Origin of the sequence: Rothia mucilaginosa, assembly GCF_964211445.1 — a bacterium.
Lineage (GTDB): Bacteria > Actinomycetota > Actinomycetes > Actinomycetales > Micrococcaceae > Rothia > Rothia mucilaginosa_E.
Window position 1 is genome coordinate 1 of sequence record NZ_CAXOQT010000009.1, and the last position, 57,671, is coordinate 57,671.

The 57,671-nt window shown below is 61.1% G+C and carries 35 protein-coding genes and 1 tRNA gene (1 of these 36 running past the window's edge); 11 read left to right on the forward strand and 25 right to left on the reverse strand.

Features of this window, described 5'->3' with window-relative positions:
* Window positions 1–9: 9 nt before the first annotated feature.
* The 3 genes from AB8E48_RS03325 to AB8E48_RS03335 form a co-directional block, all read right to left on the reverse strand.
* Complete coding sequence (locus AB8E48_RS03325) at window positions 10–1,584, reverse strand: sensor histidine kinase (RefSeq protein ID WP_368885756.1); 1,575 nt, start codon at window positions 1,582–1,584, stop codon at window positions 10–12.
* 324 nt (window positions 1,585–1,908) lie between these two features.
* Window positions 1,909–3,585: a CpaE family protein gene (locus AB8E48_RS03330; RefSeq protein WP_368885757.1), complete on the reverse strand. Its 1,677-nt coding sequence runs from the start codon at window positions 3,583–3,585 to the stop codon at window positions 1,909–1,911.
* On the reverse strand, window positions 3,582–4,274 hold the full coding sequence (locus AB8E48_RS03335) for an SAF domain-containing protein (protein WP_368885758.1): 693 nt from the start codon (window positions 4,272–4,274) through the stop codon (window positions 3,582–3,584). The genes AB8E48_RS03330 and AB8E48_RS03335 overlap by 4 nt, the downstream gene beginning before the upstream one ends.
* Before the next feature lie 363 nt (window positions 4,275–4,637).
* Between AB8E48_RS03335 and AB8E48_RS03340 the strand changes: the two genes are divergently transcribed.
* Window positions 4,638–4,871 carry a helix-turn-helix domain-containing protein gene (locus tag AB8E48_RS03340; protein WP_044150292.1) on the forward strand — a complete coding sequence of 78 codons (234 nt, stop codon included), beginning with the start codon at window positions 4,638–4,640 and terminating at the stop codon, window positions 4,869–4,871.
* Between the two features lie 123 nt (window positions 4,872–4,994).
* Here AB8E48_RS03340 and AB8E48_RS03345 read toward each other — a convergent pair whose 3' ends face one another.
* A complete protein-coding gene (locus AB8E48_RS03345) occupies window positions 4,995–5,657 on the reverse strand; it encodes a histidine kinase (protein WP_368885759.1) in 663 nt (220 codons plus the stop codon).
* A 207-nt stretch (window positions 5,658–5,864) separates the two neighbouring features.
* Between AB8E48_RS03345 and AB8E48_RS03350 the strand changes: the two genes are divergently transcribed.
* Window positions 5,865–6,887 carry a LysM peptidoglycan-binding domain-containing protein gene (locus AB8E48_RS03350; RefSeq protein WP_368885760.1) on the forward strand — a complete coding sequence of 341 codons (1,023 nt, stop codon included), beginning with the start codon at window positions 5,865–5,867 and terminating at the stop codon, window positions 6,885–6,887.
* 141 nt (window positions 6,888–7,028) lie between these two features.
* Window positions 7,029–7,664, forward strand: a complete 636-nt coding sequence (locus tag AB8E48_RS03355) for an Rv3235 family protein (RefSeq protein ID WP_368885761.1) — start codon at window positions 7,029–7,031, stop codon at window positions 7,662–7,664.
* Between the two features lie 179 nt (window positions 7,665–7,843).
* Here AB8E48_RS03355 and secA read toward each other — a convergent pair whose 3' ends face one another.
* The 10 genes from secA to AB8E48_RS03405 form a co-directional block, all read right to left on the reverse strand.
* Window positions 7,844–10,459 carry a preprotein translocase subunit SecA gene (gene secA / locus AB8E48_RS03360; protein WP_368885762.1) on the reverse strand — a complete coding sequence of 872 codons (2,616 nt, stop codon included), beginning with the start codon at window positions 10,457–10,459 and terminating at the stop codon, window positions 7,844–7,846.
* Window positions 10,460–10,799: 340 nt separating this feature from the next.
* A complete protein-coding gene (gene hpf, locus AB8E48_RS03365) occupies window positions 10,800–11,441 on the reverse strand; it encodes a ribosome hibernation-promoting factor, HPF/YfiA family (RefSeq protein ID WP_012903212.1) in 642 nt (213 codons plus the stop codon).
* Between the two features lie 209 nt (window positions 11,442–11,650).
* Window positions 11,651–12,331: a ComF family protein gene (locus AB8E48_RS03370; RefSeq protein ID WP_368885763.1), complete on the reverse strand. Its 681-nt coding sequence runs from the start codon at window positions 12,329–12,331 to the stop codon at window positions 11,651–11,653.
* A gap of 256 nt (window positions 12,332–12,587) precedes the next feature.
* Window positions 12,588–14,294, reverse strand: a complete 1,707-nt coding sequence (locus AB8E48_RS03375) for an LpqB family beta-propeller domain-containing protein (protein ID WP_368885764.1) — start codon at window positions 14,292–14,294, stop codon at window positions 12,588–12,590.
* Window positions 14,295–14,541: 247 nt separating this feature from the next.
* The gene (gene mtrB / locus AB8E48_RS03380; RefSeq protein ID WP_368885765.1) at window positions 14,542–16,296 is read right to left on the reverse strand and encodes an MtrAB system histidine kinase MtrB; all 1,755 of its coding nucleotides are present in this window, start codon (window positions 16,294–16,296) and stop codon (window positions 14,542–14,544) included.
* Window positions 16,297–16,330: 34 nt separating this feature from the next.
* Window positions 16,331–17,032, reverse strand: a complete 702-nt coding sequence (gene mtrA / locus AB8E48_RS03385; protein WP_368885766.1) for an MtrAB system response regulator MtrA — start codon at window positions 17,030–17,032, stop codon at window positions 16,331–16,333.
* Window positions 17,033–17,086: 54 nt separating this feature from the next.
* Entirely contained in the window at window positions 17,087–18,385 is a 1,299-nt protein-coding gene (locus AB8E48_RS03390) for a methionine synthase (RefSeq protein WP_368885767.1), read from the reverse strand.
* 67 nt (window positions 18,386–18,452) lie between these two features.
* Window positions 18,453–18,851: a chorismate mutase gene (locus AB8E48_RS03395; protein ID WP_368885768.1), complete on the reverse strand. Its 399-nt coding sequence runs from the start codon at window positions 18,849–18,851 to the stop codon at window positions 18,453–18,455.
* 75 nt (window positions 18,852–18,926) lie between these two features.
* Window positions 18,927–20,141: a tRNA 2-thiouridine(34) synthase MnmA gene (gene mnmA / locus AB8E48_RS03400; RefSeq protein WP_368885769.1), complete on the reverse strand. Its 1,215-nt coding sequence runs from the start codon at window positions 20,139–20,141 to the stop codon at window positions 18,927–18,929.
* A gap of 193 nt (window positions 20,142–20,334) precedes the next feature.
* Window positions 20,335–21,582 (reverse strand): cysteine desulfurase family protein, encoded by a 1,248-nt coding sequence (locus AB8E48_RS03405; RefSeq protein ID WP_294643990.1) that lies wholly within the window; start codon window positions 21,580–21,582, stop codon window positions 20,335–20,337.
* Between the two features lie 193 nt (window positions 21,583–21,775).
* Between AB8E48_RS03405 and AB8E48_RS03410 the strand changes: the two genes are divergently transcribed.
* Complete coding sequence (locus tag AB8E48_RS03410) at window positions 21,776–22,243, forward strand: tRNA (cytidine(34)-2'-O)-methyltransferase (protein WP_005508556.1); 468 nt, start codon at window positions 21,776–21,778, stop codon at window positions 22,241–22,243.
* Window position 22,244: 1 nt separating this feature from the next.
* Entirely contained in the window at window positions 22,245–22,892 is a 648-nt protein-coding gene (locus AB8E48_RS03415) for a uracil-DNA glycosylase family protein (protein WP_368885770.1), read from the forward strand.
* 200 nt (window positions 22,893–23,092) lie between these two features.
* Here the strand turns inward: AB8E48_RS03415 and AB8E48_RS03420 are convergent, their stop codons facing one another.
* Window positions 23,093–24,406, reverse strand: a complete 1,314-nt coding sequence (locus AB8E48_RS03420) for a S1C family serine protease (protein ID WP_368885771.1) — start codon at window positions 24,404–24,406, stop codon at window positions 23,093–23,095.
* A 374-nt stretch (window positions 24,407–24,780) separates the two neighbouring features.
* Here AB8E48_RS03420 and AB8E48_RS03425 point away from each other — a divergent pair, with 374 nt between their 5' ends.
* The 4 genes from AB8E48_RS03425 (at window position 24,781) to AB8E48_RS03440 (ending at window position 31,109) form a co-directional block, all read left to right on the forward strand.
* Window positions 24,781–24,948: a hypothetical protein gene (locus tag AB8E48_RS03425; RefSeq protein ID WP_168167599.1), complete on the forward strand. Its 168-nt coding sequence runs from the start codon at window positions 24,781–24,783 to the stop codon at window positions 24,946–24,948.
* 315 nt (window positions 24,949–25,263) lie between these two features.
* The gene (locus tag AB8E48_RS03430; RefSeq protein ID WP_368885772.1) at window positions 25,264–27,756 is read left to right on the forward strand and encodes a non-ribosomal peptide synthetase subunit; all 2,493 of its coding nucleotides are present in this window, start codon (window positions 25,264–25,266) and stop codon (window positions 27,754–27,756) included.
* A 253-nt stretch (window positions 27,757–28,009) separates the two neighbouring features.
* The gene (locus AB8E48_RS03435) at window positions 28,010–30,079 is read left to right on the forward strand and encodes a TPM domain-containing protein (protein WP_368885773.1); all 2,070 of its coding nucleotides are present in this window, start codon (window positions 28,010–28,012) and stop codon (window positions 30,077–30,079) included.
* Between the two features lie 265 nt (window positions 30,080–30,344).
* Window positions 30,345–31,109 (forward strand): PspA/IM30 family protein, encoded by a 765-nt coding sequence (locus AB8E48_RS03440; RefSeq protein ID WP_368885774.1) that lies wholly within the window; start codon window positions 30,345–30,347, stop codon window positions 31,107–31,109.
* Window positions 31,110–31,251: 142 nt separating this feature from the next.
* On the opposite strand, the gene AB8E48_RS03445 is transcribed toward AB8E48_RS03440, so the two are convergent.
* From AB8E48_RS03445 to AB8E48_RS03470, 6 genes are all read right to left on the reverse strand, one after another.
* Window positions 31,252–33,741, reverse strand: coding sequence for an S-layer homology domain-containing protein (locus AB8E48_RS03445; RefSeq protein ID WP_368885775.1), 2,490 nt, complete (start codon window positions 33,739–33,741; stop codon window positions 31,252–31,254).
* A gap of 1,939 nt (window positions 33,742–35,680) precedes the next feature.
* On the reverse strand, window positions 35,681–36,274 hold the full coding sequence (locus AB8E48_RS03450) for a protoglobin domain-containing protein (protein ID WP_368885776.1): 594 nt from the start codon (window positions 36,272–36,274) through the stop codon (window positions 35,681–35,683).
* A 98-nt stretch (window positions 36,275–36,372) separates the two neighbouring features.
* Window positions 36,373–37,608, reverse strand: coding sequence for an IS256 family transposase (locus AB8E48_RS03455; RefSeq protein ID WP_005505322.1), 1,236 nt, complete (start codon window positions 37,606–37,608; stop codon window positions 36,373–36,375).
* Between the two features lie 648 nt (window positions 37,609–38,256).
* Window positions 38,257–38,333: transfer RNA gene (locus AB8E48_RS03460), tRNA-Met, on the reverse strand.
* A 347-nt stretch (window positions 38,334–38,680) separates the two neighbouring features.
* Window positions 38,681–41,827 (reverse strand): UPF0182 family membrane protein, encoded by a 3,147-nt coding sequence (locus tag AB8E48_RS03465; protein ID WP_368885777.1) that lies wholly within the window; start codon window positions 41,825–41,827, stop codon window positions 38,681–38,683.
* 216 nt (window positions 41,828–42,043) lie between these two features.
* Entirely contained in the window at window positions 42,044–43,267 is a 1,224-nt protein-coding gene (locus AB8E48_RS03470; protein WP_368885778.1) for a PDZ domain-containing protein, read from the reverse strand.
* Between the two features lie 234 nt (window positions 43,268–43,501).
* On the opposite strand from AB8E48_RS03470, the gene AB8E48_RS03475 reads away from it, so the two are divergent.
* On the forward strand, window positions 43,502–44,962 hold the full coding sequence (locus AB8E48_RS03475; RefSeq protein ID WP_368885779.1) for a zinc-dependent metalloprotease: 1,461 nt from the start codon (window positions 43,502–43,504) through the stop codon (window positions 44,960–44,962).
* A 126-nt stretch (window positions 44,963–45,088) separates the two neighbouring features.
* Here the strand turns inward: AB8E48_RS03475 and AB8E48_RS03480 are convergent, their stop codons facing one another.
* Together AB8E48_RS03480 and AB8E48_RS03485 are read right to left on the reverse strand one after the other, a co-directional pair.
* A complete protein-coding gene (locus AB8E48_RS03480) occupies window positions 45,089–45,715 on the reverse strand; it encodes a M48 family metallopeptidase (protein WP_368885780.1) in 627 nt (208 codons plus the stop codon).
* A complete protein-coding gene (locus AB8E48_RS03485; protein ID WP_368885781.1) occupies window positions 45,699–47,633 on the reverse strand; it encodes an ATP-dependent helicase in 1,935 nt (644 codons plus the stop codon). Before AB8E48_RS03485 ends, AB8E48_RS03480 begins: the two co-directional genes overlap by 17 nt.
* Window positions 47,634–47,954: 321 nt before the next feature.
* On the opposite strand from AB8E48_RS03485, the gene AB8E48_RS03490 reads away from it, so the two are divergent.
* The gene (locus AB8E48_RS03490) at window positions 47,955–48,956 is read left to right on the forward strand and encodes a phosphotransferase (protein ID WP_049358995.1); all 1,002 of its coding nucleotides are present in this window, start codon (window positions 47,955–47,957) and stop codon (window positions 48,954–48,956) included.
* A gap of 994 nt (window positions 48,957–49,950) precedes the next feature.
* Here AB8E48_RS03490 and AB8E48_RS03495 read toward each other — a convergent pair.
* Together AB8E48_RS03495 and AB8E48_RS03500 are read right to left on the reverse strand one after the other, a co-directional pair.
* On the reverse strand, window positions 49,951–54,693 hold the full coding sequence (locus AB8E48_RS03495; protein WP_368885782.1) for a UvrD-helicase domain-containing protein: 4,743 nt from the start codon (window positions 54,691–54,693) through the stop codon (window positions 49,951–49,953).
* A 69-nt stretch (window positions 54,694–54,762) separates the two neighbouring features.
* On the reverse strand, window positions 54,763–57,671 hold the 3' portion of the coding sequence (locus AB8E48_RS03500) for a PD-(D/E)XK nuclease family protein (protein ID WP_368885783.1). It continues 934 nt past the right edge of the window; only the last 2,909 of its 3,843 coding nucleotides appear in the window; the start codon falls outside the window, past its right edge — the gene reads right to left on this strand; its stop codon occupies window positions 54,763–54,765.

Here is a 57,671-nt window from a genome sequence, read left to right on the forward strand (position 1 = left end):
AGAAGGCGCTTAGACGAGCACCGCGGTAATGACCACGCGGGTGCCCTTCGGCTCATTAGCCTCCCAGCGAATCGAGCCGTTCAGCTCGCTCGCCACCAGGGTACGCACAATCTGCATACCCAGGCCTTCCTTGCCGGTCACCGGGCGGTAGGCGTTCGGGCCGGACTCTTCAATCTTCTTATCGCCCATGCCCTTACCGTCATCGGTAATCACGACGGTGAGGATGTTCTCGCCTTCATCGTTAGTGCCGCGAATACCCTCGAGGGTCACGGTGCCGGTCTCGCCGTCCAGGCCGTGCTCCACAGCGTTCGCGACGACCTCGTTAATGACCAGCGCCAGAGGGGTAGCGAACTGGCTCGGCAAAGATCCAAAGGAGCCAATCAGCTTGGTGGACACGTGCTGGCCGGGCGACGCCAGCTCAGCAGCCAGGTGGAACTGACGCTCAATCAACTCGTCAAAGTCGACGTTCTGGGTCAGGCCCTGCGAGAGCGCCTCGTGCACGGTAGCAATGGTTGCCACGCGGCGCATCGCCTGCTCCAGGCCCTGGCGAGCCTCGTCCGTGGTCATGCGGCGCGACTGCAGGCGCAACAGAGCGGACACGGTCTGCAGGTTGTTCTTCACACGGTGGTGAATTTCGCGAATGGTCGCATCCTTGGTCATGAGCTCCAGCTCGCGGCGGCGCAACTCGGTCACGTCGCGGCAGAGAATCACGGCACCCTCACGTTCAATGCGGGCACGCCTCTGCGCCAGCAGCGGGATGGAACGCATGGTGACGCGGGCGCGGGCAATGACCAGCTCGGTGCGCAGGTCGCTACGTCCGGCAAGGACGAGCTGCAGGGTTTCATCTGCCTGCTCACCGGAAGGAAGCATGGCGCGGGTGACGTCTGCGAGGTTTCGCTTTTCGAGGTAGCCGGTCATGCCCATGCGGTTGTACATGGAGTTTGCGTTCGGGGACGCAACGACCACGCGACCGGAGGGGTCAAGCACAATAATGCCGTCAATCACGCGGGGGTTGCCCTGAGTGTTATTTCCCTGGGCGAGGGGGTCGGGCCACAGGCCGGAGTGCACCATGGAGAGCATGGTGTCGGCGGCGAATTCGTAGACTTCGTCGCTGATGGAGGGGTAGCCGCTGGGGGTAGCAATCTTGTGGCTGGTCAGTAGCGCGATGGTGCGGTTGTTACGCACGATGGGCACGAAGGTCACGTGCACGCTCGGGCGGGCACCCACGCCTTCGCCGCTTCCTTCATCGGTGTAGGTGCTGATGTTCTGGCTGGTCCAGACGCGGTATGCTTCGTCGCGGATTCCATCTTCCATATCGTGCTCGATGATGTCATGGTGGAAGAGGGTTCGGACGTTAGAGGGGCGCACGTGCGCGAAGGCGCGGAAAGTACTGGTTGCGCTGGGACCAGAGACGGCATCCGGAGAGCTGCCGTCGGCAACAACGTAGTCGGTGGGGAACCATAGAACCAGGTCACTCTGGGCGATGTCAGAGATGACCTGCCATTCGCCCATGATGAGGTGAACGCGTTCAGTGTCGCCGGGACCGAAGTCGCAGGCGCGCATAATTCCTTCTGCAAAAGACATATGTTTGTGTGCTTCCCATGAGTTCGGGTAGGTTCAACCATTTTACGGTTTGTTCGCCGCAAATCCCATTCAAACGGCAATATGTCGAATAGTTTACAGAGCATTTCTTGAAGCACGCTTTTATTCGCAAATATGACGCAGAGAGATGAGATGCATCCCTCAGTTGTACAGGGAGGCATTCGCACCACTCCCCCGCCTCAGTTCCGGGTGCCGGCGCAGAAAACCCGGCATACCGGTGACCCCATCTTCTGGGAGGAACACCGATAAGCCGGGCCTTTAGCAAGCGCTAGTTTTAGCTGACGGATTTACGCGCCGAAGCTGAAGTTAAGCGCCGGGACGTACCGCATACATGCCCTCAAGCATCGCTTCAAAGGACTGCACGACCGCGTGGCGGGGCGCCACCTCCAGCAGCGCTTCGCCGTTGCGGCGCAGACGGTCCATGACCTTACGCTCGTACGGAATCACGCCGGTGAGCGGAATTGACAGGTAGCGTGCCCAGTTATCGCGCATTTTCACCTCCGGGTTGAATCCGGCGGCTTCGCGGCGGCTGCGGTTGAGCCAGTACTGCACGTCCGTTTCGGGGGCGAATAGTTCGGGGCGTGCCTGCACCTCACGGGCGAGGTTGATCAGGCGCGGCAGCCCGATAACATCCGCTTCACCGAGCGCAATCACGCGGTCAGCGCAGGCGAGCGCGGTGAGGGTTGCGGCGTTACGGCGCGGTGCCGGGCCGTCAAAGGTCAGCTCCTCGTCCACCTCGATGGGTGCGGCAACATCGCAGATAACCAGGTCATAGCGGTGCTTGAGCCATTCGAGTACCTCGGTGAAGGCACGGGCGCGAACCTCGGGCCAACGCGAAGAGGAGGTGATGCCGCTCAAGAAGTCGAAAGTGCCGTTCTTGAGGGGCACGCGCTCCATGATGGCACCCGCCTTTTTCTCGTCGAGCTGGGCGCGGTCGGCGTCCGAGCAGAGAATCGCCAAGCCGGAGCCGGTATCTTCGAGCGCCATGAGCGCGTCCAGGCTGGGTGCGTAGGTGTCTGCGTCGATGAGGCAGACCTGCTGCCCCTGCTGTGCCGCGAGGGCTGCGAGGTTGAAGGCGATGGTGCTTCGACCGGGCGCGCCGTGAGTACCCCAGACGGTCACAATCTTGCCGAGGCAGTGGCCCGGCTGGTAGCGGGAGGGCGCGGCGGGATCCTGGTTGATATCCGGATGCTGCGGCAGGGTGCCGTCGTTGTTTTCGTTCTGCACGTGCAGGGCATAGTCGCTGCCGGGCGCAAAAGAGTCGACGATGGCGGCAGCCTGGCTGAGCACGGATTCCTCATTGCTGGGAGCGGTCGAGGAGGCTTCTGCCGAATCATGCGCACCGGGCACACCGGGTGCCGAGGCGGCGGGATCGATTCCGTAGCTTCCGTAGTCAGCGCCGTAGGGTGCACCAGCATTTGTAGCAGCACCCGCGGCGGGGTCGTAGCCGTAGCCAGCCGACTCGTACCCAGCCGGGCTGTGTCCGCCGTTATCGTAGCCGTAGCCACCGTAGGCGTTGTCGTAGCCGTACCCTGCGTCGTATCCGTAGCCGGCGTTCTGACCGTAGGCAGCCTCCGGGTGGTGCACCGCCTGTGCGGGAGCCTGGTTCGGGGTCTGTGCGGGAATGCCGTAACCGACGGAGGGGCGGGCGAGCGCCGCATCCACCGCCTGCTCGAGCGAGCCCAGAATCTCGTCGAGGGCAGCTTCGGGGCGGATGCGATGCGCCTGCGTGGGCAGGGGCAGGTTATCCGGGGCGATAACCGCCAAGAGTACCTCGGAGGCGGCGAGCGCATCCACGGTGGAGGCGCTCATTTCGGCGGGTACGTGCACGCAGAGTAGCACGCGAGCAATACCGGTGTGCGCCATGCCGACGGCCTCACTGAAGTCCTGAACGGTGCGCGCCACGGAGACGCGGCCGCGCTGGGATTCGATGCGGTTCAGGAGCGAGCCGTCATCGCCGTAGAGGATGACGGGGATGTTCACTGGCCCTCCCCGTAGGTGCCAGGGATGAGGCTAATCTTGGAGTCGCTATTGCTTTCCTTCACCAGGTCGGTGAGGGCTTCTTCCTTGACCCACAGCTGCACGGTTGCCTTACCGTTGGCGCCAAGCACGCCCTCGTCGACCGTAATCGCGACGATTTCTGCGTTGGTGACGATGGCGCGGGCACCGTTTTCGGTGCGGTTATCGCTCTTGGTGTCGGGGTTGCGCGGGCCGGAAGTCCACACGTCCACACGCTCGCCTGCCTTCAGTGCGGAGGCTGCGGCACGGTCAATGCTGACGGTGGCGAGGCGGCGGCCCGGGGAGGTTTCGGTGCCTACGGATTCCTTGCTGATGAGGTTGCCGGCGGGGATGCGCTGAATCGCAATTTTGCCGTTCATCTGGGCTGCGTCGGCGCGGGTAAAGTACTTGTCTTTAGCGGAGTCGATGTTCGCTTCGACTCGGGCAAGTTTGTCTTCGGTAATCTTCTCGCCGAGGCGGATCTCGCTTTTGGCGGTGTAGTACTCGGTTTTGCTGTTGTTCGCCTGCACGTAGAGCTGCACGCCGGTGATGGAGACGAGTACGAGCAGTACACCGAGGATGAATCGCCAGTCTTTAACGGTGGGCCTTTTGAGGCGTTTGGCGTGGGGCTCGGTGAGGGTGGAACGCTTCGTCGCGCTCTGTCGTATGCGCATGATGTGGTTGTGCCTTTCGGTGCGGAAGCCGGCGGTGATTCCGGGTGTTGTTCAACTGACCGATGAGCGAGTGGTGTGTGTTCGATAGTGCTTTGACTGGATTCTGGCACTAACCCTAACAGCATATTTCATTTAGTACTCTCTCTCAACAAGAGTCGTGTTTATGAAATATTTTTGGGTTTCGTTCCTTTTGAAGGGGTGATTAGATAACTTTTCGGCTCATATAAGGCTTTTTGCGGGCAAATTTCACATTGATGACATATACTGAAAGTACTCAATAGATGTTCACTACGAACTCTATATGAACGGCTACTAACGGTAGCTAGGGGCCCAGGATTTCACTCACGGAAAGGATTCAATTCGATGACTGCACCTCGTTTCCTCACTCTGAGCGACGTCGCCGAGGAGCTGCAGGTTTCGCTTTCGCAGGTACGCGCTCTGGTGCGTAGCGGCGAACTTCCCGCCATTCAGATTGGTGGGCGTAACCAGTGGCGTATTGAACGCTCTCGTTTTGAAGAGTACATTACCGAGCGCCACGAGCAGACTCTGGAGGCAATTGCTTCCGGCAAGCTCACTGCAAAGGCTAAGGCTGAGTAGCATTCGACATGCACCTCGCGGGCGTAACGCTCGAGTAGTTTCAGAAAGGTCCGCTTCTCTCGTTGAGATTTCAATGGAGAGGGGCGGACCTTTTTGTATTCTTATTGCTTTGATACGGGCTTTTTAGCGCGAGATGCGGGCAATGACCGCGCTGACGCGAGCTAGCGGGATGGTGCGCACGCCGGCGCCGCGAGGGGTGCGGGAGTAGCCGGAGGTTCCCTGACCGTAACCACCCTGTCCGTATCCGTTCTGCCCGTAGTCGGCGCGTTCGTAGATGCGCGGGTACTGGCCGCGTTCGTAGATGCGCGGGTACTGGCCGCCGTTGAGCAGGCGCAGTTCAAGGAAGTCTGCGCCGACACGTTCGATGACACCGTCGTAGCTGACGGTTCCACCCTCGAGGGAGAGGCGGACGGGTTCACGCGCCATGGCGAGGGATCGGAGGGCGAGCTGGATTTTCATGCGGTAGCGTTCGGGGCGAATGTCGGCGCGCCCGGGGGCGATGCCGCCTTCCCACCAGAGCATTCCGCGCAGGGGGATGATAATGTTTTCGCCGAGCGCTTCGATGCTGACCCATTCTTCGCCGACCATTTCGAGCTTGCCTTCGTAGGTTTGCATGTCGGTGGCGCAGATGCGGATGGGCCCGCCTACCTGCGCGAGGAGGCGGTCGTCGAGAGTGATGGTGGAGTACTGGACGCGGGCGACTTGGCGGGCGTCCTGTTCCATATCCCAGGCGCGTTCGGAGGCGAGGCGCGCCTCAATGTCTCGTAGGAACTTTTCCATGCTCATGGTATGACCCTACCCGAGGATGGGTGCGGATACGAACCGGGGTATTTTCTGATCAGATGATGATTCTCAAACCTAATTTTTGAACCAAATTCCACCAAATTACATGTTTTTCATGCATTTTGATGCTTTTTACTTCATTTTTGGTGTTACTTCCTGTATAAATGAAGCAACACCAAAACACATCAAACGTACCATTTGGAGGTCATCGTGGACCATCTTTCCACGCAGGGATCATCCCCCTCAACCTTCGTTTCACGCACTGCAACCTTCGTTTCGGGTCCTACTACCGTCTCTTCACGTGCCGCAACCTCACCTCGAGTTCTCAGCGCTGAGGCTTCCACCGCCCCCGGCACCAATCGTTCAACCGGCGCCGAGGCTAAGGCAAGCTACCAGGACGCTCTACTCTTTATCGCCCCTCCCCTGCTTTCCGCGGCGGTCCTGGGCGCGTTGAGTGTGAACCTGCACCGCATCCCCTCGGCACATCCGCTGACAGACGCTTCATTGCTCTGCGCGGGAGCGGCGGCGCTCCTCATTACCGCATGGTGGTTCGTCAGCTTTATCTGCGCTCTCTTCTACGCTTGGTCTTTGCGCCTTTCGAGCCGTAGCACAGAGCCAGCTGAGCTGAAGGTTCCGGCGATTTTCCGCCCGCGTTTTATGCGCCGCATCGTTCTGACGCTCGGCGGTACGGCTCTTGGAGTGGGTGCGGTTCTGGCTCCCGCGCAGGCTACGGTGGTTACGCCCAGTAGCGCCGGACTGAACGGCGTGGAGGGCGTACCGCAGACGAGCATTTCGGCGGTCATGACCGCAGACTCAACGGACACCGCAGTCTCAACGAGTGCCGCGGCGGCAGACACCAGCCCGGGCTCCAACTCAGAAGCGGCGCTCCCTGATACCGCCCCGGATCAGTCCCCCGCTCCCCTGACCCTCTCTGCAGAGATTCCCGATATCCCCCTGGCTCCTCAACCCACGGAGGCGGCAGGCTCCCTGCAGGATCGAAGCCCATTCTTCTCACCTCCCCGCACCGAGGCGGGCACCTATTCCTACACAGCGCAGTCGGGTGATACGCTCTGGTCGATTGCCGCCGATCAGCTGGGTGAAGGCACCGACGCCTCCACCATTTACGACTACACTCTCGACATTTACGAGGCGAATAAGGACGCTCTGGGCCAGAACGCTGAGCTGCTCTACGAGGGGCAGGTTCTGCAGATTCCTGAGCAGCCCGTTCACTAGCCTCACTCGCGTCTTCCGCTCCCCTCTCCGCCTCACCTCGACAGTCTTTCGTTCGCTCACCCCACCTCACATACCCCTGCATCGAAAGCCTCTGCACCGAAAGCCTCTGTGCCGAAAGCCTCTGTACCGAAAGGAGCCGTCATGAGCTTCTCCAACCTTCTCCCCCGCGCCCCGTGGACCCCGCCGCATCAGCCTGCACAGCCTGTCAGCCCGTATTCTAAGAGCCGCTCGTCCGCTCAGCCTGTGATGCCGCAGCCGGTGGCTCCGCTACCCGAGCAGGGTCAGGGCACGATGGCTCTGGTGCAGAAGCGTAATAGCCCGTCGGTCTATTCGCTGTTGCCGCTGCCGCGTTACGAGCAGCATTCGGCGCAGCGTCCGCAGGTGGTGAAGAAGGGCCGCCCGCTGCGTCCGGCGGATACACTAGCTCGCCAGCTGGAGGGCCGTTGCGCGGGTGTGGCGATTGCTTACCTGGAGATTATGTCGGCTCGTCGTTCGCGTCAGCAACTGGCGCAGTGGGTGTCAGCGGATTGTTTCCACCGTCTGCTGCCGTTCTTCCCGAAGAACCCGCGCCAGGTGCGCCAGGAGATGCTGCTGACTCTCCCGCCGGTTTTGCTGCGGGTGCGAGCGCAGAAGGTGCACGATGAGCTCTACGAGGTGGTGGCACTGCTGCGTTGTGCGGATAAGGTTCGCGTGGTGACCATGCAGATGCGCCTGATTCACGGCATGTGGCTGATTACCGCAATCGAGCAGCCGCAGAGCCGCTTGGACGAAGACTAGGCTTCCTCATCATCCGCTGAATAAATCGTCCGCTAAATAAATCTCGTGCAGAATAAATCGCCTGCAGAATACCTCACATACACGCAGAGAGGGTGCGAATCCGGTATTGGATTCGCACCCTCTCTGTTGTGCTTTATGCTCTTTTCACGCTTTGCGGTGCGTCAGCTTTTACGCTGAGGCTACTTCTCCTTCGAGCGTTCCACGTGAACCTGCTCGTGGCCGTCCTCATCCGGGGCGGAGTACTGCAGGAACTTCGGGCGCGAAGGCTCAGCCAGGCGTACGGCAGAAGCCTGGGTACGCTGCTTGGACAGGTCCAGGTTGTACAGGTAGGTCACGGTCTCTTCACGGATTGCGCCGAGCATCGACTGGTACATGTCGTAGCCTTCACGCTGGTACTCGACCAGCGGGTCACGCTGAGCCATTGCACGCAGACCGATACCTTCCTTGAGGTATTCCATCTCGTACAGGTGCTCGGGCCAGCGCTCACCGATGACGGATAGCATGACGCGGCGTTCGATTTCGCGCATGCTCTCTTCGCCGACGCTCTTTTCACGCTCATCGTAGATGAGGTGTGCGTCCGCCAAAACTTCCTTCACGATCTGGTCGCGAGTGATCTTGGTGCGGTCGCCGGCGTCCTCAGCGAGGTCGTCCACGGTGATGGAGATGGGGTACACCTGCTTGAGGGCGCTCCAGAGCTCGTCGAAGTCCCAGTCTTCGGCGTGGCCTTCAGAGACGCGGGCGTCAATGATGGTGGTCAGCACCTCGTCCACGAAGCCGGAAATCTGTTCCTTCAGGTCGTCACCGTGCAGGATGCGGCCGCGGTCCTTGTAGATCGCTTCACGCTGGCGGTTGAGTACGTCGTCATACTTGAGCACGTTCTTACGCTGCTCAGCGTTACGGCCCTCAACGTTTGCCTGTGCGGTAGCGATAGCGCGGCTAACGATCTTAGAGTCCAGTGCGGAGTCCTCGGGGGCTGCCGCCATGAGGCGGGTTGCCATGCCGGTGTTGAACAGGCGCATCAGTTCGTCGGTCAGCGACAGGTAGAAGCGGGACTCGCCCGGGTCGCCCTGACGGCCGGAACGACCGCGCAGCTGGTTGTCGATACGGCGGGACTCGTGACGCTCAGTGCCGAGTACGTACAGGCCACCGAGCTTGGTGACTTCATCGTGCTCTTCTTTAGCGGCGTCTTCGCAGGCCTTCAGAACCTCGGGCCAGCGTGCCTCGTACGCCTCGGAGTTGGTGTTCGGGTCCAGGCCCAGCTCACGCATCTTCTCGACGGCCTCAAATTCGGGGTTTCCGCCGAGCATGATGTCGGTACCACGACCAGCCATGTTGGTTGCCACGGTGACGGCGCCCTTACGGCCCGCCTGCGCAACAATGGCTGCCTCGCGCTCGTTGTTCTTCGCGTTCAGCACCTCGTGGCGCACACCAGCCTTCGCCAGCTGGCGGGACAGGTACTCGGAGTTCTCCACGCTTGCGGTACCGACCAGAATCGGCTGGCCCTTCTCGTGGCGTTCCTTAATGTCCTTGACCACTGCCTTGAACTTGGCGATTTCGTCGCGGTACACCTTATCGGGGTTGTCGATGCGCTGCACACCCTTGTTGGTGGGGATGGGCACCACGCCGAGCTCGTAGGTGTTCATGAACTCTGCCGCTTCGGTTTCCGCGGTACCGGTCATGCCGGAGAGCTTGTCGTACATGCGGAAGTAGTTCTGCAGGGTCACGGTCGCCATGGTCTGGTTCTCAGGCTTGATTTCGACGCCTTCCTTCGCCTCAATCGCCTGGTGGATGCCGTCGTTGTAGCGGCGGCCCGGCAGAATACGACCGGTGTGCTCGTCAACAATCAGGACCTCGCCGTCAATGACCACGTAGTCCTTGTTGTTGGTGAACAGCTCCTTCGCCTTAATGGAGTTGTTCAGGAAGCCAATGAGCGGGGTGTTCTTGGATTCGTAGAGGTTCTTCACACCCAGGTGGTCTTCCACCTTGTCAATACCGGATTCGAGGATGCCGACGGTGCGCTTCTTCTCGTCTACTTCGTAGTCTTCACCGCGCTTGAGCAGGGTTGCGGCAATGCGCGCGAACTCTGCGTACCAGCGGTTCGCCTCACCGGCTGCGGGGCCGGAAATGATCAGAGGGGTACGTGCCTCATCAATCAGGATGGAGTCGACCTCATCGATAATGGCGAAGTTGTGGCCGCGCTGAACCTGCTCCTCCACGGTCCACGCCATGTTGTCACGCAGGTAGTCGAAGCCGAACTCGTTGTTCGTACCGTAGGTGATGTCCGCGGCGTACTGCTTACGACGCTCGTCCGGCTCCATGGAGGACAGAATCACGCCGCACTCCATACCGAGGAAGCGGAACACACGACCCATGAGGTTCGCCTGGTACTCAGCCAGGTAGTCGTTCACGGTCACAATGTGCACGCCCTTGCCGCTCAGGGCGTTCAGGTATGCGGGTAGGGTCGCGACGAGGGTCTTACCCTCACCGGTCTTCATTTCGGCAATATTGCCCAGGTGCAGTGCAGCGCCACCCATGAGCTGCACGTCGTAGTGGCGCTTGCCCAGGGTGCGCTTGGACGCTTCACGGACTACCGCGAAGGCCTCCGGCAGCAGAATATCGAGGGATTCGCCGTCCTTGACGCGCTCGCGGAACTTATCGGTTTCCGCTCGCAGCTCCTCATCGGTCATGGATGCGAAGCTATCCTCGAGCGAGTTCACCGCCTTCGTGTACGCCTCGAGCTGTCGCAGAACCCTCTTATCGCCGGTTCGGAGGATTTTCTCCAAGAAAGATGCCACTGAGCTTCTACTCCTTGCTTGTTTCGGTACCCTCACCAAGGGCGCGCGAAAGTGCGCGCGGTGAGGCCTTCCTACATATTGTATGGCAGAGCCGCCTAATTCGCCCGTCCGAGCTCTTTTTTACGCTGTACGCCCACGAGGTGACATTTGGTGACACTCGAATCTTTCAACCTCCGGTTGAGGCAGAGTCGGCCCATCCGACTGAAGGAACGCCTAAAGGAACGGTTGTGTGGAGGGCAAAGAAAAACCCGGGGGCCTGGAGAAACACGGTGTGTATTCCCAGACCGCCCGGGTCTTGAGCCTACTCGCTAAGTTTTAGCAATCAGCAGGTACGTTAGTTTTACTCGTTGTCCAGAGTAATGATGCCGTAGCTCCAGCCCTTACGGCGGTATGCCGCAGCCGGCGCGCCGGTCTCGCTGTCAATGTACAGGTAGAAGTCGTGGCCGACCAGTTCCATACGGTCAACAGCTTCTGCGGGAGTCAGACGCTCACCCTTGAAGCTCTTGTGGCGAATCTCGATGGGAGATGCGGCTTCGTCGGCGAGGGTGACCTCGCTGTTGTCGAATGCTGCTTCTTCAACCGGAACATCCGGCAGCAGAATCTCGGTAATTGCTTCGGTAACCACGGGAATCGAGCCGGTAGCGTCCGCCACGGAGACGGGGTGCTTGCCACCGCGCTTGTGCAGCTTGCGGCGGTCACGTGCACGGCGCAGACGCTCCAGGAGCTTGCCGTAGGTTTCATCGAAGACCGCGAACTTGTCGTGACCCTGGGCTTCGGAACGGAGGACAGGGCCGGTACCAACAACGGTAATCTCAACGCGGATGGACTCGCCACCCAGGTGACCGTCCTTGCTGAACTTGACGTCAATGTCCTTCACGTTATCGCCGAGCTGCGCGAACTTCTGAACCTTGTCGTTCACGTATTCTTCCAGGCGTTCGGTGACCTTGATATTGCGGCCGTAGATGTTGACTTCCACGATCATTCCCTCCAGGTTGGGGGCTTATACCGCGTCCGGCTGGACCCGGTACGGGGGTTCGACCTCGATGCCGTTCCCTTGTATTTATTTTAGTACGAAGCATGGTTCATATCACTAGATATGACAAATATTTAGCCCAAATAATAGCTATTCGTCCTTCTGCGAACTTTAACAGCAAAAAATCGTGTATCTCTTGCAACTAACTACAGGAAACGCTATATCTGAGCTTTTTTCGGTACCGCCGCCACGGCGCACACGCCAAGCACAGAGGACCCCGCCTCCTGTAGCACACGCACCATCTCCGAGGCAGTCGCGCCGGTCGTCACCACGTCATCACAGATAATGCTCACCCGACCCGCGCACAGGGCAGGTTCCATGACGCGCAAGGCACCGTGCATCCGCTCGGCACGACCCACAGCGCCCAGGCCCTTCTGCTCGTTCTGCGCACCGGAAATTGCATCAGAAATAATGGAGGCGCCGCTCCCCCGCCGCCTGCGAGGAGCGTACCCGATAACGTCCACAGCGCGCACCCGCACCGAGGCGGGCAAACGCCGGTTGAGCTGACGCACCGCCTTCTGCACCAAAAGATTCGCCGGCGCATAGCCGCGGCGGCGCACGCTCTGCGCAGACGACGGTGCCGGAACCAGCAGAACCTCAACCGGTGCAGAAGAACCGTGCTGAATCTCAGCCCGGCGAGCGCGCAGAAGCTCATACACGCTACGCGCCAAACCCTCACCCAGCAGGGGCAGCAAATCAGTGCGACCGGCGTTCTTCAACGCCAGCAGCGCACGCGGCATGATCCCCTCATAACGGGATGCCGCACGCACCTCAGGGATACGGCCGCCAGCAGCACAGTTGTCAGAAAACAGGGACTGCAGAACCTGTACTTGTTCCACCCGAACCAACGCCGAATGCAATTGCGGCAGGCACTCCTCACACAGCGGCGAGCCCGCACCATACGCAACCGGCACCGCACAGCACGGGCAGGTACGCGGCATCAGAACCTCACCCAAAGACCCGCCGGCACTCTTGAGAGCACCAGCGAGCCGGGTTAGAGGCTCATTCAAAGGCCCGCTCACGGGCTTGCTCAAACCACGCTGTTCTGAACTCACCGAAGGCAACCTTTCCGTGCCCTACACCCCGCCACAGGGGCTAACCGGCGTAGCTAATCTCGTGCAGAGTCGTATCCAAACGATTCCAGCTGCGCTCCTCCATCAGGTAGCACGAACCATCAGAACGGTGGGCAATAATATTCGACGTATTATCCGCAGTGGAAATGCTCATCACGCCATCCAGACGGTCCAGCTTCGTCTCTTCACCGCTGAGGGAAATCACCTCAGACTCGCCGTTCTTCACGTTCACTACCACGACGCTTTGATCGCCAGCCCAACGCGCATTACGCGGAGTCACAGAAGAGCTCAAACGCACCATCTCCGTCAGATGCAGAGGCTTACCAGCATCATCACGCACAATGCCGGAAATAATCACAGCCGACGCACCCTCAGTAGAGGCCACAATCGCCATGCGCGCACCATCGTGAGAGACGTTCACGCTCGTAAAGCTCAAATTACGCTGCCACGACAGACCAATATCCACGCCGCGCTCACGCTCATTCGCATCCTCAGAATCCGGCTTGAACGCACGCACAGCACCCGTACCATCAGCAGCCCACACCCAGCCGTACGCATCAAAGCTGGGAGCAGTCAGCGCGGTACTCTGCCACACACGGCGGGCAGTGCCCTGATACACCGTGTACAGGCTCGCGGCATCATTCGCCAAGCAAGCGTACACATCCGCCGAATAGCCCATCGCCGGGGAACTCAACTGGCTCACACCACGCAGAAGCAGCTGCTCGCCCGCGTTGCTCATGTAGTCATCACGCGCCACCATCTGGCCGTTCGAGTTAATAGCAACCGTACGGGCAGGAACACCCGGGTTCAGCTTCACCACAGAGAAGCCGCTCGGTGCGTTCTCAGGAATCAAAGTACCGTTATAGAACACCTCGGTCTTACCCAGACCGGAGAAGTTCTCCAAACCGTGCATAATCTGCTCACGCACACGCGCCAAACGGCTATCGTCCAGGTGCTCACCCGAAAGACGAACCAGCACATCCTGGTTATCGCTCATAGTTGCCGTCTCAAGGCTCATCGACTCGTTCAATGCAGAGAACGCAACATCCTTCAGGTAGGACGCCGGGCCAGCCATCAGAGTACGCACCAGCAACTCAAAATAGCGGTCCGTATGCGGGAACCAACGAATATCCGGCACAGCATAACGGAACGCACGGTCATAGAAATACAGGCGGCACGGACTAAACACGCGCTCAAACTCGGTACCATCCAGCCACAGACCATCCGGGCAGGAGCTAATACGCCACTGGTTATCCTCCATAACCATGGTGAAGTCCTGAGTCTCAGTCTGAGCCTCAGGGAAGGTACTCGTAATACCCTGACTATTCACAGTCGCTGTCTGTTGGAAACGCACATGGTAGGTACCCTCAGCGTTTCCGCTATCGTCGCTACGCGGCTGCACCGTATTGCGGTACACGCGAGTCGTACCAATAGGATTCCAACGACCCGCAAAAGAAGAGCTCAAATACTGGCGCGCCACAGCATAATTCTCGATGCTATCCGCGCCAGCACGCACGAAGCCCTCAATAATCGCCTCCGGGGTAGCGCCCGCCAGCGGACCCGGCGCACGCGCAGGAGAAGTATTAACGCTCTTCACGTCCAGACCGCTACTGTGCTGAGTCACTCGATCGTTCGACGGAAGACCCGCGCAAGAGCTCACGAGCGCCGCCAAAGACACCGCGCCCCAAGACAGCGCGGTGCGTCGAGAAACAATAGCCCTGTGAGCCATGGAGGTCTTAACCTTCCTCTACGAATAAAGACAAACAATCACCGGCTAACGCTGCAGGCCATCGCAACACGGTGAAAAGATAACCACGACGAAATAGCAACACCGTGAAAATATATCTGCATTGATTGTACTGGGTTAACAGTGCAAATACGCAAGGATAAGTGCAAATACAATCACACCAGCCCCAAATCCTCTGCTCTATGACAGATGCTTTAGGCAGGAACCGGCGTCTCTCTCCTACCGCCCCTTAGAGCTCACCCTCAGTGCTCACGCGGGGAGCAATATTGGGCAGCGTATCCTTCGCGGTCGCCGAACGATGCGAGCTTGCCTCAGGCTCACCCGTCACCAGAACCGGCGACTCGCCCAAAGGCGCACCGTGAATCAGCGGTAGGTTCACCGTGAAGCAGGCACCGCGGCCCTTCTCGCCCCACGCCTCAATCGTGCCGCCATGCAGACGCACATCCTCAGCAGCAATCGACAGGCCCAGACCCGTACCGCCCAGGGTGCGCTTACGCGAAGTATCAGCACGCCAGAAACGGTTGAACACCTGAACGGCCTCGTCCTCAGACAGACCGATACCGTGGTCACGCACCGCAATGCCCAAGTTCGTGGCATTCGCACCCACGTACACGTCAATCGGGCGGGACTCGCCGTGCTCAATCGCGTTGTACAGCAGGTTACGGAGCACACGCTCAATACGCACACGGTCCATATCAACCATGATGCTCTCATGGCTCGTATGCACATTCAGCTTCGTGTTCGTGCGCTCCAGGTGCGGCAGAGCCTCCTGCAGAATATTCGACAGCACACGCATGAAGTCTTCTGTGTCAATGGTCAGCATGGCGCTACCGGCGTCGAAACGAGAAATCTCCAGCAGGTCAGAAAGCATCGACTGGAAGCGATCCACCTGATCGTGCAGAAGCTCCACACTGCGGACCTGCATCGGGTTCATATTCTCGCGCGAATCGTACAGAAGCTCAGTACCCAAACGCACCGTCGACAGCGGAGTACGCAGCTCATGCGACACGTCAGATACAAAGCGCTGCTGCAGAGTCGACAGGCGCTCCAGCTGAACAATCTTCTCCTGCAGCGAGTCAGCCATCAGGTTGAAGGAATAGCCCAGACGCGCCGCCTGATGCTCACCGTGTACAGACACACGCTGATCCAGGTCGCCAGCAGCCAGCTTCTCCGCCGTAATAGCGGTCTGAGTAATCGGGCGGACCACAAAACGAGTCACAATCCACACCACAGAAAGCACCACAGCAAGCAGCGCACAGAAACCGCCAAAAAGAACAAAGTTAATATGCGCAATCGTGGCGGAAGAATCCGTCATATCGTACACAAGGAACAAACCGTAATTAGGGTTCTGAGAAATAGAAATATGTGTACCAACAATAAGCACCGGATAGGTGCGCTCACGATTATTTTCGACAGTAGTCACCGTAGACGTCTGCCAGAAAATACCTTCCTTATCACGAACAGTTTGTTTGAAATCATTCGGAATACTCGAAGAATTCAAAGAATTATTACTACTCTGTTCAGGAATAAAACCCTGCTTACCTTGCCCCTCCAAAGGCACAAGAATCCAATTGCGCTTACCCGAACTGCCCGCATCCAGCACGGTCAGAGTACGGCTCACATTACGGCGAATTTCACTGTCACTACGGGCCTCCGAGGAGTCCAGCACACTCTGAACGTTACGGAAACCGCTCGTCGACTCCTCCAGCGCCTGAGACTTCTGATTCTCAAAAAGACTCGACGCAATCTGGCTCGACAAGGACCAACCCACCATCAAGAAGCTCAGGAACATCATGATGCCCGCCGTACCCAAGGCACGGAACTGCAAAGATTCCTTCCACAGGCGCTGAGCACGGTGCATCAGGCTCCTATTACGCTGCTTTTTCGCCTTACGCGGCTTAGAAGTGCGGGTACGCGAAGAGGCGGAGGCTACCGCCTCCGCCGTCAAAGCGCCGTGCTCATGGCTCGACTTCGCAACAGACAATCAGGTTATCCCTTCGCCTATGAATAGGTTCCGATTAGCTACCGGAAGATCCCACCAGCTCGGTCGGAATCTTATAGCCAACACCGCGGACCGTCTGAATAAAACGCTCCGCGCCCAGCTCATCAAACTTAGCGCGCAAACGCTGGACGTGCACGTTTACCAGCGAATCGCTCACATCAGTGTAACCCCAGACCATGTCCAGCAGTTCCTGACGGCTCAACGCCTGACCCGGGTGACGCACCAGCGCAGCCAACAGGTCAAACTCCAGAGGAGTCATCGGAACCTCAGTGCTGTGGTACTTGACGGTACGGCCATCCATATCCATGACAATATCGCCAATAGACACAACCAGCTGGCGGCTCTCACGCGGACGCAAACGAGTACGAATACGCGCCAACAATTCAGCGTGCTTAAAAGGCTTCGCAATGTAATCATCAGCGCCAGCCTCAAGACCTTTAACAACGTCTTCAGTGTCGCTTTTAGCGGTCAACATAATAATCGGCACATTAGAAGAACGGCGAATTTGCTGGCACACTTCAATACCGTTCATGCCAGGAAGCATCAAATCCAAAAGCACCAAATCGGGAGTGGAGCGCATAAAAGTTTCAAAAGCGCGGCCGCCATTTTCGCAGAAAACAGCGTTAAAGCCCTCTTGCGCGAGCACGAGGCCAATCATTTCCGCCAGAGCATCATCGTCATCAACCACCAAAATGGTGTGTGCGTCGCTTGCGCTCACAGTACCTCCCTAAAGAATTGTCGTAAATACTTACATAAAAAGCTGATTCTCTAATCATACCGCGCACTCAGCCAATGCACGGGCACACTCTGTCACCCGAGCCAGCGAAGCCGTGGCATCCAGCACACTCACCGTGCCAGGTGACTGCGATCCAAGAGCCAAACCAGAACGCTCATCAGCCATCAAACCCACCGAACTCAACTGAGCAGGCTCAAGACCAACCTCACGCCACAGACTGTACAGGCGACGCACCTGATTCGGCACCTGTGCAGAGGTCACCACCGGAAGCCACAGCTGAGCCTGCGCCTCCAGCAGCTGCGCCACGGGCTCCCATGAACGCGGGTCGCTCAGCGGCGGAACCTGCAAGGTTCCAGCCCCCTTCGGGCGAGCACGGTCGGGGTGCAACAGCAAAGCGCAGGGGGCGGCGCCCTCAACCTGCGTCGCCTTCACCAGCGCCAAAGCATCAAGGGTAGGACGCGCCTGGCTCAGCAACTTCAGCTCCTGCACCGGCTTGAGCGCTGTGCCGTCCACATCAAGGATGAGCTGCAGGTTCAGCTCCGCGAAACGCTCCGCCACACGGCGGTACACCTGCTGATAGTAGTGAGGCTGCAGCGAAGGCAACGAACGGAAGCCACTCACCGTAGGAATAGAGCCCTCCAGCAGACGTTGAAACTCCGACTCATCCAGCTGCACGGCAATCAGCGCCCGCGGAGCCTGCAGAGCCTCGCGCAGAGACTCCACCCAGCGCTCCAGGCCCTCCAGGAAAGACTCCAGCAGGTCACGGCTCGCACCGGCATCGCTGATGGCACGCTCACCGCCGGGCAGGTAGATGCTGGCGGCAAGAGTCAGCGGACCAACCAGCTGAATCTTATACACCGGGGTGGTGTCCTGTCCGGAGCCGAAACGTTTCTTCTGCACACCCACGCGATCAGCGAGAAGGTTGATGTCCGAGAGCAGACGATCCTGCGCCAGGGCAGACTCGCGCGCTCCCCTGCCGCCGCTATGCACCATGCGCCAGCCAAACGAGGCACCGTCAAAGGCGAGTCCCTCGCACATCGCCAGCGTGCGTGCCAGCGGGGTGCTCTTCCAACCCAACGCCGGAAGGTGCGGCAGGAACGGCAGATGCGGGGAGCCCAGCTCGCCCTCCACGCGGGACATCGCCTCGCCCAAATCGTCACCGGGAAAATCGCCCAGGCCGCTGGCGCGCACCAGCGGACGCTCCGTAGCGAGCGCGGCGAGGTCCTGTTCGGTCAGTTCGTCCCCCTCGGGGGCACGGTACTCACCGAGCAACAGCAGGCGCTCCGGCACCGGTTCGGTGCGGGCGTTCTGGCGGTTGGAAGATTGAGCGGGCATAGGGGTTTATCCAGAGGGATCAGATGACGTACAGATTCAAACGCAGCGACGCGAAAGTAGCGCGGTACTAGCCTTCGGTTTTCTCGGCTTCAGTTGCCTCGCCATCCTGTTCGGCGCGCTCGTTTGCGATACGCACGTGGTGGCGAATCACCTCAGAAATAATGAAGTTCAGGAACTTCTCCGCGAACTCCGGATCCAGGCTGGATTCCTTCGCCATGGCACGCAGGCGAGCGATCTGTGCCTCTTCACGACCGGGGTCGCCGGCGGGCAGGTTGTGCTTAGCCTTCAGGATGCCCACGCGCTTAGTTGCCTGAAAACGCTCCGCGAGGATGTGCACCAGCGCTGCGTCGAAGTTGTCGATGGAGCGGCGCATGGCGAAGAGCTCCTCGTAGACTTCCGGTGCGACTTCATCGCCCATGGAGGTGGCGTGGGGGTCAAATTCGCAGGACGTGTTCTCGGCGGTCATCGGTTTCTCCTCAAATCGTGTGTGGTCTTCTATGCGGTGCGGCTGCGGTGTGGTTGGGGCAATCCGCGGGGGTGTCTACTGCTGGGAGTTGGCGCCCAAGGTTTCCTGAATGTCTTCGCGGTCCAGGGAGTAGGCGCGGGCGATGGTGGACTGGCCCAGCACGCGGGTGCCCTGGTAGAGCACCATGGTCTGGCCCGGTGCCACGCCGGAGAGCGGGTCCAGCAGTCGCACCACGGTTTCCAGGCGTAGGGCACCCTCTTCTTCAGCTTCGGGGTCGCGCGCCCAGGTCATGTACGCCTTGGCGCGGACCGGGTCGGCGTGCGCGCGGACCTGCGCGGTCACCTCGAACTCTTCGCTGCGGGCACCAGCTTGCGCGGGTTCTTCCAGGAAGCGTGCTGCCTGCTCCACGGGTACGCCCGCCCAGGTGGCGCGAATACCGCGGATTTCGTGCACGGCAAGCAGCTCGCGGGAGCCGACGATGACCTCGTTCTCCTTGGGGCGCACCTCCAGCACGAAGCGGGGCTTACCGTCGGCAGCGGGGCGACCCAACGCCAGTCCCTTGCGCTGGCCCACGGTGTACGCCTGGGCGCCGGGGTGCTCGCCGAGCACCTCGCCGTGGGTGTCCTTGATGAGGCCGGGGCGCATCTTGATGTGGTCGCCCAGCCAGGCACGGGTGTCGCCTTCGGGGATGAAGCAGATGTCGTAGGAGTCCGGCTTCTTCGCCACGGAGAAGCCGCGTTCTGCCGCCTCCGCACGGACCTGTGCCTTGGAGGGGGTGTCCGCCAGGGGGAACCAGGCGTGCTTGAGCTGCTCGTGGGTGAGCACGCCGAGCACGTAGGACTGATCCTTAGCCCAGTCGGCGGCGCGGTGCAGTTCGCGGTTGCCGTCTTCGGTGGTGATGACGCGGGCGTAGTGGCCGGTCACCACGGCGTCGAAGCCGAGTGCGAGGGCACGCTCGAGGAGCGCTGCGAACTTGATCTTTTCGTTGCAGCGCATGCAGGGGTTGGGGGTTCGTCCGGCTTCGTATTCGGAGATGAAGTCGTCGACCACGTCTTCCTTGAAGCGTTCGGAGAAGTCCCAGACGAAGAAGGGGATGCCCAGCTGGGAGCAGACGCGGCGGGCGTCCATGGAGTCTTCGAGGGTGCAGCAACCGCGGGAGCCGGTGCGTAGGGTGCCGGGCATACGGGATAGGGCGAGGTGAACGCCTACGACTTCGTGTCCTGCGTCTACGGCGCGGGCTGCGGCGACTGCGGAGTCAACGCCGCCACTCATAGCTGCAAGAATTTTCACTGCCTATCCTTCTGTTGTGTTGAGCCTCTAGGAACATTCGGAGCGTGCCCTGTGTGGGCGCGCTTTCCGTTACTGTAGCTACCCATTGTACGCAGGGGCTCGGCGGGATATTGGGCAGTACACCCTCAGCCCGCCCTCAGCGAACGCTGAGATTGCAGGCTGAGAGCGGGTCAGTATTTTCTCTTCTGGTTTTCTAGTGCCAGCGGGAGGCGTCCGGCAGCTGCGAGGACAGTCCCGCCTTTGCTGCCTGTTCGTAGGCGGCGGGTAGTGCCGCGATGAGGCGCGCAATATCGGCGCCGGTGGTTGAGTGGCCGAGGGTGAAGCGCTGGGCGCTGCGGGCGGTGTCTTCGTCCATGCCCATTGCCATGAGCACGTGGGAGGGGCGGGTCACCCCGGCGTTGCAGGCGGAGCCGGTGGAGCTGCTGATGCCCTGCATGTCCAGCAGGAAGAGCAGGGTGTCGCCTTCGGCGTTTTCGAAGGTGAAGTGGGCGTTGCCGGGCAGTCGCTTCTGGCCGGGGTATTCCTCGGTGAGCGGGTTTTCGCCGCTCAGGTGTGCCTGCGGGATGAGCGCGCTAATTGCCGCAACGAGCTCGTTGCGTAGGGCGGCGATGCGGGCGGATTCCTCGGGGAGGTTCTCGACCGAGTGCACGGCGGCCTCCGCGAAGCCCGCGATGGCGGGCGCGTCGATGGTGCCGGAGCGTACAGAGCGTTCCTGACCGCCTCCGTGGAGCACGGGGGTCAGCTGCACGGCGCGGGTTGCGACCAGCGCGCCAATACCCATGGGGCCACCAATCTTGTGGCCAGAAATCGCGAGGGTCGCCACGCCACTGGTGTGGAAGTCGATGGGCACCGCGCCGAACGCCTGCACCGCATCCGAGTGCACGGGAATACCGTATTCAGCGGCGATAGCGGCAATTTCGGGAATCGGTTGTACGGTACCGACCTCGTTGTTCGCCCACATGACGGTCACCAGAGCAACATCCTCGGGGTTCTTTTCGATGAGCTCACGGACGGTCTGCGGGTTGACGCTGCCGTACTCGTCCACGGGGATCCATTCGAGCTGTGCGCCCTCGGCCTTTTCGAGCCATTCGCAGGTTTCTTCCACCGCATGGTGCTCAATGGAGGAGACGAGGATTCGGGTGCGCTGCGGGTCTTCTTCGCGGCGCTTCCAGTAGATGCCCTTGACCGCGAGGTTGTCCGCCTCGGTGCCGCCGGAGGTGAAAATAACCTCGGCGGGGTCGGCGCCAATGGCGCGGGCGATGCGTTCGCGGGCGTACTCGACGGTGGCGCGGGCGTCGCGTCCTACGGCGTGCAGGGAGGAGGGGTTGCCGCCGTTGCGCATCTGCTCGACCATGGCGTCGATGGCGGCGGGCAGTACGTCGGTGGTGGCGGCGTGGTCGAGGTAGACGCGGCCGTTCTGACGGTTGGTTTCTGCGCTCATGGTTCCTCCTGCTGGGTTGTTCGGCGGTTTTTCGCCTCGCTTATTTTATCGCGCTCTATCCGCGCTCTTCTAGGCGTGTTCACGAGCGGCTGGGTCGGCGAGCGCTACTCCACTGGGCTATTCGGTGGCTGGTCAGGGCTATTCAGGGGGCTGTTCGGGGGACGCTCAGGGGCAGCGCGGTACACTTAGGAACGTGTTCAAGATTCTTTTCTATACCCCTGAAATTCCCGGAAATACCGGCAACGCTATCCGTTTGGCGGCGATTACCGGCGCTGAACTGCACCTGGTGAAGCCGCTGGGCTTCAACTTTGATGATGCGCACCTGCGCCGTGCAGGTCTGGACTACCACGACCTTGCCGTGGTGACGGTGCATGAGACCCTTGAGGACGCGTGGGAGGCTCTCGCTCCGGAGCGTGTTTTTGCGTTCACGACGACTGCTTCGACCTCGTATGCGGATATTGAGTACCGTCCGGGTGACGTGTTCATGTTCGGTCCGGAGTCGGTGGGTCTGCCCGCTGAGGTTCAGCAGGACCCGCACGTAACCGAGCGCGTGAAGATTCCGATGAAGCCGGGCCGCCGTTCGCTGAACCTGGCTAATTCTGCGTCTATCGCAATTTTTGAGGCGTGGCGTCAGAACGGTTTTGAGGGAGGCGCCATCTAGCATGGTTGCAGCACACCATAATCTGCCGGAACCTCTGGTTCAGCAGATTCTGGAAAATACCCCTCCCCTGGCTGAGCAGATTCGCCTGGATCCGCAGAATAGGAAGTTCACGGAGCAGGGTTGGGAACCGGTTTATTCGGCATCCCCGAAGGCACGCATCGTGGTGATTGGTCAGGCGCCTGGGCGTACCGCGCAGGAGAGCCGCATCCCGTGGAATGACCCGAGCGGCGTGAAGCTGCGCGAGTGGATGAGCGTGACGGACGAGCAGTTCTACGACCCCGAGCTGATTTCGTTGTTGCCAATGGATTTCTACTACCCCGGCAAAGGCGCGCACGGTGACAACCCGCCTCGTAAGGATTTCGCGCCGAAGTGGCATCCGCAGCTGCTCGAGCTCATGCCGGATGTACAGCTCATTCTGCTGGTGGGCGCGTACTCTCAGAAGCACTACCTGGATGGTGCGCACGCCCCGAAGGCGCAGAAGAACCTGACGGAGACGGTTCGTGCGTGGGAGTCTTACCTTCCGAAGTTCCTGCCGCTGGTGCATCCTTCGCCGCTGAATTTTAGGTGGCAGGCGAAGAATCCGTGGTTCCAGCAGGAGGTTGTCCCGGCTTTGCAGAAGCGTGTGGGCGAGGTTCTCAAGAACGCATAACCCGGTCTGCAGCGCACTATGGTTCTGTAGTACTAGACAAGAAGCTCCCACCCCGCATATGGGGTGGGAGCTTCTTGTCTATGCGCCATGTGGCACTCTTATTGAACGTTAGAGTTACTGAACGGTAGAGCCGGTTGAGCGGGTGTTTCCCAGCCGCGTTTCTACCCGTTCAAGGCAGAGTGCCTTTTACTTCTGGCTGTTTATTTCTGGCTGTCGGCGTCGCCCAGGGTCACGGTGATGTCCTGGGTGGAGGAGCCGCGCTTGATCTTCAGCTTCAGGTCGGAGCCAGCCGCCGCGGCACGTACGGTGCCGTTGAGCTCTTCGCTCTTGGTCACGGTGTGGCCGTCGGCTTCGAGCACCACGTCGCCGGTGCGCAGACCAGCCTTAGAAGCGGGGCTGTTAGAAGCCACCGAGGTAATCTCAACGCCGCCGGGGATGAGCTTGGAGGAGCCCGAACCGGTATCCGCAGGGCTGTTCTTCACGCTTGCGCCGAGGTAGCCGTGGGTTGCCTTGCCCTTGGAGATAATCTCGGAGGAGATGCGCTTGGCGTAGTTGGAGGTAATGGAGAACGCCATGCCGTCAGCGGCGCCACCGTCCTGGCTTGCTTGGGTCTGCGTGTTAATACCGACCAGTTCACCCTTGAGGTTCACCAGCGGGCCACCGGAGTTACCGTGGTTGATAGGCACGTCCGCCTGAATCATGGGGATGTAGTTCTGGCCCTTCGTGTCAGCGGGCTGCACGCGGTTTGCGTTTGAGACCACGCCGGAGGTCACCGTCTCGGTGCGGTTGTAGGGAGCGCCAAGGGCAACCACGGCCTCGCCGGAGACCAGCTTGGAGGAGTCGCCCCAGGTGATGGGCTGCAGGTCCAGGCCGGAGGGGTTAATCTTCAGAACCGCCAGGTCAGCGGCAGAGTCCAGGCCCACCACGGATGCGGTGCGCACGGTGCCGTCGCTCAGACGCACCTCAATGGTGGATGCGGCGCTGGAAGATTCGAGGGTAGCCACGTGGTGGTTGGTGAGGATGTGGCCTTCCTTGTCGAGGACAACGCCGCTACCGCCACCGGAGGTGGAACCATTCGACGCCATGACGGTCACGGTGGAGGGCAGGACCTTCTTCGCGGTTTCTGCTACGCCTGCCACGGTGGAAGAGTTGCTGATATTGGAGCTGACGGATCCGCGGGAGGAGGTGCTGGTGGAGCTGTTGTTCGATGCCGCAATGCCGCCTCCGACACCCGCACCGACGCCGCCGCCAACGAGGGCAGCGAGCAGCGCCGCGGTGAGCACAACGCCGGCGCCGTAACGCTTGTTATTGCCGGTGTTCTGGGGCGCAGATTGCGCCGAAGCAACCTGCGCGGCCGCTGCCTGAGGGTAGGTGTATCCGGGAGAGGCGTATGCCTGCGGGTACGCGTTCTGACCCTGCTGGTAGCCTGCCTGCCCATTCACGTTCTGCAGGGGACGGGTTGCATCAGTGACGCCATCATTGCCGCCGTGGGACCATCCGTTGTTTTGAGTCATGAGTTCTCCTAGAGTCGCGCATGTGCGTCACCCTGGGCGCACGCTATCTTTCTACTCTAAATGGTGTTTCAAAGCGTTCGATATCTTTTCGCTGTTGGTTTTCGGGGAGTTCCCTGGGAATTTCTCCCAATTTTTTCACTCAGTGCAGATTTGCTGGCATGGGGCGCTCTGCCATCCCGCGGAAGTTAGCGTTATTTTCTAAGCTTTGTTCGCTATTTTTCGTCGCTCTCAGGCTTTTAAAGCACTCGGTTTTTCTCCATGGTTTACACAGCATGATGCGTCCGCATACACAGCTTCAGCACAGAGTCGGTCCGTAATGTTGAAGACACGTAGGAACGAAAACCAATGTAAAGGACAAACACGAGGAGAAACCCATGATGATCGGAACCCTGATTTTCTGTGCGGTCTTGGCAAGCTCCATCGGTATCGGTGCGGGTATTGTGGCTTGTTGCTCGGGAATGGTGTACCGCCGTCATCGTGCGGAGAAGGCCTCCGAGCTGGCGCAGCCGCTTGCCACCCACGCATTGACCGCCGGCAGGTAGCGCATAGAGTTTGATAGTTTTCCGGGGCAGGAGATGAGAGCCCTGCACCGGAGGGGTGAGAATCCCCAGTATGTCCCGAAGGGTCGGTGTGAGGACCGGCCCGGGTGTGATAGTGAGTTGAGTGATGATCGATGCGGCGTGAGCCCCTGCATGAGGGCTTGCGCCGCATCGTCTTTTAACTGTGATGCGGATGCGGGAGGCACTGGCGGAAAGCACTGGCGGAGAGTACCCGGCGCCCCGGCTACTTCCCTTTTAGTATGCGGTAAGGCAACGGTACCGCGGGCGTTCAGGGGACAGCTGGGTTATGGTGAAGTCATGAGGATTATTTCTGCTGTTTTCGCTCTTCTTGGCGCGCTTCCGACCCTACCGGCGGTGGCGTCTTCGCTGGACGGCGCAACCCGCCTGTACGCGCTACTTTTGTTTGTACTGATCTGCGCGGTGGTGGCGTTGTTCGCGTCGTTGAGCCCGTCGCGCCGTCGTGCGCGTGAGATTAGGCGGCAGGTATTGCAACAGCAGCAGCAACAGCAGAACCAGGCGATGAATCAGCAGGTTCCCCCTCACCAGGCACCCAATCAGCAAGTACCCCCTCAGCAGGTACAGGGTGCGGTGAGCTACCCGATGCACTACCAGCCGAAGCCGGCACAGCCCGGCAGTAGCGATCAGCAGTCGGCGCAGGGTCCTGTTCAGAACCAGGTACCAAACCCCGCGCAGGCCCCGGTATCTGCAGCGCCCCAGGCACAGTCCCCGAGCTCCCAGCAAGATCAGGCTGCCGAAGCTCAACAGGCTCAGGCACAGCAGGCTCAGGCGCCCTCGCCTCACCCTGCCTCACCTCAGCCTCCTCAGCCGGTGGCGGCACCGTCCCCGCTGGAGCCGATGCAGGCGGGCGGTGCCTCCGGCTCATCTTTGGTGCAGAACCATTCAGCAGAAAGCCAGGAGCAGCAGAGCATGTCCCAGAACACCCCGGCGCAGCCTGAAGAGCGCCCGCAGCAGGAGGCTGCCCAGCAGGCTCCCAAGAGTAACCCGGCACAGAGTAACCCGGCGCCTTCCGACCATTTCTCTTTGAGCACCAACTTCAAGCTCATTCCCCCTCTAGAGAATGCACAGCGCAGCCGCTACCCCATGGTGCTTTCTGTCAGTAAATCTGAGGATGAAGTCTTTGCGCTGCCGTCGATTAGCGGTGTGCCGCAGCATCTGCTGGTCGGCACGCAGGAGAATCATGTTCCGCTGAATCAGCGTCAGCGCTGGGAGCAGGTCGAGATCCTGGAGAACTACCTCATGCGTGCGGTCATGAATCTGCAGACGCTGGAGCGTGCGCAGGTTTCTCCGCTGCACAGTTTCAAGGAGACTGCTCAGGCTGACCGCGCGGTACTTGCCGCCGGGCTGGAAGAGACCATCCGGACGTCTCGGCTGAAGCTGAGCGGGGCGTTGGAGTTCTATACGTCCCTTCCTCGTCTGGCGGAGGCGCCGGGTTCTTTCGCTTTTGCCCGTGACCACGCGCTCTCTTTGAGCGCCACCGTCATTAGCCTGACGGAGGAGTGCTTTGAGCGTACCTTCCGTTGGCGTCTGCTGGAGGATGCCCTCCCGGATTCTTTGAGCGACCGCCTGTACGCGGTGCGTTATCTGCGTGAGAGCGCCCAGAAGCTGGCTGCTTTTGTGGAGCTGAGCGATTTTGACCGCGCTATGCAGCTTGCCGAGACCTGGAAGAAGACTGCCCGTAAGGATTCGAAGATTGATGAGGGCAAGCTCTGGAATGAGATGACCGAAGTCGCCTTTGACGTTCTGCCCAAGTTGCGAGAGCGGGCGTTGAAGGGCGTGCAGTCTACGTTGGAGTTTAGCGAGCTTTTCTACCGTTCCGGCGATGATGGTACGCACCGTATGCTCCGCCCGGAACAGCTAAGCGAGTTTGAGCTCAAGGGCGTGCAGTCCACGCTGGAAGAGCGTCTGGAGAAGGTGCGTCTTGAGCTTCAGGATGCGGAGTTCTGCGCTGCGGTCTTGAGCTTGCAGGCGCAGTCCGTCATTGAGCTTCTGGAGGAGCTTCTGCAGGTTGAGCAGGAGGGCGTTCTGGCGGAGGTCGTAACCGATTTGCGGGCGCTCGCTCATTACTCGCCGCACCTTGCTGAGCTACCCATTGAGACGTTGATGTACACGCGCGAACAGTACGCCCCCGATGGGGAGGATCTGCCGACCGTTGGCGAGCGCATCCGTTCTCTCTCGAGCGTTCCCGAGGTTCTGGCGTTCGTTCACTACGAGGGCACCAAGCTTCTGCTGGGTAGCGTGGATCAGAGCGAGGCATCTTTCGAGGAGGCTCTCTCCGAGGGTCTGCTTTCGGAGGCGATGGCGTTCTCTTCCATGCCGCTGTCGGTATTGCGTACTCATTCGCGGCTTCTGCAGCAGGTGCTTCGCTTGCAGAATCTGCGGTTGAAGCTGGCGTGGGTGAGTAGCTGTAGCGGTTACATGCCTTTGAGCCTGGTTGAGCGGTATTACGTCGGCCCCTCTGCCGGAGATGAGGATTTGAAGGAGCTGACCGAAAATATTGAGGCGCTCGCTGAGCTTCTGGACGCCCGCTCCAGCTCCCGGGAGTATAAGGGCCGTGACGTGCCGGTCCCCCGCATCCTGTGGTCGCAGATGCGAAAGCAGGCAGAACGCAGTTCTAGGTTGCTGAATACGGTGCAGTTCTTGGGCTGGATGTTCGCCTCGTCGTCGCGGGTGCAGGTGGTGAACGGCATAGCACAGAGTATCCACGATGTTGATGCCGCGGAGGTAGTGGAGCATCTGATGAGCAATCTGAAGATTGCGCGTCGGCGCTAACTGTCTGCATAACCGGTGAGCCGGGGTCTGGTGTGAGGCTAGACGCCGGTTTTCCTATATACCGGCTTTCCTGTATAAACCCTGGGAAGTCGGTAAACGGTCGGCAAACAGCGGCGCAATATTCTCGTATCTGTGCCGTTGTGCCCCTGTGCCACCGCTACACTAATAATGTGACCAGCACTAAGGTGTGCGATGAACAAGCACGCCGTGAAGTGCCGGTCCGTTCATACTTCACGACAACGGAGGAAAGACCATGACCGAGCACGCCTTTGCGCGTCAGATTCGTCCCGCACGCCCTCGCCTGCGCACTATCTTGGGTGCCACAGTGCTGGCGGCAGGTCTTTCTTGTGCACCGGTGGTTTTGCCGGCTGGTTCTGCATTTTTGAGCACGTCGGCGCAGGCTGCTGACCCGATGCAGATTACGGGCACCACCGTGTATGATTCCACGAACTCTTTGGGTGATACCGCTACCCTGAAGTCTAAGATTTCGGCTCTGTCGAAGAAGCACAACGTGGATTTGCACGTGGTGGTGATCGATAAGTTTGAGAACCCGTCTACTTCTTCGAGCTGGACGAAGGCGCTGGCTACGAAGAACAACTGGGGTTCTGCCGATGTGGTGCTGGTGATTGCTACTGAGACTCGCCAGGCGTATTTCTTGGCGGGTAGCACGAAGACCCTCTCGAGCGATCAGCAGACGAAGGTGTACCAGAACTACATCAAGCCGAAGCTGCAGAACAGCGATTATTCGGGTGCGGCTCTTGCTGCGGTTGAGGGTATCGAGGCTCAGAAGGGCGGTAGCTCTTCGGGCGTGGTGACCGGTGTGCTCGGTGTGGGTGCAGCGGCGACCGTGGGTGCCGGCGGTTATGCGATGTACCGTCGCCGTAAGAAGAAGAACACTCAGCAGCAGCCTCAGCGTTCCTACGGTGCGCCTCGTAACTACTCCCCCATTCCGGAGGTTCCGCTGGAGGAGCTGCGTACCCGCGCCGGTAGCGCCCTGCTGCAGGCTGATACCACGATGAGCCACGCGAAGCAGGAGCTGGAGTTTGCGCGCGCCCAGTACACGGACCAGCAGGTCGCCGAGTTCGCGCAGGAGATTGCGCGCGCTGAGGATCTGATGCGTAAGTCTTTCCAGCGTCAGCAGCTTCTGACCGACAGCATCCCCGATACCGAAGCTGAACAGCGTGCGTGGCTGACTGAGATTATCGATAATTCTCAGGAAGTCACCCGCATTGCCCAGGAGCAGGACGCTAAGCTGGCTCAGTTGCGCAACCTGGAGCAGGAGGCACCGCAGGCTATTGAGGCTCTGGCTCAGCGCCTGCCGCAGCTGCGTGCCTCGGTAGAGGAGATTGCCGCCCAGTACCGCGCAATGAAGGAGCGTTACCTGCCCAGCGCGCTGGAGCCCATTTCGAAGACCCCCACCCTGCTGGACTCGAACATGGTGTTGTGCGCTGCGGAGCTTGAGAAGGCCCAGGCGACCGTTAATACCGCCCGTTCGGAGGCGGTTGCTCACCTGCGCACCGCTGAGGAAGCTGCCTCGCAGATTCAGGCTCTGGGTGCTGCGGTCAATACCCGCGCGCAGGAGCTGGAGCAGGCTCAGCTGGGCCTGAGCACCGACCTGCTGAGCATTCAGCGTGACGTGGCTGAGGCGAAGAGCCTCGCGGCATCTCAGCGTCGCGATGATTTGGGTGCGGTCGCCGCCGGTATGGAGGCGGTGCTCAACCAGGTCAACCAGAGCGCTTCGGCTCGTCCGAATGACCCGCTGACTCTGGCGAACCAGTTGCGTCAGCTCTCCGCCGAGCTGGATAAGGCAATGACGAATATGCGTGCTACCCGCGAGCGTTCCCGTGCGGCGGAGCAGAACCTGGACCGTACGATGCGTTCCGCATACGCTGCGGTGAACGGCGCGCGTAGCTACATCAATAACCGCCGTGCGGCGGTGGGTCCGATGACTTTGACCGCTGTCTCTGAGGCGGAGCGTCACCTGGGCCAGGCTCAGCGTCTGGCTCCTTCGGATCCGCTGAACGCGATGAAGGAAGCCAACATGGCTATCCAGAAGGCGACCGACGCGCAGAACCGTGCTCAGAGCGAGGTCGGCAACTACTACAACAACCAGAACGACCGCGGCGGCGGTAGCTTCGGCGGTGACCTGGCGAAGGGCCTGCTGCTGGGCGCTCTGATGACCGCGATGAACTCCGGCACCAGTAGCTGGGGTAGCAGCGGCGGCCACAGCAGTGGTGGTAGTAGCGGCGGCAGCTGGGGCGGCGGCTTCAGCGGCGGTGGCGGCGATTGGGGTAGCGGCGGTGGTGACGGCGGTAGCTTCTAACCGCCTCCGATGCTACCGATTCTGTCGGTCGGTTTCTGTAGGTTTTTCTACAGTCTGACCGGCGGGGTGGATAGCTTACCTCACCGCTTTCTTCCCCAGTCGGAAAACACCTGAGGTAATTTACCAAAAGTTTAGGTTGCAGAAATCAGGCGTGCATCATTTTCACAGCATGCACCCAGAAATCTGCCACATAATTAGTTATACGGGCACGGCTCACGAGGAGCGTAGTGCTCCCCCGCAGCCCGTGAACAGAAAGTAGGAGATTATGGCTAAGCAGACCATCTTCGGCCGTATTGCACAGCTCGCTAAGGCAAACATCAACGCTCTGATTGATGCAGCTGAGGACCCGGAGAAGATGCTGGACCAGATGGTTCGTGACTACACCAACAACATCCGCGAGGCGGAGGCTGCAGTAGCACAGACCATCGGCAACCTGCGTCTGCTCGAGAAGGACCACGCTGAGGACGTCAAGACCGCTCAGGAGTGGGGCACCAAGGCTCTGGTAGCTTCTAACAAGGCTGATGAGTTCCGCGCAGCTGGCGACGTCGCCAACGCTGACAAGTTCGATAACCTCGCGAAGATTGCTCTGAACAAGCAGCTGCTGGCTGAGAAGGCTGCGCAGGCTGTTGAGCCTCAGCTGGCTTCTCAGACTCAGGTTGTCAACCAGCTCAAGGACGGCCTGGAGAAGATGCGCTCCAAGCTTGAAGAGGTCAAGTACAAGCGCGATGAGCTGACCGCACGTCAGAAGACTGCAGCAGCTCAGACCCAGGTGAACGACGCTCTGAAGGCGTTCGACGTTCTGGACCCGACCAGCGAGATGAGCCGCTTCGAAGAGAAGGTTCGCCGCGAAGAGGCACGCGTCATCGGTCAGCAGGAGCTGGCAGCTTCCTCCCTGGACGCTCAGTTCAACACCCTGGACCAGATGGAGCGCGACACCGAGCTGGACGCTCGCCTCGCCGCTCTGAAGGCAAAGAACGCTCCGGCAGCTCCCGCTCCCCTGGCTGTGGAAGCTCCCACCCAGACCCTCTAAAAGGTCCGGTGAAGAGTTCCCCAACAGGGAGCTCCCCAGATAAGCTGTTCTAGCTGACCTGGCGGATGTAGCACATAAAAGAACCGCCCCGTTCCTGAAGATCAGGAGCGGGGCGGTTCTTTATGCGTTAAGGGGTGCGAGCCTAGTTCGCGTAAATGTACAGGTAGCCTGCCATTGCGTCGCGGGTGATGGCTGCCGAGGAGGTCGAGCCGGTACCGATACCATTCGAGGCGGTCCAAGCCAGAGCCTGGGACGCGTAGCCGCCCTGGGCCTGTGCCGGGGAGCCAGCAGCACGGTACATGAACTCAGCCATGGTGGACTCGGTGACAGCCTCCAGAGGACGGAAGTCGCTACCGGTGATGCCCTGCTGGCTCAGCCAGAAGATTTCCTTGTACGCGGGGTGGTTGACCGGAACGTCGTTGAACGGCGAAACGGCCGGTGCGTTCACGGCGGGGCGACCAGCCACGCGGTACAGGTAGGTTGCCAGCTGCGCACGGTTAACCGACGCGTTCGGGCGGAAGGTGCCGTCCGCGAAGCCGAGCATGATGCGGTGATCAGAGTTCCAGCTGATCTCGTTGTAGTTCGGGTTCGAGTCGGACAGGTCGCTGTAGCCCAGCGCGGGGGTCTTGCCCGCGAAGTCCAGGGAGGACGCCAGGATGTGCGGCAGGTCGTAGTCGTGGTGGCTGAAGCCGTCAATCAGCTTCACACGGGCGTCAGAGAAGCCCGCGCCCAGGTATGCGTTGTAGCCGGACTCGACGGCGCCTCGTGCGCTCCAGGTGACGGGGTTGGTGTTACCGGAGGTATCCTTCGCGCCAACCCACCAGTACATCGGGGATGCCTTGGTGGTTGCGTCAGCGTCCACGGAGCCGTCCGAGTCGCCGCCTGCGACCATGATGGAGCCGCCGCCGTTACGCCAGGAGGTGTTGTGGTCGGTCAGCTCGTAGGTGATGAACTCAGCGCCACCGGAGTAGCCCATGGTCCACACCTGGGAAGCGTCCAGGTTGTTCTGGCTGATGAAGGACTTCGCGAAGGAGCGGAAGAACTCGCCGTTAGCGTCCATATCTTCCCACCAGGTGATGCCGTCGCCGGATGCGTTGGTATCCGGGGAGATGACCGGCACGAAGACCATGTTACGGGCGTTAGCGATCTTGCCCATTGCCGCGAGCATGCCCTCATCGGGGGTGTAGACCTTGGACTCGTCACGCTGCCAGTAGTCGCCGTCGAAGTAGAAGACAACACCAACGGGCTTGGAGTAGTCCAGGTTGTTCGCGTACACGTGGTACTGGGAGGTGGTGCCCGCCGGGGAGGTGTAGCTCTGGTAGGTTGCGGAGCTCATGGTGCGGGCGCGAGGGCCGGAGGTCTGCTTCTGCTCAGACTTCTGTTCGGTCTTCTGTTCAGCCTTGGGAGCGGCGGTTGCCTTGCCCTTAGTCAGCGAGTTGCTCAGAATCTGCGAGAAGTTGTAGTCGAAGTGGCCAGAGCCGTTCAGCACGGTTGCGGAAGCGTTGGTGTAGCCGGCGTTGCGGTAGGCGTTGTAGCCGCCCTCAACGGCGCCTCGTGCGCTCCAGGTCTGCGGGTAGGTCTCGCCGGTGCCATCGTTCGAGTTTGCGTACCAGAACATGGGCTGGGACTTCAGCGCAGCCGAGGGGGTGCCCTCGTCCAGGCCGCCGCCAGCGATCATGATGGAGCCGCCGCCGTTACGCCAGGTCTGGGGCTTGGTGTTCAGCTCGTAGGTGATGAACTCTGCGCCACCGGAGTAACCCATGGTCCACACGTTGGAGGAGTCCACGCCGTTAGCCGCAATGAAAGAGGAAGCGAAGGAGCGGAAGAACTCGCCGTTACGATCCATGTCTTCCCACCAGGTCACGCCTGCATCGTAGCGGTTAGCGTCCGGGGAGATGACGGGCACGAAGAGCATGTTCTGTGCCGCAGCGGATGCAGCCATCTCAGCCAGCTCGCCGGAGGGGTCGTAGACCTTGGACTGGTCGTTACGCCAGTAGTCGCCGTCGAAGTAGAAGACCACGCCAACGGGCTTGGAGAAGTCCACGCCCTCAGCGTAGACGTGGTACTGCGAAGTGGTACCAGCCGGGGAAGTGTAGGACAGGAAAGTCTGGTTGGTGCGGGTTGCCGCCACACCGGATGCCGCCTGGGTAGCCTGTGCGGTCTGCGCGGGCTGAGCGGCGGGGGTTGCAGCATTCTGGGTAGCTGCGGGGGTCTGTGCAACCTGTGCCAGGGTCGGCTGAGCGGAAGGCTGAGCCGCCTGGGTAGCCTGAGCAGCCTGTGCGGACTGGAAGGTAGCCGAGGGGGTCGCCTGCTGAGTTGCCTGTGCGGGCTGGGTAACCTGGGCGGTGTAAGTCTTCTGGATGGGCTGAACCGCAGTCGTTGCGGGAGCCTGCTGAGTCTGCTTTGCCTGTTCAGCCTGCTGGCGGATCTGCACAGCAACCTGAGAGAGGGTCGGCTGCACGGTGGAGGTGAACAGAGACTTCGGAGCCTGGGATGCGGTAGCTGCGCCGGGGATGTCCTGAACGACAGGTGCGAAAGCAGAAGCGGGTGCGACCAGGGTGCTACCGAGCACGGAGGGTACAGCGATGGCTGCGAGAGAGCCAGCCTTAACAGTGCGGGGGCGAAGTGCCATGGGGTTGTCCTCGTTGTTGGTGTTTCTGGGGCGCGAACGCCCGTGAGTGGTTGAGTGATAGGTGGTCTATAGGTGAGAAGTCCTATAGGCGGTCGGCCTGCGGATGTGATGCCGCACGAGACGCTTCCATCAACCATCCCGTGTGTATTGCGGGGATGTCCTCATGTGATGGAGGGGTGCGGTGTTGATCCGGAGAGCTACGCGGCGGACCGCGGTGACCACGTACTCAAAGCTACCAGGTCAAAAAGCCTTTTCCAGCGGTTTTTTGGGGCTATTTTTGGGTATCGAACAAGATTCAATCTTAACAAGAGCTTTTTCTAAGCTTCTAGTTTAACTTGAATCACCCTCAAGTAGAGGTTGAATGGGCTATTTTTCCTTGATTTTCCGGGGTTTTTGAGCGTTTTTTGAAAGAGTTTCAAAAAACTCTACAATTAACTTGAATGTTTCGTATGTGATTACAATCACTTTCAGAGTGAATTGTTGCACTCGAAGCCCAATTTTTGCCAAAAACCGCGGAATTCCGGGGCAAAACGGGTGATTTCCAAGCCCGGAATATAGGCACCTTTCGCATATTCCACTTTGAGAATGCACTTTGAGGCAAAAACAGCCCCCTCGCCACTCTCCCACCCAGGCATCCTATCGGACCCCTCATCACGCTCTTGAGACCCGCCCCAGAGCCCCCTTCAGGACCCCTTTCAGATCCCCTTTCAAGGAGCTCAAAAGCAGCGTCTCAAGAAGGCGTAACCACCCTCCAGCAACCGCTCGGAAGTGACTCCACCACCCCCATGGGCACACCCGCTTGAAGCCCCGATAGACGGACTGAGGAATACCTCGAAAGACGCATCGGGAGACGTTCCGAAACCAGTCCAGGGTACTTTCACGACGGTTCTATGAAATTCCGTGAGGAGGTTTCAAGAGGGGTTTCGAGAGGCCGAAAGATCCACCTCAAGCACCCCGGAAGGGGCAGCAGGCTGCCCCCCCCCATCAGTCTCCCCGAAGCACCGCCCCGACAAGGTTCAGAAGACCCCCTCCGCAGATTACAGAAGGCAGGAGATACGGAGAGGCAGGAGATATAAAGAAAGCCGCCCAGCAGGCGGCAGAAAGGTAGCACAAGAAGAAGAAAAGTAGGCGGCAAATGAAGACAGGTCGCCGACAGGAAAGGTGCAGGAAGGTGGCGAAAGAAGGCAGACCGGCGGTCGGAAGGTGACGGGAGGACAGCAGAAGGAGACAGGTCGGCGGGAGTACGGGTTTTAGGGAATAAAAAAACTCCCGATAGCTAAGCTATCGGGAGTTATCCGTTGCGGGGACAGGATTTGAACCTGCGACCTCCGGGGTTTTTACTAACGTCGGTGAAACGTGCATAGCTATACTTCACTTGGAAAAGCGTATGTGAGGATAGCTGCACTTCCAACGGATAGGTTTCCAAGTGACGGCAAAGCGAAGTCAGCGTTTGCTAAACTGTTCTATCGAATCCCAGTTTGAGATCGGTCCTTGCAAGTTCCACACCTTCGTTTTATTCCGCTATCACGAAGGCTATTTCCGGCTCTTCCGAGTTGAGTGTGGGTGACCAGGTATTGGTCGGGGGTTGTGGGTAGAGGTCGAGGTCCTTGATGATGAGCGGACTTCTACCACCGCGATCTTCAAAGGACCTCCTGTTGACTTCTTACCGTGACGGATCATGGGGCAGCCACACACAGAGCACGATGCAGTATTCACAGGAACGAGGCAAACACGACCAACTGAAAGAGTGACTTTCCCGCACCAGAAAGCCGAAAAGTCACCCAACCAGCAACACGTAGTGTCCTATAACCCAGAAAGAAAGCTCTCCCTGGAAGCCACTGAGGCTTCCAGGGAGAGCAGTCAGAGAGTGCGAAAGACGAATACACCGCTATCAAGCGTGAGGCGGCCGATGGGGGAGTCGTAGGTGGCGAGCGCCGGATCAGAATTGCTCGGGGTGATCGCGGTAGGCATACGCCCACACTGTCACGGCGACAGTCACAGCGCGAGTCCACGCGTCACGGACAGCGTCCAGTTCTGCGCCCTCGAAGCCCTCCGCCAGGAGACGGTGCCCGACCTCCACAGTCGGCGCGATGAAGGCGAGCACGTAGCGCAGAGGCACGAATGGCGTCGAGTCCGCCCCATCCGCCGCGTTCTTCGCCGCGGTCATGTGTCGAGCTCCGATCAGGTACTGGTAGTCCAACCACGCCTGATCCCGCTCGCGCGTGCACATGTCGATGACCCACTGGGCGAATCGGGGCTTTGACGCCTGCGCGTACTCGGGGTTCGGCTGTCCATCCGGATGCGCGGAATGTGCTGCCAGGTAGGTCTTTTGAGCCAAAATCCCGCGCCACGTGTCGACCATTTCCATGGCATGCGGCGCCAGGATGGGTTCTGCTCGCGCGAGCAACTCTGCGTCACCGGGCTGGACGTGCGCGGCGCCTTCAATCTCGCGCAGGTCTTCGAGTGTGAGCGGAGACGTGGGGACGGCATCGGTGCCGTAGGTGTACCCCGACGAGTGGTCGTAAGCGGTCATACGAACCTCCTTGAACTTATGCGTCAATTGTAGAACGTGCTCTTGCTCAGGTCAAGTCCTGTGGAGTGGTGTAATCGTTTTGTGTCCTTCGGGTTGGGTTATGCGCTGAGTTGGAGTGGGGTGTCCTCCTGCCCGGTGGGTTGTGGTGTGAGTCGTGATTTGGTGAGGATGTCGAGGCTGAGGTAGCGTCGGCCTTCGGCCCATTCGTCGTTTTGTTCGGCGAGGACGGCTCCGACTAGGCGGATGATTGCTTGTCGGTTGGGGAAGATTCCCACGGTGTCGGTGCGGCGGCGGATTTCGCGGTTGAGGCGTTCGTTGGGGTTGTTGGACCAGATCTGGGTCCACACCCCGGTGGGGAAGGACGCGAACGCGAGGACGTCTGCCCTGGCTTGATCGAGGTGATCACACACGGCGGGGAGCTTGTCGTGGACGTAGTCCAAGAGCCGGTCGTATTGAGCGTTGACCGATGCCGCGTCGGGCTGGTCATACACCGAGTGCAGCATCGCTTTGACAGCGGGCCATAGTGCTTTGGGGGTGACGGACATGAGATTAGCGGCGTAGTGGGTACGGCATCGTTGCCAGGTGGCTCCGGGTAGGTTGGCGGCGATGGCCTCAACCAGGCCCAGATGGGCATCACTGGTGACCAGGCGCACGCCGGTCAGGCCTCGGGCGACCAGGTCGGCGAAGAACTCCTTCCAGGCTGGAGCGGTCTCGCTGGTGGACACGCGCACCCCCAGCACTTCGCGGTGTCCGTCATTGTTGACTCCGGTGGCAACCAGAACCGCGCACGAGACGACGCGTCCTCCTTCGCGTACTTTCATGGTCAGTGCGTCAGCGGCGACGAAGGTGAAAGGCCCGGCATCGTGGAGGGGCCGGTTGCGGAACTGGTCCACGTGTTCGTCGAGGTCTGTTGCCATCCGTGAGACCTGGGACTTGGACAGTCCTGTGATCCCCAGGGTTTTGACGAGCTTGTCCATACGGCGCGTGGATACTCCTGCCAGGTAGCAGTCAGCGACCACTGTGATCAACGCGGTTTCACAGCGTTTGCGCCGTTGCAGTAACCATTCTGGGAAGTAGGTGCCTGAGCGCAGCTTGGGGATCGCCACGTCGATGGTGCCGACCCTGGTGTCCAGGGGCCGGTAGCGATACCCGTTGCGCCTGGTGTGACGCTGCGGATCTTGTTGACCCCACTGGGCCCCGCACACCGCATCAGCGTCCGCTGATAGCAACGCGTTAATGACGTGCTGGAGCAAGGAACGCATCAAATCTGGGGATGCCTGGGACAACGCCTCGCCAAGCATGCCAGCAGGGTCGATAATATGAGGAGCGGTCATCGTTGTGCCTCCAAATCATTTCGAGTCAGAAGTAGAAGAGCTTTCTCGAAGGATCACACGGTGACCGCACCCATCACAAGCAACGGGCCGATCACCACACGGTTACACCACTATGCGGGACGCTACTCTTTCACCGCTTAGTTACCGCCTGTTTGAGGCTAAGCGGTATATCGAAAACGTTGGTATATCAGTCAAAACATGGTGTGTTGCCGCCTCTACCGCCTAATTTCTAAAAAGTGTACACGCGAGTGTTCATCTTCCTACATATGCGTGTGTATATATAAAAGTTTTCGGTTTTAGGCGGTGAAGGCGGTAAAGGGTTGGGATTCGGTTGCGATACGAGGGAAAATGCTATACCGCTTTTGCATTTTCAGGCGGTAAACAGCCGGTATCAACGCCGATTAGGCGGTGAAAATCCTCCTCTGCAACCTCCCTCCCACGAGATCATGCACGAGCGAAGATAGTCATACGCCCCGAAGGGGCGTTGGATGATAGTCCTCGATGTTGGGTGATAGTCCCCCCTCCCCCCACCTCGACGACGGGCCTGAGTTTGGCTGAAAGGTAGGGAATAACATAGGGATTCGGTCTCGTCAGGGCAAAACAAAACCCGGTATCTCAGCGACTTTTCGTTGAGATACCGGGTTTTTCTGGTTGCGGGGACAGGATTTGAACCTGCGACCTCCGGGTTATGAGCCCGGCGAGCTACCGAACTGCTCCACCCCGCGGCGACTCATACAACTATACAGACCCCAAACCGGGCATGCAAGCCAAAAACGCGATTTGTAACCAAGCACACAAAAATAGGGGCTGTTGGGTAGAAAGCAGTTGGGTAGAAAGCAGTTGGGTAGGAATAGGGGCTACGGGGCAGTGCCAGGGGTAGAACATACAGGAACGGGGTGGAAGTGAATCACTTCCACCCCGTTCCCGCAGAGATGTTCCCGCAGAGACCGCTAGAGCTAGTCGGTAGGAGCCGTATCCAGTGCAGGCCCCGGATCTAGAGCGAGGACGCTAGACCCGTGAGCATCCGGTATGGGCTACTCCCCCGCTGTCTCTTAGGCTTAGCCTCTTAGTCTTAGCGAGAAGCCGAGGCGCTGGCGCTGGGCTTCGCGCTTGCGGGGGCGCTTGCAGAAGCCGCGGCACTGGGAGCTGCAGAGGCGCTCGGAGCCGCAGAGGCACTGGGCGCTGCCGAAGCCTTAGCGGAAGCCGCGCTCTGCGCCTCCTCAGCCTCCAGAGCCTTCTTCACGGCTGATTCCAGACGCTTCTGAGCCTCACCGTAGGCAGCCCAGTCGCCCTTCTTCATTGCCGCATCAGCATCGGTCATCGCCTTCGAGGCATCCGTCAGAGCCTGCTTCAGCTCCGAAGACTGCGAAGCCGACGAACCGCCGGTCGAAGCGCCCGAAGTACCAGAGGAACCGGAGGCAGAAGCCGAGGGGCTAGCCGCCGCCGAACCGTCCAGCTTCGCGCCCGAAGAGCCACCAAACACCTGGTTCAGCGCCTCCTCCAGAGTCGGAGCGAAACCGACCTTATCGCCGAAGCTCACCAGCACACGCTGCAGACGCGGGTACTTAGCGTCACCGCTCGACTGCACGTACACCGGCTGAACGTACAGCATGCCGCCGCCCACCGGCAGAGTCAGCATATTGCCGTTAATAACCTCAGAGGAACCGCGGCGCAGCAGGTTCAGCTGGTTCGACACCTCAGCATCAGAGTTGAAAATATTCTGAGCCTGACCGGGTCCGGGAACCACCGATGAACGCGGCAACTCCAGCAGACGCAGCTTGCCGTAATCGGCGCTACGCTCGCCATCCTTACCGGTACCGGCATCACCGTTAGCGGCAAGGAAGCCGTACATCACGTTACGAGAGTTCGAATCGCTCTGCTGAGGAATGAACGTGGTCGTCAACGAGAAGTGCGCACGAGAATCGCCGGGCATCTGCAGGGACAGGTAGTAGGGCGAAATCGGCTGGTTACGATCATTGGTCGGGTCGTTCGGAATCGACCAGACATCGTCACCGGCGTAGAAGCTATTCGCGTTCGTCACGTGGTACTTATTCAGCATGGTGCGCTGAATATTGAACATGTCAGTCGGGTAACGCACGTGGCTCATCAGCGACGCGTTCATCTCGCGGTAGCTCTTCACCGTGCCAGGGAAAACACCCTGCCACGCCTTCAGCACCGGATCCTCCTCATCCCATGCGTACAGGGTTACCGAACCGTCGTACGCGTCCACGGTAGCCTTCACCGAGTTACGGATGTAATTCACCGAGTTAGAACGCTGAGCACCCGCAGCGGTTGCCGCATCCTGGGAGCTACCCTGCGCGTAGGGGAACTGGTCGCTCGTGGTGTAAGCATCCACAATCCACTGCACGCGGTTATTCACAATCGCCGGGTACGGCTTAGAATCCACGCTCAGGTACGGCGCCACCTTACGCACACGATCCAGCGGGTTACGTTCGTACAGAATCTGCGAACCCTCACGCACCGCATCCGACAGCAGAATGTCAGAGGACTGGAACTTGATCGCGTAGGACAGGCGAGCCAGCAGCGAATCAACACGGGGACCACCGTAACCGGCGAAGGTGTACTTCGCATCGGAGGCTTTGGTCTCATCAGCAGAGAGCGGACGGTCCAGCTCCAGGGTGTCGCCCTTACCGCCCACAATCGAATACTCCGGCGAGCTCATGCCGAAGTAAATACGCGGCTCGTAATCCTCGCTCAGGGTACCGGTCGCCTTAATGCCGGACTGCAAGAACTTCGGGTTACCCGCAGAATCAACCTGGTTACCATACGCGGCAATCACACCGTAACCGTGGGTGTACACCACGTGGCGGTTATACCAAGAATCGCCGCTCGTCTGCGCCGGGTTCAGCTCACGCGCAGCAAGCACCGTATCCTGCGTGGTGTTACCCACCGCATAGCGGTCCACCGACAGCTGCGAATCAAAACGGTAGTACGGGCGGAACTGCTGCATCTGCGCAAACGCCGAGGACACAACATTCGGATCCAACAGACGAATATTCGCAATGGTCGCGCTCGAAGAGCTCAACGCACCCGCACGAGTATCAATCGTCGCGTCATACGGGGTGGTCTCAATCTTGTCCAGACCGTACGCGTAACGGGTCGCATCAATATTGCGCTGAATGAACTTCGACTGAGCACCCTGCTCATTCGGAACCACCTGGAAACGCTGAACAATCCACGGGTACAGACCGCCAGCAACCAGAGCAACAACCACCAGCATCGCGGTGCTAATCAGCGGCAGACGCCAACGATTCATCGACGCCGCCACCACAAACATGACAGCCACCAGCAGAGCAGAAATCGCCAAAATAGCGTTCACCGGGATCGACGAGTTCACGTCCGTGTACATTGCGCCAGCCCAGCGGCCCACCTGCTGCTGAGTCGACGAATAGCGGTCCAGCCAGAAGCTCACCGCACGAGTCAGCAAGAACGCAGCTGCCACAATCGCAGCGTGACGACGGAACGCCGCAGTAGTGCTCACACCGCCCGGCTGCACCTTAATGCCGCCGTAGAAGTAGTGCATAAACAGGCCTGCGAGCGCCGACAGCACCACAGCGGAGGTCACCAGGGTCACCACCATGCGGAAGAACGGCAACGCAAACAGGAAGAAACCGTAATCCAGACCGAACTCCGGGTCCGTCTTACCGAAGGACTGCTGGTTGAAGAACAGTGCAACCGTGCTCCACTGAGTCATCGTCGCCGAAGCAATGAACAGGCCCAACAGCAGCGGAACCGCAATCAGCAGAACCTTACGCGCCTTATCCACGCTCTCGTGGTAGCGGCGCATGCTCTCCTCAGCACGCTGCTGACCAAACACGTCACGCAGCATCTGCTCGGCAGCATCCGTGCCGCTGGTCGGCACGCTCTGATTCGGGTTCGGTGCCTCCTGCGGCTTCTTCTCAGACGCGGGCGCCACATCAGCATGACGGACCGCATAGGACATCGAAGCCCACAGCGGCACAGAAACCACCAGGGCAGCCACCACAAACACGGCGGCCTTCAACAAAATCTGGGTAGTGAACACGGTGCTATAACCCAGCTGATCAAACCACAGCCAGTCCGTGTACACCTGAGACGCACCCACAAAAGCGGCAATGAGCACCGCCACCACAGCAATCGTCACCCGCAAGGGGCTACGACGCTTAGGCGTGGACTTCTTCGGCTTGGGATGCGCGGTGTTATTGGTCGACTCAGACACAATTCCTCGCTCATCATACGTTCAGAGAAAATAACTGCCTTTAAGTATCTCAGAGGTGAAGCAGAAGGGCAGAATGAGGCGTAAGCCGGGTGAAATATATAGGGGCGCCGCAGCTGATGAGGACAGAGAATAGGGCGCAGAACAGCCCCGGTATCGTAAAGTACCGGGGCTGTTCTGACGTTATAGGGGTTGTGGTTGTGCTGCTAGGAGCCGCGATTAGGAACCGCAGCGGGGCAGGGAATCATCCGGGGTGCCGGACTTAATCGCCTCTACGGTCTTTACCGCCTCATCCAGGGTTGAGACAGGGACTACCACCATCTGACCCTTAACCTGACCAGCGTGATAATAGTTGAACAGGTCGGGGTCCTGCGCCTGCATCTTCACAATCGAATCGCAGTTCTCCTTCGGCGCCAAGAAGTAACGCGCACCGTAACGGCCCGTCGCCAGGATCTTGTACTTAATGCCGCCAATCGCGCCAACCTTACCGTTCGCATCGATCGTGCCGGTACCCGAAATGTAGCTGCGGTACGGGTCGCCTCCGGCGTCCTCATCGGCGAGCAGAGTACCCTCACTCAGCTTATCGACCGTGCCCAGCGCTAGCATCAGACCGGCGCTCGGACCGCCCACACCGTCCAGGTTGTACTGCACGTGTGCCGGCAGGTCGTAGCTCTGCTTCAGGCCAGCACCCAGAATCCAGCGGCTATTGTCGCTCGAACGAACCGGGGTCAGCTTAAACGTCTGCTGCTTACCGTCACGCTCCACAGTCACGTCAATCGGCGAACCGTTCGAGGCGTTCACCGCCTTCGGGACATCGGTGAGGGTCTCAATCTGCTTCTCCCCCACCTTCACGATGCGATCGTCACCCTTCAGCACGCTCGCCGCAGGGGAACCCTCCACCGTGGTCAGCACCTGAACCTTCTCAGTCACGGGCATCTTCAACTGACGCATCGCCGCGACCTTCGCCTGAGTCTGCGAATCAGCCATCTGCGCACCGGTCGTAGCCGTCGCCTGCTCATGGCTCACATGCGGGTACAGGGCGTCGGTCGGCACCACGAGGCTACGGTTACCGTCAAACGCCAACCAGCCGTAGAACGCCTCCGCGCCCGACAGCTCAGTGTAGGGACCACCCGAAACCGACACCGTGGTCATGTTCATCTTGCCGAAGGTCTTATAGCTGGGCGCGCCAGAAACCTCAATGACGTCCTTCTCCTGATAGGTTCCGAGCACGTCAAAGAGCGGGCCGGGGCCCTCCTTCACATAGGAACTGGGCAGAACAAAAGCACCAGCCAGCAGGGCGCACGTCGCCACAGCACTGACAGAACGCAGGTTCAGGCGGCGCGGCGCAAAACGCGAACGGCGCTTAGCCGTCTTCTCGGTACTCTTCACGCTCGCGGAGGCGGCGTTCGGCTGCTGCTCAGCATCGGGGGTGGGCTTAGTCATGGTTTCTACAGTACCGGATAAACCGGCTTTTCAGCACGCGGGCGGGCATCTTCAGCCGGATGACGGGCAGACAAACCGGGGCGCAATAGACAAGGGCGTCAGAGACAAGCTTGTGTGCCCTCAGCTGATTAAGCCGCCTCCACAGCGGTGGCGCGGGAAATTCTCAGCAAAAATCGGTAGGCTGGACAGCGAGCGGGCCAGCTACGCCCACCCCCGGATTACGAAAGGCTTCACATGTCTGAGAACCCCACCGGCGGCGCCTCCAACGAGCGCGACCCCCTCGAAGAATTCCTCAAGAAGATGCAGGAGCAGGGCTTCGACCCCTCCGCAGGGGCAACCGGCCAGGGCGGCAAGGGCGCCTCCAACGCGCAGAACCCCTTCGGCGCGCTCTTTGGTGAAGGCGGCCAGAACCCCTTCGGCATCAGCATCGACCCCGAAGACCTCAAGAACATGGGCATGGGCTTTGACCCCGCCATGATGCAGAGCATGTTTGCGCAGGTGCAGGCAATGTTCTCCGGCGCGGGCGCATCCGACAGCCCCAGCGGCGTGAACTGGGATAGCGTAAAGAACCAGACCCGCCAGATGCTCGCAGCCAAGGGTGAAGACCCCTCCGTACCCGAAAACCTCAAGCGCGCTGTAGAAGACGCAGCGAACCTCGCTGACCTCTGGCTGGACGCCGTCACCACCGTTGAACGCCACAACCTGCCGGTGCAGGCATGGTCCAAGGCCGAGTGGGTTGAGCACTCCTTCGACTCCTGGCGCGAAATGGTTGAGCCCGTCGCCGCCGAGGTCACCCAGTCCATGGTCATGCCGGGCCCCACGGACGAACTGCCCGAAGAAATCGCCTCGATCTTCAACAGCGGCTTCCTGAACAATATTGGTTCCGTGATTTTTGGTGCGCAGATGGCTCAGGCGCTCGCACAGCTTGCCGGTGAGGTGTACTCCTCCACCGACGTTGGATTCCCCCTCGCACCCGGTTCCTCCGCGCTGCTGCCCAACGGCTACCAGCAGCTCGCCGAAAGCATCGAGGTGCCCCCGCAGGAAGTTCTGCTCTACCTCGCCGTGCGCGAGTCCGCGCTGATTCGCCTGCACAAGGCAAACCCCTGGCTGCGCGAAGACCTGGTCCAGCTCGTGGCACGCTACGCCCGCGGCATTCGCGTGGACATGAACCGCATGCAGGACGCCGCATCCCAGGTGGACATGAGCAACCCCGACGCCGTACAGGAAGCCTTCGAAGGCGGCATGTTCAGCCCCCAGCGCACCGAAGACCAGGAGCTGGCAGTGCAGCGCCTCGAGGGTCTGCTTGCCCTCATCGAAGGTTGGGTCTCCGTCGTCACCGAGGATGCGACCCGCAACCTGCCCAAGGCACCGCAGCTGACCGAAATCATGGCGCGCCGCCGCATCGACGGCGGCCCCAGCGAACAGGTCTTCGAGAACCTGGTCGGACTGGAACTGCGCCCGCGCCTGGTGCGCGAGGCACAGCAGTTCTGGCGCTGGTACGAAAACTCCCACGGCATTGAGGCGCGCGACGGCCTCTGGGACACCCCGGAGACCCTGCCCACCCCCGCCGAGCTGGAAGACTTCACCGCATACGATGCGCGCATGAACGAAATCAGCCTGGACGACGTGGACTTCGAATCGGAGCTGCAGAAGCTGCTGGACGGCGGCTTCGGCGACGCGCCCGAAGAAAAGTAAAGCGGTGAAAAGTAACGCCCCGAAATAGTAACGCGGCGAAAAGTAAATAGCTGACGCCCCGAGCGGGGGTGGCTTGTGAATGTACAAGCCACCCCCGCTCGAGTGTTTTGGCTAGTTGATAGGTTTTTAGCCGGCGCTGTTCTGCTCGCCCCGTTCACCCTCGGCACGCGAGCGCCCCAGCGCGTACCCCTCCAGGTAGGCTTGCGCCCGCAACAGCTGCGGGTAGCGCGCCTCCAGGGCACGGAACGCCGCCGAATGGTTCGGCTGTAGCAGGTGGCAGAGCTCGTGGTGAATCACCGAATCCAGCACGTACTCCGGTACGCCCTGCAACTCCGAGGAGATGCGGATCTGCGTGTTCGCGTAGGTTGCCGAGCCCCAGCGCTGACGCTGGTTGCTCACCCATCGAATCGACAGCTTCTCCAACCTGCCCGAGGCTACCAGCTCCGGCAGGTGCGTCTGCGCCAGGTGCAGGGCACGAGAGCGCAGGTACTCGTCCGTGACCGTCAGCTGCGTGGCACGCTCACGGCGGGCGGCACGACGCTGAATGCGCGGCAGCAGGCGGGCAATATGCTCGTCAATCTCCTCGCTCGTGCTCGCGGCGGGAATGAGCAGGCGGTAGGCGGGGTTGCCGTGCTCGTCCACGCCGTCGCGCTGCATGCTGATGGTGCGGGTGCGGCGCGCCGAACGGACCAGCTCAATCTGCGGGCGGTCCTCGGTGGCGGGCAGGATTTCACGCTTAAAACGCTGAGCCATAGTCTCCTCTTCCCTTCGACGAACGGCGAGCCTGTGTTGCACGGGGCTGAGCCGAACGAGCCTGGCCGTACGAGGAGCCGGCGCTCTCAGCCCTGCGGCGGCGTTTCGCCGGATCAATATCGTCCAGGAAACGCGAGCGCTTACGCTGGCCTCTGCCGCCCACGGTGCGGGTCATGGTCCAGGTCAGCCACAGGTACTTGCGGGCGCGCGTAATACCCACGTACAGCAGGCGGCGCTCCTCATCCACCTCGTCCGGGGTGGTCGCGAACGTAATCGGCATGAGGCCCTCGTTCAGTCCGCACAGGAATACGGCGTCCCATTCCAGGCCCTTTGCCGCGTGCAGGGATGCGAGGGTTACGCCGTTGACCTGCGGTGCGTCGTTGAATTCGCTGCGGTGGTTCAGGGTTGCCACAACCTCGTGCATGGTCAGCGGCAGCGGCTCGGGAACGCCCGGGCGCGGGTTGGCGCGGTGCTCCTTCATCTGTTCCTGGCGGTTCTGCGCCATCATGTCGACCATGTGCACGAGGGCCGCGAGGGATTCCCACTTCTGGCGGGTGGCGCCTCCCGAAAGGGGGCCCTCTTCCTTGTAGCCGAGGCCGCCGAGCACGTCGCGGGTGTAGCGGGTGACGTCCTCGGTGCCGTCGGTGGACTTGGCCGAGCCGCGCAGGGCAAGCATCGCCTGCTTGACCTCGGGGCGTTCAAAGAAACGCTCCGCGCCGCGCAACTGGTACGGAATGTGGGCGGCGGACAGTGCCGACTCAATCGCCGCCGACTGGGCGTTCGTGCGGAACAGCACCGCAATCTCCGAAGGGGGCACGCCGTCCTTCTCAATCAGGTCGCGGATATCCTCGGCAATGCCGGCGGCCTCCTGCTCGTCGTCCGCGTAGCCGAACCATTCCACGTCCACGCCGGGGCCACGCTGAGACATCAGCTCCAGCGGCGGCGCCCACGAATGCGGGCTCGAATCCGGGTGCGGGCGACGCGCCGCCAACAGACGGTTCGCCAACTCCACCACCTGCGAGTGGGAGCGGTAGTCGCGGGTCAGCTTCACCGTGTGCGCGCCACGGTACCGGCGCGGAAAATCCAGTAGGTAACGGCTGGTCGCGCCGGTGAAAGAGTAAATCGTCTGGGAGGCATCGCCCACCACGCAAATATCGTCGCGGCCGCCCAGCCACACATCCAGCAGACGCTGCTGCAGCGGGGACACATCTTGGTACTCGTCCACCACAAAGTGGCGGTACTGGTTGCGGACGGTCGCCGCGAGCTTCTCGTCCTCCTCCAGCATGGCGATGGTCAACAGCAGCACGTCCTCAAAGTCGATGAGGTTACGCTCATCCTTCAAATCCTCGTACGCCTGGAAAATGCGCTGCATATTCTGCGGGGTAATCGCCGAGGGCAGCTGCTTCTCGCTCAGGCGCTGCATGATGGTGTCCGGGGTGAGCAGCTGAACCTTCGCCCACTCAATCAGCGACGCCAAATCACGCAGCAGGGAACGGTCCGTACTGATGCGCAGGCGGTTCGCCGCCTCCGTAATGAGCGTCGCCTTATTCTGCACGATGGACGGGAACGTACCGCCCACCACCTGCGGCCAGAAATACGCCAGCTGACGCAGCGCCGCCGAGTGGAAGGTACGCGCCTGCACGCCGTGGGCACCCAGCTGGTGCAGACGGGTGCGCATCTCCTCCGCCGCACGCAGGGTAAAGGTCAGGGCGAGCACGCGCGGGCCCTGGTAGCGGCCAATCGCAATACCGTAGGCAATGCGGTGCGTAATCGCGCGAGTCTTACCGGTACCCGCACCCGCCAGCACGCGCATGGGGCCGTCCAGCTCGGTAGCGACCGCGCGCTGATCCGGGTCAAGCCCGGCAAGAATATCGTCTGCGGAGATCATATGCTGAGGCTGCTGAGGTGTGGCGGTCATAATGCTCCATCAGTAAGGCGGGCGGTACGGGCAGGCGGCAGGCGCTCGCGCTGGACATATGGATATGCGGGCGCGTGAGGCGGTGATAGCCGGTCTTCCATTGTATTCTCCCAGACAGCACCGGGGCTTCTTAGCCGTCGCTTCTTTCATTCAGGGCGTGAGGCGCCGCCTATCTGGGCGCGTGCAGGTAGAAGTGCAGATAGAGGCGAGCGCAGAAGCGCAGGCGGAAGCGTTTGGGCTTGTCCGCAAGTATCTTCACCACTTGGCATAAAGATCGCAAAAACTACTAAACGGCACACATTGGTTTGGTAACCTTAACCCGTGACTTTATCTCCCCTTCAGCTAGCAGCCATTGTCTCCGCCGGAGTGCCCGGGATCTACCCCGTCGGCGCCGAACCGGTCCGCGAAGACAGCGACGACTTCGACTCGGCCATCATCGCCGACTCCACCGGTCGCCGCTGGCGAGTCTGCGCCCCGCGCCGCCCCGACGCCAGCATGCGCCTCGAAGCTGAACACCTCATCCTGCAGTCGTTCAGCCCCGGCCTGCGCGCCCGACTGCCCTTCGCCGTACCCACCGTCGCCGGCACCGTACCGTACGCGGGCGGCAACGTGTTCGTGTACACGCACATCCCCGGCACCATCTACGACGTAGACCAGCTGGCTGAGCTGAGCCGCCGCGAAGTTGCGGCGAACCGCCCCTCCCTGGCGTCCATCATCGCCAAGGACATTGCGACCCTGCACGTGATGCCCGAAGACATTATTTACGAGGCTGACCTGCCCTCCTACTCTTCGGAGCAGATTCGCCTGCGCAAGAACGCCGAGCTGGAGCGTGCCGCCGCAACCGGTAAGGTGCCCGCCGACCTGCTCGCTCACTGGCGTGCCGTGCTCTCCCCCGGCCCCATGTGGCAGTTCCGCCCGCGCGTGGTCCACGGCGACATGGGCGCCGAGAACCTCGTGTTGCACGTGACTCCTACGGAGGCGCGCATCGTGGAGGTCACCGGCTGGTCCGAGGTGCACGTGGGCGACCCCGCGCAGGACTTCGCCTGGCTGTACTCCTGCCAGGACATTGACTTCACTGACGAGGCGATTGAGGTGTACCGTCAGCAGATGCCTCAGCTGCCCGACGCCTATCTGGCGCAGCGTGCGAACTTCTACGCAGAGTTCGCAATTGCCCAGTGGCTCACCCACACCGTGGAGGTCGGCGACCGCGACGGCGCAACCCACGCCGTGTCCATGCTCCTGGACATTCAGGACGATCTTCGCGCCTCCGGCGAACTGCTCGGACAGGAGGAGGTCGGCCCGCTGGTCGGTCCCGCCGAGTAGCTATTAGGGTAAGTAGCCGCCAGGTTGCCACCCGCCACTCAGGTTTTCAATTTCAGCCCCGCAGTACTGCACTGCGGGGCTGAAACTGTATCTGCAGGGGTTAAATCATGCGTGGCGCCCAGCGAAATCAGTTCTACAGACTGTCTGCCAAAGTGGTGGAATGATGCTTATAAGGGCTAGTTGGAAGGGCTTTTGACGGCTTTTTATCAAAATTTCTTTAAGTGTTTTCCGGCACTTTTTGAGCACCGGTTTTGCATTTTTGTGCATGAATGACTCAGATTAAGGCTGAGACTTGAAGGTGAGACAATGGCGTCATTCACAATATTTCCGCAGTGCAAATACACCCTAAACCCACTTAACCCAACTTCAGCAATTAAGAATCCACACTGCCTCAACTTCACCTTGAACTATGCTCAAAATAGTGCATTTTAGGGTAAAAACTTTGCCCGTAGATTTTTTCAAAAACTCCTGGAATACTTTTGCTGTGCCGCGAGAAAACCAGCGGACACACTCCCCATAGCGCACTGACCAGCGCTGATATCGTGGCAGCGATAAATTGGGGAGACAGATTGGACGGGACCCTGACCGGTCATGTCAGACCCGAGCCGGATTCATGCACCGCGCAACCAATCACCGATGGCAGAAATCTATAGAGTTACTTTCGAGGTTGTGTTTGAGAGTAAAGACGCACGCAAACCCCACGGGGCGCCGGCGGCGCGAGTGAGGCCGCGAGAGCGGCAGTCGTTCGGCGCGGTTCTTTCCCGGAGCGTGCGAGGGCACGAAGTACCTCTATAGTTCTTCAGCGGCTGAGGACGCCTCATCACCCTAATGCAGTGGGGTGAAGAGGTGTCCTCTGCCGTTAACACGAAAAGTCCGCACAGAAAAGCAGCTCACGAGGCACAATGCCCACGTGAGCTGCTTTTCTGTATTCGGTTATTGGCTCAAGCTAACGCGCGAGCACATGTTGTCTAGCTCTACCGGTTAGCCCGGCTGTCTAGCCCTTACGCGCCTCACGAATCACCTTCGCCAGCTGCGCCTCCGTGGGCAGGCCACCGCGAATCTGGTGATCCCACACCTCCGCAACGCCCTTGCCGCCCAGGTACACGAACACGGTGCTGATGCGCTCCGGGTCCACACCCATGATGCGGGAGAATGCGATACGGTACAGGCCCAGCTGGAAACGCCGCGACTGCATCGAGGCTGCCTTCGGTCGAGAACCGCTCTTCCAATCCACCAGAACCCAGCGTTCGCCGTCCTCGTCCTCGGTGCGGAACACCGCGTCAATACGACCGCGCAGGCTTATGCCCTCAATGTGGGTTTCGACCGGGTACTCGACCGCCCAGATGCGTTCCTTCCACTCGTCGCTACCCCACTCGCTGTTGGCAAAGCGCTCCCAGAGACGCTGAACGGAGGCATCCAGCTCACTCTCGGATTCCTCGTAGGCATCCTCGAAGGTAAACTCGTCGGGGTCCTCCCCCAGCGCCTGTTCCTGCAGGTCGGCGGGGCCTGCAGACTCAGCGAGCGCACCTGATGCGGAGGCAGCGGAGCCCTGCAGGTCAACGCCCACCGTGTCCTCTGCCTCGGGTGCCTCCAGCGGGTCGGCGGTCGGAACCACACCGAAGTGCTCCTCAATCAGCGCGTGCACCGCCGTACCGATTGTCGCCGCGCGCGAGGGACGCTGAGGCACCGGGCGCATCAGCTGATGCACCGTGCCCTGCGGGTCCTCGCTCAGGCGAATGAACGTGGAGGCGGACAGGTGCCCCGGCAGCTGCTCGGGCAGCACCGGGTCTGTCTGACCCATCATGAGCAGTAGCAGGTCGGCTTCGCGTTCCCAGTCCACCGCCTGCTGGCGCAGGGGCTCGGGAATGGCAGACTCGCCGTGTGCAGCAGATGCGGTGGGTGCAGAGTGGTTTGACCCCTCCCCCGCTACCTCCGCGCCCCGGTGCGGGTCACCCTCACCGACGGCAAGCTCCACCGCCAGGGCGGCACGCTCCACCGCCTCACGACGGCTCGAGGAGTTAATCGCAATCTCACGTTGCAGGTTCTCGTGCTGGCCGCGGCGAAGCATCGCCTCCGTGCCCTGTGTCAGGGCATCATCAGACGCCCAACGCCAAATCACGGGGCGCTCCAGCGGGTCAAAAGGCCACATGGCGGTCAGCACCGCACCCAGGTTCGGGTTCCTGTCCTCGTAGTTCTTCTGGGCGAACTGGCCGCGCACCTCAATCGGCAGCGCCGCCGCCACCGTGGGCGAGAAACCGGGCTCGAGCGGCTGCGTTTCACGCCATTTCTCACGCTCGGTGGCCTCAACGATCCACTCGGGCACCGGCAGGTTCAGGCGGGAGCAATTCTCCGCCACCGTTCGGGCGCGGGTATGCGGAGCCGCCAGCTGCCAGTCCTGCGCGAGGGCGGGAGCCATCGCCTCCACCAGCGCCCAGGCGTAGCGTTGCACCTGCTCGACGTAGGTTGCCTGGGCGGCCGCGCGCGCCTCCACCTGCTCGGAGGTGAGCTCGTCGGCGTCGAGGGGGTAGCGTTCCAGCTCCTCCAGCAGTGCCGCCTCATCGGGTGCGAGCGGCAGGTTCGCGGGATCCACGACCGTGCCGTGTACCAGGGTGACCGGCTCGATCAGGCGGTACTTCGACTCAGCCAGCTGCTCAGCCCAGCGGCGCACATGGTTCAGATGCACCTTTTTGCGCTTGTCCGCGGGGTTCGGCATCGTGTAGGAAAGGCCCATGCCCACCAGCTGCGGTGCCGCCCAGGGCGCATCCATCGTCTCCGGGAGGCGCACAGAGGGCGCATCTAGACCTACGAGCGGGTTGAAGAGCATCTCCAGCAGCTCCTCCCAGAAGGGCTGCACCGGCTGGGGTGTTGCGGCGGTGCTCTTCCACCGGTAGGCGCTCATCGCCAGCAGGTTACGGGCACGGGTCATCGCCACGTACATGAGGCGGCGGTCCTCCATGCCGGTGTGCTCGGTGGCGTCATCCTTATGCTCGGCAAGGTAGTCTTCCAGATCCTTCGCCTTCTCAAAGGCGGTAATCTCCTCCGCCGTCTCCAGGAACGAGGGAAGGTACTCGCGGTCACCACGCAGCGGCCAGGGCAGAGCCGTATTAGCCGACATCTGCCACAGGTTCGGGGTCTGCCCGCCGGTCGCGCTACCGCACAGACCCGGCAGAAGCACATGATCCCACTCCAGGCCCTTCGCGGCGTGCATGGTCATCAGCTGCACCGCATTCGGGTCAGGCTCCACAGCGCCCAGCGCCAGGCCCTTCTCCTCATCGTCGGCACGCTCAAGCCACGCGAGGAAGCCCATCACGTAGCTCACGCCGCCCGAAGACAGCAGGAAGCGGCGCGCACCCGGGTCGCCTTCCTCCGCGCTCACGCCGTCAGAACCGGCGTAAATCATCGCGTTAATACGCGGCGCAGACACTCCGTATGCGGCGGCAACCTCGTGGAAAGCGTCCAGGTTCGCGCGCGAACCCAGCGGGTCGGTACCCGGGCGGACCGCCAGCTCAATATCAAGGAGCATGGTGCGCTCAATCTCGTACAGTAGCGTGCCCAAATCCTCGCTCAAACCGGCACGCAGCACGCGCATCTGCTCCGCAAAAGCACGCAGACGCTCCAGCGCCGCCGGCGAGAAACGGCGGCCACGGTACTGCTCACCGTAGAGGGGTTCGCCATCCGCGCCGTCCTGCGGCAGGTTCTCCACCGCCTCAATCAGGGAAGCGTAGCCGGAGGAATCCTCCACCGCACCCTTGAGGGTCTCGTCCAGGCGTTCCTGGGCGGCACGCAGGTGCTCTGCCTCCAAGCGGATGTCTTCGGCGTTGTCGGCGTCTTCAGCCTCTGCGAGCATGCGCAACGCCATCTGCTCACGCAGGGCACGCTCACGCTCACGCACCAGCGACTGCGCCCAATCACCCAGCGCCAACATATCCGCCGCACCCAGGCGCCACCGCGCACCCGTCAGCAGGCGCGCCAGGGCATCCGAACGGTTCGGATCAGCCAGCACACGCAACGCCGACACCAAATCCACAACCTCCGGCTGGGACAGCAAACCGCCCAGGCCTACCTGCTGCACCGGAATACCCAGACGCTCGCACTCCACACGAATCGGGTCCAACTGCCCGTGCACACGCGCCAACACCGCAATCTCGGGCATCTTCAAGCGCGGACGCACCGAACCGTCACCGGAACGATGCGCCGCGTAGGCACGCTCGTACTCGCGCACAGCCTGCGCGCGCATCGCCGCAATACGCTCGGCGATAGCCACAGCCTCCTCGCGGTCAGAGTCGTGGTACGTCAAATCCACGCGGCCCACCATACCCGCGGCAGCCTGCTCAAAGGCGGGCGAACCGGGCTCCCCCACCAGGGCGCAACGCGGGCGCAGGTCAGGCACCTGAGCGGCAGTAATATCGCCGTCGGCGGCACGCACCCACTCGGGAATCTCCTTCAGCTTCTCCGCCACGTGGTTTGCCGCGTTCAGCACCGAAATGTCGTTACGCCACGCGATGGACAAAAACAGCGGCTGGGCGTGCTCGGTCGGGAAATGACGGTAGAAGCTGAACATCTGACCGTCCGAAGCGCCACGGAAACCGTAAATCGACTGCTTCGGGTCGCCCACAGCCATCACCGGATGCGCCGGAATACCCGCCACCTCATCGGCACCGTAAATCGAGGAGAACAGGCTCATCTGCGCGTGCGAAGTGTCCTGGAATTCGTCCAGCAGAACCACCTTAAAGCGGGCGCGCTCACCCTCACGGATTGCCGGGTCAGCCTCCGCAATGCGGGCAGCAAAACGCATCAGGTCACCAAAATCCAACACCTGCATGCGCGCCTTCACGCGGGCGTAGCTCATCGCCATGCGCGCGTACACTCGGCGGTTACGCAGCAGACGCTGAACCTTCTGAATGTCCCTCTCGGTCTTCGTCGCACGGCGCGGATCGGGCACCGCCGAGTACGCCGCCAACTGCTCGGTGCAGAAGTCAATAACCTCCTGCGGCTCAACCAGGTGCTCCGCACACTCGTCAGAGAGCTGTAGCAGCTGGTTAATCATGGTCGCAGCAGACACCGGCACGTCGTCCTTGTCGAGGGGTAGCTCCCCCTCCCAGTACTGCACAATCTGCGCGGCAAGCTGCCACTTCTGCGCGTCGCCAAGCATCTGCGCGTCCTGCTCCACGCCCAGGCGCAGACCGTACTCCTTGACGAGGTTATTCGCGTAGGAGTGGTAGGTCAGCACGGTCGGGTCAGCGATGCCCTCGCGCAGCTCCTCGTCGGTCGGGGCGATGCGGCGGCTACGGCGCAGCGTATTCAGACCGGCGCGCATGCGGCTGCGCAGCTCGGTTGCCGCTTTGCGGGTGAAGGTCACGCCGAGCACCTCTTCAGGGCGCACAAAACCGTTGTCGACCAGCCAAATCACGCGGTCGACCATGGTCGCGGTCTTACCCGAACCGGCGCCCGCAATGACGAGGGTCGGGGCGGGGCCCGCCTCAATCATGCGGATCTGTTCGGGGGTGGGTTTCTTGCCGTCGGCGCCGTTGAGCATCTCGGCAATATCGAGGGCGCTACGGTAGCCAGCAGGCTTCAGGGCGGGGTTGTTCGCGGCGGCTTCTGCGGAGAAGAGCGCGCCGTTGGGCAGCTGCCAGCTATTGTGCTCGCACCACTGGGCGGGGGTGAGCATGCCGGCGCCGGGACCGGAGTTAGTAGCGCCGGGATTAGTAGCGCCGTATGCGCCAGAGTCAGTCATGATTCCTCTTCCTCATGGGTCATTCTCATGGGAGGTTCAGGGTGAGTGATATCGAAAGAACAGGGGGTGCTAGGGCTGAGTCACCTGACGGCCGCGCGTACAAATCGGGCAAATCTCCGGCAGGCGGCACCCATAGCCGCCCTCACGGTGACGAGCCTGCACCTGCGCGCCAGCAATCAGCTCCGCGGCGTGCTGCACCAGCTCAGCCGCCCAGGAATCGTGCTCCGTCAGGGCGGGCTGAACCTGCAGGCGAGTCTTGCTCTCGTCGTTCACGCCCGAGGCACCCAGCTGCACGAGCGCCGCGCCTCCGGAACGACCCGTGTAGCCGGTGTACTCCAGCTCCTGGGGGCGGGCATCCGGTAGCGGTTCGCCCGCCTCCAGGGCGGCGGCTTCGGCACGGTAGCGCTCCTCCAACTGCGCGCCCGCGCCCGCCTCCACCGCAATCTGGTAGGCGGCAAGCTGCGGATGGGTTTCCATGGTTTTGCCGTCTGGCTTGGACTTGCCGGTTTTCAGGTCAACAATGGCGTAGCGGCGGGTGCCGTCCTCAGCCGGGGCGGTACCCTCGAGGCGGTCCACGCGGCCGGTGAGCAGCGCATCCAGCTCGCCGACCTCACCGGCGGGGTCGAAGGGCACCGGCACACGCACCGCGAAGGAGCCTTCAACACCGAGGTTCTGCCAGCCCGCGTCGCCCATGTGCTGGCGGTAGTAGTAGCTCAGGCGCAGAATCATGCGCTTGGCGCGCTCGTAGAGGGCGTAGGATTCCCAGGGCACGCGCTCGCGGTATTCTTCGTCGGTTTCGTCGTCCTTGCGGGCGGGCACGCCGAGGGAGCTAATGCGCTCGTCGAGGGCGGTTTGGAGCTCTTCGAGGGTGCCGGTCGGGTACTCCTCGGCGATGGCGTGCACGAGCGTGCCGAGGGAACGGGACAGGTCGGTCTGCGCTTCGGCGCGGGCGGCGGAAACCAGCCAGTCCAGCGGGGAGTTGTGAATGGTTTCCAAGCGCGAGGGCGAGAGCGCAATGGTGCGGCGGGCCAGGTTTTCGGCAGGCTCTTCGCCGTAGTTTTCGTCCGGCTCGGCGTGGTCTGCGGGGCGGTCTGCCGGGCGGTGCGCAAAGAGTAGCTCCGTGCTAGACAGCGGCAGCAGACCCCACCACTCGTCGGGTGCGGCACCGGGTGCCTGCACATTCGCCAAGCGCGCCAGGGTGCGGGAGGCGGCATCAAGTCGGTACGCGGACGCCTCCGGGGTGAGGGCGTCCTCCTCCGGCGCGGTTACTGCCTGCGCGCCCTCCTGCTGTGCGTCTTCGGCACGCATCGCGTTTAGCGACTCCTCAACGAGGGTGCGGCGAAGCTCCGCCACCAGGGAACGCAGGGTCGCGGGGCGGCGCACGCGGGTAATCGGCACGTCCGTGGAGTCGCCGACCGCGTCGGTGGGCAGCACGAAGTCGAAGAACTCGCCGGGTGCCTCATCGTCGTTGCGCACGGCGGTGAGCACGAGGCGGGTGCTGGCTCGGGTGGCGGCGACGGCGAACATGCGTAGCTCGTCGTGGCGGGTGTCGCGCACGCGTTCGGGGTAGCTACGAATACGGGCAGGCGACACCTGTTCTTCCCCAGCTTGCTGCTGTGCACGCTGGCGGATGCGCGCATCGCACAGGTCCACGAGGTCGCCGGTAGCCAGCAGGGAGCCGCGCACGGTGGTGTTGGGCCAGGTTCCTTCCTGCAGGCCGCATACATATACGGTGCGCCAGGACTGCCCGGCGGCAAGCGCGGGGGTGAGAATTTCGACCGCGTCTTGGCGTACGCCGCGGGCGGCGAGGGTGTCCATGGGCAGGTCCTGCGCGTCGATGAAGTCGAGGAATTGTTCGGCACCGGCGCCGCGCATCTGCTCGTCGAAGCGGTCGGCGGCTTCGAAGAGACCGATCATGGCGTCGAGGTTGCGGTGGGCGGCATCGGCATCGGGGCCTGCGCCGCGCGACTGGGCGACCCAGGTTTTTTCGAGGCCGCTGGCTTCCCAGAGTGCCCAGAGCACTTCGGTGCTGGTGGATTCGGGGCGGGCGAGTGCTTTACGTCCGGCGGAGAGCACGGCTGCGATGCGGTGCACGGCGCGTCCTACGCCCTCTTCGGGGAGGGTCTCGGGGTGTAGCAGGGCGCCGAGGAGCAGGTCGTCGCTGGGTCGATGGCCGCCGCTTTGCAGTTCAATGGATCGCAGCTGCTGGCGGAGTCGTCGCACGTCCATGCTGGATGCGCCGCCGAGTCGGGAGGTGAGCAGGGTGATGGCGCTCTGCGCGCCGCCGAGGGGGTTGGCGCGGCTTTCTTCGGCGATGACGTCGTTGAGGCTTCGGCGCATGAGCTCTTCAGCTTCGGCGGCGCTGAGGGTCTCAAACCCGGCTCGCTCCCCCGCCTCTGCACCTTCTCCGGCGGGCATGTGCACGGCGGGGTTGAGTGCCTTCTCACCGCGCTTGCGGGCGTAGACGAGCAGGCTGAGCGCGTCGAGGAAGGGGCGCACGGCGGGCTCGTCACGCACCGGCACGAGCGCCGCGGAGGTGCGCGACGGAATGCCGTTCGAGGAGAGCACGCGGCGGATGCGCGCTACGTCCGCGCCGTTACGCACGATGATGGCGGACTCGCGGTAGGGGTGGTTACCGTAGATGCGTTCTTCGAGCAGCATTTGGGCGATGAGGTTCGCCTCATCCTGGGAGCTGGCGAGCGCATACTTATACACGCCGGCGGGTGCGGTGCGGTAGTGTGCGGGGTCGAGGATTTTACCGTCGGCGCCCAGGTGTAGCAGGGGTTCGTCGGCGGCACCCCAGGTGAGGGCTTCGTCGGCGGGGGTGGTGTTGATGCGTCCGAAGGTTGCGGGCGCGCCGTTCTTGGTGTTTCCTGCTGCGCCTCCCTGCGCACCGCCATTCGCACCCTCCTGCTCTGCAGTAAGAGGCACGAATCGGGTGTAGCGGGGCAGGCGGCGGCGAATGTCCGCCATGAGCG

What these genes read in the sequence shown, in the direction of transcription:
- AB8E48_RS03335 (WP_368885758.1), bottom strand. Translation starts at nt 4,274, where the DNA reads ATGCGCATACGACAGAGCGCGACGAAGCGTTCCACCCTCACCGAGCCC.
- AB8E48_RS03375 (WP_368885764.1), bottom strand. Translation starts at nt 14,294, where the DNA reads ATGGCTCACAGGGCTATTGTTTCTCGACGCACCGCGCTGTCTTGGGGC.
- hpf (WP_012903212.1), bottom strand. Translation starts at nt 11,441, where the DNA reads ATGATCGTGGAAGTCAACATCTACGGCCGCAATATCAAGGTCACCGAA.
- AB8E48_RS03425 (WP_168167599.1), top strand. Translation starts at nt 24,781, where the DNA reads ATGATGATCGGAACCCTGATTTTCTGTGCGGTCTTGGCAAGCTCCATC.
- AB8E48_RS03420 (WP_368885771.1), bottom strand. Translation starts at nt 24,406, where the DNA reads ATGACTCAAAACAACGGATGGTCCCACGGCGGCAATGATGGCGTCACT.
- AB8E48_RS03470 (WP_368885778.1), bottom strand. Translation starts at nt 43,267, where the DNA reads ATGACTAAGCCCACCCCCGATGCTGAGCAGCAGCCGAACGCCGCCTCC.
- AB8E48_RS03475 (WP_368885779.1), top strand. Translation starts at nt 43,502, where the DNA reads ATGTCTGAGAACCCCACCGGCGGCGCCTCCAACGAGCGCGACCCCCTC.
- AB8E48_RS03480 (WP_368885780.1), bottom strand. Translation starts at nt 45,715, where the DNA reads ATGGCTCAGCGTTTTAAGCGTGAAATCCTGCCCGCCACCGAGGACCGC.
- AB8E48_RS03345 (WP_368885759.1), bottom strand. Translation starts at nt 5,657, where the DNA reads ATGAGCATGGAAAAGTTCCTACGAGACATTGAGGCGCGCCTCGCCTCC.
- AB8E48_RS03495 (WP_368885782.1), bottom strand. Translation starts at nt 54,693, where the DNA reads ATGACTGACTCTGGCGCATACGGCGCTACTAATCCCGGCGCTACTAAC.
- AB8E48_RS03355 (WP_368885761.1), top strand. Translation starts at nt 7,029, where the DNA reads ATGAGCTTCTCCAACCTTCTCCCCCGCGCCCCGTGGACCCCGCCGCAT.
- AB8E48_RS03430 (WP_368885772.1), top strand. Translation starts at nt 25,264, where the DNA reads ATGAGGATTATTTCTGCTGTTTTCGCTCTTCTTGGCGCGCTTCCGACC.
- AB8E48_RS03405 (WP_294643990.1), bottom strand. Translation starts at nt 21,582, where the DNA reads ATGAGCGCAGAAACCAACCGTCAGAACGGCCGCGTCTACCTCGACCAC.
- AB8E48_RS03435 (WP_368885773.1), top strand. Translation starts at nt 28,010, where the DNA reads ATGACCGAGCACGCCTTTGCGCGTCAGATTCGTCCCGCACGCCCTCGC.
- AB8E48_RS03390 (WP_368885767.1), bottom strand. Translation starts at nt 18,385, where the DNA reads ATGCCCGCTCAATCTTCCAACCGCCAGAACGCCCGCACCGAACCGGTG.
- AB8E48_RS03325 (WP_368885756.1), bottom strand. Translation starts at nt 1,584, where the DNA reads ATGTCTTTTGCAGAAGGAATTATGCGCGCCTGCGACTTCGGTCCCGGC.
- AB8E48_RS03340 (WP_044150292.1), top strand. Translation starts at nt 4,638, where the DNA reads ATGACTGCACCTCGTTTCCTCACTCTGAGCGACGTCGCCGAGGAGCTG.
- AB8E48_RS03450 (WP_368885776.1), bottom strand. Translation starts at nt 36,274, where the DNA reads ATGACCGCTTACGACCACTCGTCGGGGTACACCTACGGCACCGATGCC.
- AB8E48_RS03455 (WP_005505322.1), bottom strand. Translation starts at nt 37,608, where the DNA reads ATGACCGCTCCTCATATTATCGACCCTGCTGGCATGCTTGGCGAGGCG.
- AB8E48_RS03445 (WP_368885775.1), bottom strand. Translation starts at nt 33,741, where the DNA reads ATGGCACTTCGCCCCCGCACTGTTAAGGCTGGCTCTCTCGCAGCCATC.
- AB8E48_RS03485 (WP_368885781.1), bottom strand. Translation starts at nt 47,633, where the DNA reads ATGACCGCCACACCTCAGCAGCCTCAGCATATGATCTCCGCAGACGAT.
- AB8E48_RS03415 (WP_368885770.1), top strand. Translation starts at nt 22,245, where the DNA reads ATGGTTGCAGCACACCATAATCTGCCGGAACCTCTGGTTCAGCAGATT.
- AB8E48_RS03395 (WP_368885768.1), bottom strand. Translation starts at nt 18,851, where the DNA reads ATGACCGCCGAGAACACGTCCTGCGAATTTGACCCCCACGCCACCTCC.
- AB8E48_RS03440 (WP_368885774.1), top strand. Translation starts at nt 30,345, where the DNA reads ATGGCTAAGCAGACCATCTTCGGCCGTATTGCACAGCTCGCTAAGGCA.